Annotated in this window: 46 protein-coding genes, 2 pseudogenes and 1 riboswitch (2 of these 49 cut by a window edge); of the genes and pseudogenes, 43 read left to right on the forward strand and 5 right to left on the reverse strand. The window is 66.2% G+C overall.

Going from position 1 to position 57,671, the window contains the following annotated elements:
* Positions 1-410, forward strand: the final stretch of a protein-coding gene (locus CURSPS6_RS09675) for a DUF418 domain-containing protein (RefSeq protein WP_051687878.1). Its footprint begins 634 nt before the window's first position; 410 of the gene's 1,044 nt are visible here — the last part of the coding sequence; its start codon lies beyond the left edge, outside the window; its stop codon occupies positions 408-410.
* A 43-nt stretch (positions 411-453) separates the two neighbouring features.
* On the opposite strand, the gene CURSPS6_RS09680 is transcribed toward CURSPS6_RS09675, so the two are convergent.
* Complete coding sequence (locus CURSPS6_RS09680; RefSeq protein ID WP_035811027.1) at positions 454-4,146, reverse strand: DEAD/DEAH box helicase; 3,693 nt, start codon at positions 4,144-4,146, stop codon at positions 454-456.
* 82 nt (positions 4,147-4,228) lie between these two features.
* Positions 4,229-4,361, forward strand: a riboswitch (SAM riboswitch).
* 27 nt (positions 4,362-4,388) lie between these two features.
* On the opposite strand from CURSPS6_RS09680, the gene CURSPS6_RS09685 reads away from it, so the two are divergent.
* Together CURSPS6_RS09685 and CURSPS6_RS09690 are read left to right on the forward strand one after the other, a co-directional pair.
* A complete protein-coding gene (locus tag CURSPS6_RS09685; protein WP_152978128.1) occupies positions 4,389-4,574 on the forward strand; it encodes a hypothetical protein in 186 nt (61 codons plus the stop codon).
* On the forward strand, positions 4,571-5,011 hold the full coding sequence (locus CURSPS6_RS09690) for a plasmid stabilization protein (protein ID WP_030015835.1): 441 nt from the start codon (positions 4,571-4,573) through the stop codon (positions 5,009-5,011). Before CURSPS6_RS09685 ends, CURSPS6_RS09690 begins: the two co-directional genes overlap by 4 nt.
* Before the next feature lie 23 nt (positions 5,012-5,034).
* Here the strand turns inward: CURSPS6_RS09690 and CURSPS6_RS09695 are convergent, their stop codons facing one another.
* Positions 5,035-6,330: a glycosyltransferase family 4 protein gene (locus CURSPS6_RS09695; protein WP_051687880.1), complete on the reverse strand. Its 1,296-nt coding sequence runs from the start codon at positions 6,328-6,330 to the stop codon at positions 5,035-5,037.
* Between the two features lie 120 nt (positions 6,331-6,450).
* On the opposite strand from CURSPS6_RS09695, the gene CURSPS6_RS09700 reads away from it, so the two are divergent.
* Entirely contained in the window at positions 6,451-8,301 is a 1,851-nt protein-coding gene (locus CURSPS6_RS09700; RefSeq protein ID WP_055725744.1) for a DUF6350 family protein, read from the forward strand.
* 16 nt (positions 8,302-8,317) lie between these two features.
* Here CURSPS6_RS09700 and CURSPS6_RS09705 read toward each other — a convergent pair whose 3' ends face one another.
* Entirely contained in the window at positions 8,318-8,743 is a 426-nt protein-coding gene (locus CURSPS6_RS09705) for a hypothetical protein (protein ID WP_030015838.1), read from the reverse strand.
* Positions 8,744-8,781: 38 nt separating this feature from the next.
* On the opposite strand from CURSPS6_RS09705, the gene purN reads away from it, so the two are divergent.
* The 10 genes from purN (at position 8,782) to CURSPS6_RS09755 (ending at position 21,444) form a co-directional block, all read left to right on the forward strand.
* A complete protein-coding gene (gene purN, locus CURSPS6_RS09710; RefSeq protein WP_030015839.1) occupies positions 8,782-9,351 on the forward strand; it encodes a phosphoribosylglycinamide formyltransferase in 570 nt (189 codons plus the stop codon).
* 48 nt (positions 9,352-9,399) lie between these two features.
* Entirely contained in the window at positions 9,400-11,010 is a 1,611-nt protein-coding gene (gene purH, locus CURSPS6_RS09715) for a bifunctional phosphoribosylaminoimidazolecarboxamide formyltransferase/IMP cyclohydrolase (protein ID WP_030015841.1), read from the forward strand.
* A gap of 96 nt (positions 11,011-11,106) precedes the next feature.
* Complete coding sequence (locus tag CURSPS6_RS09720; RefSeq protein ID WP_051687882.1) at positions 11,107-12,162, forward strand: LacI family DNA-binding transcriptional regulator; 1,056 nt, start codon at positions 11,107-11,109, stop codon at positions 12,160-12,162.
* A 63-nt stretch (positions 12,163-12,225) separates the two neighbouring features.
* Complete coding sequence (gene uxaC, locus CURSPS6_RS09725) at positions 12,226-13,635, forward strand: glucuronate isomerase (protein ID WP_030015843.1); 1,410 nt, start codon at positions 12,226-12,228, stop codon at positions 13,633-13,635.
* A gap of 2 nt (positions 13,636-13,637) precedes the next feature.
* A complete protein-coding gene (locus CURSPS6_RS09730; protein WP_200910943.1) occupies positions 13,638-15,026 on the forward strand; it encodes a mannitol dehydrogenase family protein in 1,389 nt (462 codons plus the stop codon).
* A 63-nt stretch (positions 15,027-15,089) separates the two neighbouring features.
* Positions 15,090-16,907 (forward strand): beta-glucuronidase, encoded by a 1,818-nt coding sequence (gene uidA / locus CURSPS6_RS09735; protein ID WP_030015845.1) that lies wholly within the window; start codon positions 15,090-15,092, stop codon positions 16,905-16,907.
* A gap of 150 nt (positions 16,908-17,057) precedes the next feature.
* Positions 17,058-18,668, forward strand: coding sequence for a glycoside-pentoside-hexuronide (GPH):cation symporter (locus CURSPS6_RS09740; protein WP_160319789.1), 1,611 nt, complete (start codon positions 17,058-17,060; stop codon positions 18,666-18,668).
* 40 nt (positions 18,669-18,708) lie between these two features.
* The gene (gene manD / locus CURSPS6_RS09745) at positions 18,709-19,938 is read left to right on the forward strand and encodes a D-mannonate dehydratase ManD (protein ID WP_030015848.1); all 1,230 of its coding nucleotides are present in this window, start codon (positions 18,709-18,711) and stop codon (positions 19,936-19,938) included.
* Positions 19,935-20,453: a gluconokinase gene (locus CURSPS6_RS09750; protein ID WP_235503743.1), complete on the forward strand. Its 519-nt coding sequence runs from the start codon at positions 19,935-19,937 to the stop codon at positions 20,451-20,453. Before manD ends, CURSPS6_RS09750 begins: the two co-directional genes overlap by 4 nt.
* Positions 20,454-20,469: 16 nt before the next feature.
* Positions 20,470-21,444: a bile acid:sodium symporter family protein gene (locus CURSPS6_RS09755; protein WP_035811030.1), complete on the forward strand. Its 975-nt coding sequence runs from the start codon at positions 20,470-20,472 to the stop codon at positions 21,442-21,444.
* Between the two features lie 26 nt (positions 21,445-21,470).
* On the opposite strand, the gene CURSPS6_RS09760 is transcribed toward CURSPS6_RS09755, so the two are convergent.
* Positions 21,471-24,782, reverse strand: a complete 3,312-nt coding sequence (locus CURSPS6_RS09760; RefSeq protein ID WP_235503744.1) for a beta-phosphoglucomutase family hydrolase — start codon at positions 24,780-24,782, stop codon at positions 21,471-21,473.
* Positions 24,783-25,007: 225 nt separating this feature from the next.
* On the opposite strand from CURSPS6_RS09760, the pseudogene CURSPS6_RS12825 reads away from it, so the two are divergent.
* The 10 genes and pseudogenes from CURSPS6_RS12825 to CURSPS6_RS09805 form a co-directional block, all read left to right on the forward strand.
* Positions 25,008-25,292: pseudogene (locus tag CURSPS6_RS12825) on the forward strand (serine hydroxymethyltransferase); the annotation flags it as partial.
* 1 nt (position 25,293) lies between these two features.
* Positions 25,294-26,349 (forward strand): annotated as a pseudogene (gene glyA / locus CURSPS6_RS09765) (serine hydroxymethyltransferase); the annotation flags it as partial.
* A gap of 44 nt (positions 26,350-26,393) precedes the next feature.
* Positions 26,394-27,290 carry a bifunctional methylenetetrahydrofolate dehydrogenase/methenyltetrahydrofolate cyclohydrolase gene (locus CURSPS6_RS09770; protein WP_030015854.1) on the forward strand — a complete coding sequence of 299 codons (897 nt, stop codon included), beginning with the start codon at positions 26,394-26,396 and terminating at the stop codon, positions 27,288-27,290.
* Between the two features lie 549 nt (positions 27,291-27,839).
* Positions 27,840-28,688 carry a hypothetical protein gene (locus CURSPS6_RS09775; protein ID WP_152978129.1) on the forward strand — a complete coding sequence of 283 codons (849 nt, stop codon included), beginning with the start codon at positions 27,840-27,842 and terminating at the stop codon, positions 28,686-28,688.
* A complete protein-coding gene (locus CURSPS6_RS09780) occupies positions 28,685-29,884 on the forward strand; it encodes an efflux RND transporter periplasmic adaptor subunit (RefSeq protein ID WP_051687884.1) in 1,200 nt (399 codons plus the stop codon). Before CURSPS6_RS09775 ends, CURSPS6_RS09780 begins: the two co-directional genes overlap by 4 nt.
* Positions 29,884-31,938, forward strand: coding sequence for an ATP-binding cassette domain-containing protein (locus CURSPS6_RS09785; protein ID WP_051687885.1), 2,055 nt, complete (start codon positions 29,884-29,886; stop codon positions 31,936-31,938). The genes CURSPS6_RS09780 and CURSPS6_RS09785 overlap by 1 nt, the downstream gene beginning before the upstream one ends.
* 106 nt (positions 31,939-32,044) lie before the next feature.
* A complete protein-coding gene (locus tag CURSPS6_RS09790) occupies positions 32,045-32,581 on the forward strand; it encodes a hypothetical protein (RefSeq protein ID WP_030015858.1) in 537 nt (178 codons plus the stop codon).
* A gap of 88 nt (positions 32,582-32,669) precedes the next feature.
* A complete protein-coding gene (locus CURSPS6_RS09795; RefSeq protein ID WP_030015859.1) occupies positions 32,670-33,539 on the forward strand; it encodes an exodeoxyribonuclease III in 870 nt (289 codons plus the stop codon).
* A gap of 59 nt (positions 33,540-33,598) precedes the next feature.
* Positions 33,599-34,636, forward strand: a complete 1,038-nt coding sequence (gene trpS / locus CURSPS6_RS09800) for a tryptophan--tRNA ligase (RefSeq protein ID WP_152978130.1) — start codon at positions 33,599-33,601, stop codon at positions 34,634-34,636.
* Between the two features lie 52 nt (positions 34,637-34,688).
* Complete coding sequence (locus tag CURSPS6_RS09805) at positions 34,689-35,243, forward strand: 2'-5' RNA ligase family protein (protein ID WP_030015862.1); 555 nt, start codon at positions 34,689-34,691, stop codon at positions 35,241-35,243.
* On the opposite strand, the gene CURSPS6_RS09810 is transcribed toward CURSPS6_RS09805, so the two are convergent.
* A complete protein-coding gene (locus CURSPS6_RS09810; RefSeq protein ID WP_030015863.1) occupies positions 35,240-36,349 on the reverse strand; it encodes a mannose-1-phosphate guanylyltransferase in 1,110 nt (369 codons plus the stop codon). The two genes, CURSPS6_RS09805 and CURSPS6_RS09810, sit on opposite strands and share 4 nt — an antisense overlap.
* 331 nt (positions 36,350-36,680) lie before the next feature.
* Between CURSPS6_RS09810 and sdhC the strand changes: the two genes are divergently transcribed.
* The 19 genes from sdhC to CURSPS6_RS09905 all read left to right on the forward strand — a co-directional run.
* Complete coding sequence (gene sdhC, locus CURSPS6_RS09815) at positions 36,681-37,082, forward strand: succinate dehydrogenase, cytochrome b556 subunit (RefSeq protein ID WP_035811034.1); 402 nt, start codon at positions 36,681-36,683, stop codon at positions 37,080-37,082.
* Between the two features lie 3 nt (positions 37,083-37,085).
* Entirely contained in the window at positions 37,086-37,571 is a 486-nt protein-coding gene (locus tag CURSPS6_RS09820) for a succinate dehydrogenase hydrophobic membrane anchor subunit (protein WP_030015865.1), read from the forward strand.
* 85 nt (positions 37,572-37,656) lie between these two features.
* A complete protein-coding gene (gene sdhA, locus CURSPS6_RS09825; RefSeq protein ID WP_030015866.1) occupies positions 37,657-39,417 on the forward strand; it encodes a succinate dehydrogenase flavoprotein subunit in 1,761 nt (586 codons plus the stop codon).
* The gene (locus CURSPS6_RS09830; RefSeq protein ID WP_030015868.1) at positions 39,417-40,208 is read left to right on the forward strand and encodes a succinate dehydrogenase iron-sulfur subunit; all 792 of its coding nucleotides are present in this window, start codon (positions 39,417-39,419) and stop codon (positions 40,206-40,208) included. Before sdhA ends, CURSPS6_RS09830 begins: the two co-directional genes overlap by 1 nt.
* 126 nt (positions 40,209-40,334) lie before the next feature.
* Positions 40,335-41,552, forward strand: coding sequence for an amidohydrolase (locus CURSPS6_RS09835; RefSeq protein WP_030015869.1), 1,218 nt, complete (start codon positions 40,335-40,337; stop codon positions 41,550-41,552).
* 138 nt (positions 41,553-41,690) lie between these two features.
* Positions 41,691-42,806, forward strand: a complete 1,116-nt coding sequence (locus CURSPS6_RS09840; protein ID WP_030015870.1) for a BMP family lipoprotein — start codon at positions 41,691-41,693, stop codon at positions 42,804-42,806.
* Positions 42,807-42,821: 15 nt separating this feature from the next.
* Positions 42,822-44,381 carry an ABC transporter ATP-binding protein gene (locus CURSPS6_RS09845; RefSeq protein ID WP_035811039.1) on the forward strand — a complete coding sequence of 520 codons (1,560 nt, stop codon included), beginning with the start codon at positions 42,822-42,824 and terminating at the stop codon, positions 44,379-44,381.
* Positions 44,378-45,694 carry an ABC transporter permease gene (locus CURSPS6_RS09850; RefSeq protein WP_030015872.1) on the forward strand — a complete coding sequence of 439 codons (1,317 nt, stop codon included), beginning with the start codon at positions 44,378-44,380 and terminating at the stop codon, positions 45,692-45,694. Before CURSPS6_RS09845 ends, CURSPS6_RS09850 begins: the two co-directional genes overlap by 4 nt.
* Positions 45,691-47,001: an ABC transporter permease gene (locus CURSPS6_RS09855; RefSeq protein WP_030015873.1), complete on the forward strand. Its 1,311-nt coding sequence runs from the start codon at positions 45,691-45,693 to the stop codon at positions 46,999-47,001. The genes CURSPS6_RS09850 and CURSPS6_RS09855 overlap by 4 nt, the downstream gene beginning before the upstream one ends.
* Positions 47,002-47,005: 4 nt before the next feature.
* Positions 47,006-47,422, forward strand: coding sequence for a cytidine deaminase (locus CURSPS6_RS09860; RefSeq protein ID WP_416371671.1), 417 nt, complete (start codon positions 47,006-47,008; stop codon positions 47,420-47,422).
* Between the two features lie 61 nt (positions 47,423-47,483).
* Positions 47,484-48,791 (forward strand): thymidine phosphorylase, encoded by a 1,308-nt coding sequence (locus tag CURSPS6_RS09865; protein WP_030015875.1) that lies wholly within the window; start codon positions 47,484-47,486, stop codon positions 48,789-48,791.
* A gap of 79 nt (positions 48,792-48,870) precedes the next feature.
* On the forward strand, positions 48,871-50,562 hold the full coding sequence (locus CURSPS6_RS09870) for a hypothetical protein (protein ID WP_030015876.1): 1,692 nt from the start codon (positions 48,871-48,873) through the stop codon (positions 50,560-50,562).
* Positions 50,563-50,601: 39 nt separating this feature from the next.
* The gene (locus CURSPS6_RS09875; RefSeq protein WP_030015877.1) at positions 50,602-51,846 is read left to right on the forward strand and encodes an adenosine deaminase; all 1,245 of its coding nucleotides are present in this window, start codon (positions 50,602-50,604) and stop codon (positions 51,844-51,846) included.
* On the forward strand, positions 51,846-52,706 hold the full coding sequence (locus tag CURSPS6_RS09880; protein WP_035811042.1) for a MazG nucleotide pyrophosphohydrolase domain-containing protein: 861 nt from the start codon (positions 51,846-51,848) through the stop codon (positions 52,704-52,706). The genes CURSPS6_RS09875 and CURSPS6_RS09880 overlap by 1 nt, the downstream gene beginning before the upstream one ends.
* Before the next feature lie 146 nt (positions 52,707-52,852).
* Positions 52,853-54,142: a phosphopyruvate hydratase gene (gene eno, locus CURSPS6_RS09885; protein ID WP_030015880.1), complete on the forward strand. Its 1,290-nt coding sequence runs from the start codon at positions 52,853-52,855 to the stop codon at positions 54,140-54,142.
* Positions 54,143-54,258: 116 nt separating this feature from the next.
* Positions 54,259-54,903, forward strand: a complete 645-nt coding sequence (locus tag CURSPS6_RS09890; protein WP_051687887.1) for an FtsB family cell division protein — start codon at positions 54,259-54,261, stop codon at positions 54,901-54,903.
* Between the two features lie 40 nt (positions 54,904-54,943).
* Complete coding sequence (locus CURSPS6_RS09895) at positions 54,944-55,546, forward strand: DUF501 domain-containing protein (protein ID WP_030015882.1); 603 nt, start codon at positions 54,944-54,946, stop codon at positions 55,544-55,546.
* 15 nt (positions 55,547-55,561) lie between these two features.
* Positions 55,562-56,530, forward strand: a complete 969-nt coding sequence (locus CURSPS6_RS09900; protein ID WP_030015883.1) for a Ppx/GppA phosphatase family protein — start codon at positions 55,562-55,564, stop codon at positions 56,528-56,530.
* An 8-nt stretch (positions 56,531-56,538) separates the two neighbouring features.
* A protein-coding gene (locus tag CURSPS6_RS09905) for a S8 family serine peptidase (RefSeq protein WP_051687888.1) crosses the window boundary here: on the forward strand, positions 56,539-57,671 show its 5' portion. 307 nt of this gene lie beyond the right edge of the window; the window shows 1,133 of its 1,440 coding nt (coding positions 1-1,133); it begins with the start codon at positions 56,539-56,541; its stop codon lies beyond the right edge, outside the window.

A 57,671-nucleotide genomic window follows, 5' to 3' on the forward strand; every position in this document is an offset into this window, starting at 1 on the left:
CGACCACCCGAATGGACCGTCTGATCGACATGTCCTTTACCGCGCAGATCGGGCTCTTGGGCGCACTCACGTACGCGTTCGTCGCCCTGGCGCTCATGACGACGCCGCTGCGGCGGGTCATGGTCGCCGTCTTCTCCCCGCTCGGGAAGATGGCCCTGACGAACTACATTGGCGCGACCCTGGTCGTCACGGTCGCCGGGATCCTCGTGCCCGACCTGCGCGGGTCGGAGGATTCCTCCTCGTGGACGTGGTGCATGATCGGCTGCGTCGCCCTCCTGGTGCTCCAGTGGGCGTGCTCGACCGCCTGGTTGCGCACCTTCACCCAGGGGCCCTTGGAACGGATCTGGCGTCGGGTGACCTGGTGGGGAACGCGGAGAATGCGTCCGCTCAGGACCAACTCCGCGGTCTGAGGAGGCCCTCGTCGCCGGGTCCGAGCGCCGCGAAGGCGGCGGCTCACCCCTCCAACAGGCGGTGGATGTCGTCCGCGCCGATGGCCGAGGAAAAGACCTGCCCCTCGTCCATGACCGCGGTGAACAGGGCGGCCTTGGACTTCTTGAGGTCCATGACCTTCTCCTCGATGGTTCCGGCCGAGACCAGACGATAGACCATCACGTTGCGCTTCTGGCCGATGCGGTGGGTCCGGTCCACGGCCTGTGCCTCGGCGGCGGGATTCCACCACGGGTCCATGATGAAGCAGTAGTCCGCGGCGGTGAGGTTGAGGCCGAAGCCGCCCGCCTTGAGGCTGATGAGGAAGATCGGTGCCTCGCCGTTATTGAAGGCATCCAGGACGGCCCCGCGGTTTCGCGTGGTGCCGTCGAGATAGAGGTAAGGGATGCCCGCCTCGTCCAAGACCTGCGCGATCATCTTCAGGAACGAGGTGAACTGGCTGAACACCAGGGCCCGGTGGCCGTCCTGGATGATCTCGGGCAGATTCTCCCGGAGATACGTGAGCTTGGCGGATTCGGCCCCGGCGTGCTCCTCGTCGACCAGTCCGGCCGCGAGGGAGAGCCTCCGGAGCATGGTGAGGGACTGGAAGATCGTGAACCGATTTTTGTCCATGTCCTGGAGCAGGCCGAGGATCTTCTGACGCTCCCTCTGCAGACGGGTGTCGTAGACCTTCTGATGCGCCTCGGACAGGGGCAGGTCGATGCGGTGCTCCTGCTTCTCGGGGAGCTCGGCCGCCACGAGCTCCTTGGTGCGGCGCATCATGAGGGGTCGGACGCGTTGGCGGAGCCGCGGCAGGGCCTCGTCGCTCTCTCCGCTGGAGATCGGCTTGGCGTAGGAGTCACGGAATTTCCGCGCCGACGGGAACAGGCCGGGGGCGGCGATCGAAAACATGGACCAGAGCTCCATGAGGTCGTTCTCCATCGGGGTGCCGGTGACCACGAGCTTGAACGAAGCCGGCAGGTCCCGAGCGATTCGATGGGCCTTCGTCTTGGCGTTCTTGATGAACTGCGCTTCGTCGAGAATCAGACCGGTCAGCCCGAGATCGCGGTACTCTCCCTCGTCGAGCCGGAGAAGGGCGTAGGAGGTGATGATCACGTCGGCGCCGTCCGCCCGGTCCACCACGGAGCTACCCGACTTGGCCGACGTGCTGCTGATCAATTCGGTCGTCAGGGACGGGGCAAACCGTTGAATCTCCCGGGCCCAGTTGGGGGCCACGGAGGTGGGGGCGACCACGAGGAACCGGGGCCGGCGGGCGGCGTCTGAGCGTTCTGTCCGGTAGACCTCGAAGGCGTGCAGGAACATGGCGATGGTTTGTACCGTCTTGCCCAGGCCCATGTCGTCGGCGAGGACGCCGCCCAGCCGGTGGTCATACAGGAACGACAGCCAGCGGTAGCCTTCGAGCTGATACGGACGCAGCGTGGCCGTCAGATCGCCGGGGAGGTGCACCTCGGGGATCTCGTCCAGCTCGAGGAGGGCCTGGACCGATTCTTTCCACTCGTCGGCGACGTGCACGTTGGTGGCGAGTTCTTCGAGGTCTTCCCACAGACCGGCCTGATGGCGATTGATCTGGAGCGGGGCGGACTCGTCCTGAAGCTGCCGAGCCTCGGAGATCAGCTCCCGCAATTTCATGAATTCGGGGCGGTCCAGGCGGAAGTAGGAGCCGTCGCCGAGGAGCAGGTGCTTCTGGCCGGAATCGAGGGCGCGGAAGATGTCCACGAAGGGGACGTACCAGGCCCCGGCGCGCACCGTGACGCCGAGATCGAACCAGTCCCGGTCACCGGTGGATTCGACCGAGACGGTCACGTCCGCGTCGGAGTCCAACGACGTAAATTCCGGGACGTCGCCCCTGACGATCACGCGGGTTCCCGGGATCTTTTCGACCGTGGGGATGACGCGCTCGACGAGGTCGTGGCTTTCCCAGCCGGAATGCTCGGTCGAGTGAAGGGCGGTGTCGGGAAGGGCCCGCCGGACGTCGGAAATCACGCCGAGCTCGAGCTCGGCGTCGCGGATCTCACGGTACGGGTCCGGGTGCCCGACCCCGACCGGAACCCGGATGCGTTCTTCCTCGGATCCCGGGTCTTCCTCGGCGTCGTGCGGCCAGCTGACCGGCGACGACGGATACAGCCAGTACCAGTCGGCCGCGGCGGGGAACAACCGGGCGTCGTCGCGGCCGGGCTTGAAGAATTCCACGTCGAAGATCAGCTCGGGCGCGAGGACCTCGGGCAGGGACGCTGCGGCGTCTTCGTCGGTGACCACCGGAACCCGGCGGGCCACCTGGGGGTAGAAGTCTTCCGCAAAATCGCGGACGTCGGCCTCGGGAATGGCTAACGTGCCGTCTTCGGCGATCGAACGAGCCAGTTGGCTGGGCCTTTCGGCCAGGGGGATGAATAAGAGCTCGGTTTCCTCCGAGATCCACGGTTCCTCGGGGGCGTCGCGGGCCAGGGCGGGAAGGGGCGACGGGCGGACCGAGCCCCACGACCCGGAGCTCTCGGCGTCGCGGCTGTACTGCGCGTGCAGTTGGCCTCCCAGTGCGAAATAGGCCTGCGGATCGTTGTTCCTGCCGAGGGGGAAGGTCTCGGAGGCCGGAACCCACGGCGCCTCGGAACCTTGCGATCCCTCAGGCTCATCCGTGGCGCCGGAATCGAAGCGGAAGCCGGGGGAGAGGGTGAGGCCGCCGTCCTCCGCACGCTCGATCCTCAGCTGAAGTCTGGTGTCGGGGGCGAGCCCGATCACGACCGGCCGCTCCCGCACCAAGATCGCTATGCCCAGGGACGAGGCGCGTTCCAAGAGGTCCCACAGCAACGAGGACGCGACGTGGTCGAGCCTCACGTAATCGTGGGTCGAGGCGTACATGCCCTGATCCGGGTGGACGACCGAGTAGAACTCGCGGAACCAGTCGGCGTGCTCGTCCGGGATGGTTCCGTCGTGGCTCCTGTCTCCGGAAAACACGTTCCAATTCAGCCCTCCCTTAATCCAACGGCCGCGAGTGCCCAGGCGCATGGGGCGGGCCGTCAGCCGGACGGGCGCGGGCGAGCCATCCGGCTGACGGCCGTACCACCGGTGATGGGGGACCTCGACGTCGAGGTCCAAAGCGGCGGGAACACGATGGTCGTGAGCGGACCCATAGGCGCGTTGCGATTGGAGGGCGCGGGTCATTTGCCGACGCCAGGACGTGTGCATCTGCCCCAGCGCACGGTTGGAGGGTTCCTCCTGCTTCCGGGACAAGGAGGTGAAGGTCTGCAGGGCAGACTCCGGCAGCGTCACGCCGCTCTCCTCCGACCAGCGACGCACGGCGTCGGGGACCTCCGGGTTCGCCTCTGAGCCGGGCTCGGTGCTTCCCGCGGGCGAGGCCGAACGCAACGGGCGATCCGAGGTGGCCTCGCCCCACCCGCCTTCGTGGAACCACCCGAGCAACGCGGCGACGACGTGTTTGCAGTTCGTGCCGACGGGGCACGAGCAGAAGGAATGGAACGGCGCCGAATGAAGGGTCTGCTCGGCCGGAAAAATGACGGTCTGTGAATAGGAGGTGCGATCGCTGCCGGAGACCTTGGAGGAGAACGTCAGGCTGTCGGCGTCGTAGGCCGCGGAGAGCACCTTGCCCGCGCGATAGTACCGCTCACCTCGGCCGAAGGCGTTGTGGCCAACGGCTTTGATGATCTGCGCGACGGAGATCGGCATCTGCTGAGCGGGAAATGGCATAACTTCCAATCTATACCCCGTCGAAAAACTTCGGAGGAAGGACTTTTCAACCGGGGAAGTTCTTGGGTACGCTGGTGAACAGCTTCAAGAGACCCAACTGCCAAGCTCCGACTTGGTTGGGCACCAACCCCATGTTCACGGGTGGTTCGGATGACGAAGCGGTCTATATTCGCCGCGCCTGCGGCACTGATGTTTGGTATAGGCAAGAGCATCGAAAGGATTGCGCAATCGCGCTGATGGCCATGTCCACCTCCACTCCCCGCCCCGATTTCTCCGCGGCGGTCCCCGTTTCCCATGGGTACCGTGCCATGAGCATCCAGGACTACGCGCGGGTCGACTCCGCGCGGACGGAATTCCTCAACTTTTTGCTGGCGCCGGCGGGCACCGGTGAGCCCATCGTCTCTCTGGCGGTGGACAACGCCGCATGAGTTCTGGCTTGCGCGGCCTCCTGCTGGATTCCGATGTTCTCGCCGAGATTCGTCGGTCACGGCCGAATCCCACGATCGTGGCGTTCCTTCGCCGCAGGTCGCACCGAACCCTGTTCGTCTCGGCGCTGTCCGTGGGAGAGCTGAAAGGCCTGTACCCGCACGGTGAGACCGATCGCTGGCTGGACGAGCTCGGCGAACGCTTCCAGGATCACGTGCTGAACGTCGACCCCCAGGTGGCCCGCGCCTGGGCGGGGCGTTCGACCCCTGATTCCATACTTCGCATGGGCAAGCACGCCTCGACCTCGTGGACGGGCGCGGCCGTGGAAGGCCTGGTCGCCGCGACGGCCGAGGTGCACGACCTCACGGTGGTGTCCTCCAAAGCCGACGTCTACCGGGCATGGGGCGTCGAGGCGCAGGACCCCTGGCGAGAGAGCTAAACGGCCGAGGCCGTGGGCTCCCGTCACACCCGGTGGCGAGACGCCGCGCTCGCCGCGCCCCGACGCGGGGCCCCTCGCCATCGCCGGAGCTGCCGGCTCCGGTGGAATTCCGTGGCGCGATCGTAGTAGCCCTCGAGCTTGAGCGAGGCGGCGCCCCAAGACCGCGCTTCCATCGCCCGGCGGCCCTTCTCGCCGAGCTCACCGCGCACCTCGTGGTCCCTGAGGGATGCCACGATCGCACGAAGCATGCCCAATTGCCCCGGCTCGTACAGGCGGCCGGTCACGCCGTCGTCGATGATGTCCAGGGGCCCGCCCTTGCCGACGGCGACCGTCGCGACCCCTGATGCCATGGCCTCCTGGAGGGTCTGGCCGAAAGTCTCGAATTCGCCGGGATGAACGAACACGTCAAGGCTCGCGACGTGCTCGGCCAGGTCGGTTCCGGTGAGTTGACCGGTGAATACGGCCTGGTGAAGCGTGGCGCCCAAGCGGGCGCGTTCGGGACCCGCGCCGATGATCACGAGCCTCACCCCGGGCAATGACTGCACGACCCGCAGGTCCTCGACCTGCTTTTCCGACGCGAGGCGGCCGACGAAACCCACCGCGAGCTGTCCCTCGGCCACACCGAGGCTTTGCCGAACGCGCTCCGACCGCCGTCCGGGGTGGAACAGTTCCGTGTCGACGCCGCGGCCCCACTTGAAGACGCGGGGGATCGCGAGCGAATCGAGATAGTCCATCGACGAGTGCGACGGCGCCAGCGTCATCGTGGCGGTCGTGTGGATCGAGGCGATGCGCTTATTCGCGTAGGCCTTGAGCCACGGCATGCCGTATCGGTGCGTGTACGCCGCGACGTCGGTCTGGTAGACCGCGACGGACGGAATCCCCAGCGCGTGGGCCGCCGTGACGGCCCGGGCACCCAACACGAAGGGGGAAGCGATGTGCACGACATCGGGGCGGTACTCGGCCATGATGCGGCGCACCGCGGTCACGGTCCCCATCGAGAATCGCAACGTGGGGTACCCGGCGAGGGGCAGGGAAGGCATCCTGATGGTCGGGGTGCCCTCTACCTCTTCGTACGTCTGGCCGGGGGCCAGCGTCACGGGGCAGGTGGCGGGCGCCGGGCGGGAGGCCTGGACGTCTTCCGCCGGTCCTACCCGGGGGAGGGACGGCAGGATGGTCGGGGACCAGTCCGACGGGGTGAATCCCCGCCCGGAGGGGGCGAGGAACATGACCTCGTGTCCACGGCGCCGCAGGTTCTCGGCGCTTCGCAGCAGCGAGGTCGTCACACCGCTGAGGTGGGGAACAAACGATTCGGCAACCATGAGGATTCGCACACAGCCATACAATCGCGTGGCGGATGCCGGGTGGTCATCAACAAGTAACGGTCGGTTGAACGATGAATGAAAAGCCAAAACTCAAGGCTCGTGAGATGATGAATCGCGATGATCAAGACGCCTCGTAGACCCTCGCTTCCCCAGTCACTGCCCATGCCCCTGTGGATGCAGGCAGTGATCGAGATCCTCCTGACCGCGATCGGCTCGTTGCTGTTCGTGGTCGTGATCGTATTCATCGGCTGGTTCACCCTCGGCATGCCGGGGTCCGTCGGCGCGGTCCTGGGCGGATCGGGTCAGCTCTGGTTGGCCGGCCACGGGGTTGGCCTCCACCTGAACATTCCGAGCGGCGTGGGGACCACCGCGGTACAAGGCGTCGCGAGCCTGACGCCGCTGGGCCTCACGGTGGTGGTGCTCCTCTTCGTCCGCCGGGCGGGAAAACGCCTCGCCCGCGCGTCCTACGAAGGCCAGTTCTGGCAGGCCATCGTGGGTGGCGGCCTGACCTACGGGGTCATCTGCGCCGCCGTCAGCCTCCTGACCAGCAGCTCCGCTCTCGGATCCCATCCGGTGGCCGCGGCCATTATCCCCCTGTGGGTCGTGGTCGTGGGCATGCTGTGGGGCGGGCATCGCGTCGCGGGCTCATGGCTGCGGCTCGTCGGAATCGACCCCGACAAACTGTCGGAGAAGTACAGCCAGTACTCGCGGTGGACCGGTGCGTATCTCGTCTCGCTCGTCAAGGCCGCGTCCTTGGCGGCCGTCGGGCTGGTCGGGGTCGGGGCGCTGCTGACCGGGTTGTCGATCTTTGTCCACTGGAACCGCATCATCTCCCTGTACCAGGGCCTCCACGCGGGAGCCGTGGGCGACTTGGCCGTGACCCTGCTGCAACTGGCGTTGTTGCCGAACCTCATCATCTTTGGTCTGGCGTGGGGGACCGGCGCCGGATTCTCCCTGGGAACGGGGACCCTCATCTCCCCGGCCGCGACGAACGCCGGTGCCCTCCCTACCCTCCCGATCCTCGGCGCCGTCCCGGCCGAACCCGGGGTCTGGGGCTACGCGGTGCTCGTGTTGCCGGTCGTGGTCGGCGCGCTCGCCGGTTGGTACTTCATCCGGGACGGAGAAAACCACCTCGATGAATGGTTCACGTTGCGGCTGTCCTGGCGTTGGCTGGCCGCGGTCCTGTCGGGCCTCACCGCGGCGATTGGTCTCGGGCTACTCGTGGGGATCGTCGCCTGCATTCTGGCTGCCCTGGCGCACGGCTCCCTCGGCGTCGGCCGCTTTACCGATGTGGGGCCCAATCCGTGGCTGACCGGCGCGTGGGCCGCGGTGACCGTCGGCATCGGTTCGTTGATCGGACAGCTCTTGGGGCCGTGGATCGAGCGGGATCCCGCGGCGGAGACGTTCCGGTCCGGTTCCTCGGTTCGCGGCCGGACGGCCACGTCCACTCCGGCGGCTTCCGGGGCCACCGCCCCGCGTGCGGCAGCCGCGGGCACGGCGACCCAGACGGCCTCGTCGGCGGGCTCACCCCAGCGGGAGGCATCCACGGCCGGCGCGAAAACCTCGCGGACGCGTGCGGCATCATCCCCAGGGCCGGCGTCGGCATCGCACGCCACGCCGAGTTCGCGTACTGATCGGCCGGCCGGTTCGACGGCCGCCGGGGGCGAGCCCCGCAGGGGCAGCGACGGCAAGGGCCCCCTGCCCCCGAGGCCCCGCGGTTCCACCCGGTTCTCCGCCGCCGCCCAGGAGTCCACACCGGGCGCGGGCAGTGCGGCTAAACCGGTGGTCACCCCGGAACGGACGCCGAGGGCCAGCAGGCCATCCTCGCGGGCACCGTGGGAAGGCCCCGCGCCGCGGGGAGAATCCGCCGCCGCGCCGGAGTCGGACCACGCGCTTGAGTCGGAGCGACCCGTGATCGCCCGTCCGCCGCGTCGGCCCCGCAAGGCCAAGGGGGACGGCGAGAAGTAAAAATCTCGCCGCGGCGTTAGCGGCCCAACAGCCTATTCATCAGCGCGTCGAAAAGATCCGTCTGGCACTGACCGGTGGATGAGATGGTCAGCGAGTTCTGCACGCACTCGCGGTAGTCGCTCGTGACGCCCCAGAACGCGAGATTAATGCCGGCGTTGGCGGTGAAATAAAGGTCCCCCAGCAGGAGCAGAACCAGGACGACGTGCCCGATCCACGGGCCCTTGACCCGCTTGAGCGAGATCATCGTCAGGATCGTCCAGACGGCGCCCAAGAGAAGAAGCACCATCGCGACGATCAGCGCCCAGAAGCCGACGGGCGTGGCGGACAGCACCGTCGCCATGAAACCCGCCACCGACAGGACGATCATCAGCCGAGATCGATAGATCAGCGATTCATGCCGTTTGATGGTCTCCGGATCCGTTTCGGGGCTGGGTGAGGTCATAGGCTCAACCCTACCGGGCGGCTGGGTAGAGTATGCCCATGCGCATAGTGGTCATGGTCTCCGGTTCTGGGACCAATCTTCAGTCCATTCTCGATGCCGCGTCGGCCGGTCTGCTCGATGTCGACATCGCCGCCGTCGGGGCGGACAAGCCCTGCCGGGGACTCGAGCGGGCCCGAGACCGGGGAATCGAGACCTTCACGGTGGCGCCGGGAGAGCATTCCACGCGCGAGGACTGGAACCGCGCCCTCGAACGGCGGGTCGCGGATTACGCGCCGGATTACGTCATCTTTGCGGGATTCATGCGCATCGTCGACGCCGAGTTCGTGAGGCGTTTCGAACGCCGCATCGTCAACACGCATCCGGCGCTGTTGCCCTCTTTCCCCGGTGCCCACGGCGTGCGAGATGCCCTGGCCCACGGGGTCAAGATCACCGGCGTGACGGTGCACCTGGTGGATTCCGGGGTGGACACCGGGCCGATCCTCGACCAAGCGGCGGTTCCCGTTCTCGAGGGGGACGACGAGTCCTCGTTGCACGAGCGGATCAAGGTCCAGGAGAGGTCATTATTGGTGACGACGATTAAAAAACTCTCCGAGGGGCTAATAGACTGAGGTCCGTCAGTGGCCGATCAGCGCCATCGTCGACGAGTTGGAGTTTTCGTGTCCCAGACCGACCTGGATCGCATTCCGTTCAGAAGAGCATTGATTTCCGTATTCGATAAAACCGGGTTGGAGGATCTGGCCCGCGGATTGCACGAGGCCGGCGTGGACATCGTCTCCACGGGGTCGACCGCGGGGACGATCAAGAACGCCGGGGTCCCGGTCACCGAGGTCGCCGAGATCACGGAATTCCCCGAATGCCTGGAGGGCCGAGTCAAGACCCTTCACCCCAAGATTCACGCGGGGATCCTCGCGGACCGCCGCAAGCAGGACCACGTCGACCAGCTCTCCGACCTTGGCGTGGAACCGTTCGACCTCGTGATCGTCAACCTGTATCCTTTCGTCGACACCGTTGCCTCGGGGGCCGGGGAAGAGGACATCATCGAGAAGATCGATATCGGCGGTCCCTCGATGGTGCGCGCCGCCGCCAAGAACCACCATTCGGTTTCGGTGGTGGTGAACCCGGACCAATACGGCGACGTCGTGGCCGCGGCCCACCAGGGCGGCTTTGACCTGGCGGCCCGCCGCCGGCTCGCGGCGGGGGCCTTCGCCCACACCGCCGCCTACGACACGGCCGTGGCCACCTGGACCCAGCAGCAGTTCACGCAGGATCCCGACGCCAACTTCTGGCCCCCGTACGCGGGCCTGGGTTTCGAACGATCCGCGTCCCTGCGGTACGGCGAAAACCCCCACCAGCGCGGGGCCCTCTACGTGGACCCGGCCTCGGCACCGGGGATCGCCCAGGCCGAACAGCTGGGTGGCAAGGAGATGTCGTACAACAACTACGTCGACGGCGACGCCGCGTTACGTGCCGCGTACGACTTCGATGAGCCCGCCGTCGCGATCATCAAACACAACAACCCCTGCGGCATCGCCGTCGGATCCGCCGACGCCGAGGACCCGATCGCCGAGGCCCACCGCAAGGCCCACGCGTGCGACCCGCTCTCCGCCTACGGCGGCGTGATCGCGGCCAACCGCGAGGTCACTCTCGGTATGGCGCAGACCGTCAAGGGGATTTTCACCGAGGTCATCATCGCCCCGTCGTACAGTGAGGAAGCGCTCGAGCTCCTCCAGACCAAGAAGAACCTGCGGATCCTGCTCCTCCCGGAGGGCTTCGAGCGCGGTTCGATCGAATACCGCCAGGTCTCCGGCGGCGCGCTGTTCCAGCAGAGCGACCGGCTCCAGGCGGAGGGCGACGACCCCGCTGCCTGGACCCTCGTCGCGGGCGAGCCCGCGGACGAGAAGACGCTGAAAGACCTGGATTTCGCGTGGCGCTCATTGCGCGCCGCCAAGTCCAACGGGATCCTGCTGGCCGACGATGGCGCGGCGGTTGGCATCGGCATGGGCCAGGTTAATCGCGTGGATTCGTGCAAGCTCTCGGTCGAGAGGGCCAATTCCCTGGGCGAGGACGGCGCCGGGCGTGCCCGCGGCGCGGTGGCCGCATCGGACGCGTTCTTCCCGTTCGCGGACGGGCTCGAGGTCTTGTTGGACGCGGGCGTGCGCGCCGTCGTGCAGCCCGGTGGATCGATTCGCGACGAAGAAGTTATTGAGGCAGCGCAGAAGGCCGGCGTGACCATGTACACGACCGGTGCCCGCCATTTCTTCCACTGACGAATCCCTCTGACAGATCACTCTGGCGCGCCGCCGGCTTTCGTCACGAAAGCCGGCGGCGTCGTGCGTTAGGCCACAGTTGGGCACAATGTAGGCATGACCAACGACGAAGACGGCGCGGAAGATCGGGCGGGCCGCGACCAATCCGCCGTCGGGCCCCGCGCGAGCATCTATGACGTCGCCCGGGAGGCCGGGGTTGCGGCGTCGACCGTGTCGCGAACCTTCTCCCGGCCCGGAAGGGTTTCGTTCGCGACCGCCGAGAAGGTGCGCGCCGCCGCCGAAAGGCTCGGGTATCGCAAAGAGGCGCTCCGTCGCGCGGGAAGCGCCGATCGCGGGCCGTCGTGGGTGCTGGGCCTCGTGGTCGCCGACATCTCGAACCCGGTCTTCATCGACATGGTTCAGGGCGTGGAATTCGCCGCGCGGCAGTCCGGCATGACCACCATCCTGTCGAATTCCCGGGAAGACCGGGAACGCGAACGCGAGGCGATCCAGCGCAGCATCGCCTCGGTCGACGGGCTGATTCTGGCCGGGGCCCGATTGCCGGACGCCGCGATCCGGACCTTCGCCAAACAGAAGGCCATGGTCGTGATGAACCGCAGCGTCCGCGGCGTGGCGAGCGTGGTGATCGATCAGGCCCAGGGGGCCCGTCTGGCCGTGGAACACCTGGCGGAGCGCGGCGCCGCCTCGGTCGCGTACCTGGCCGGCCCGGAGACGTCGTGGGCCAACGGAATGCGGTGGGCCGCCATCCGCGATGTCGCCCGCGACCACGGCGTCGAGGCTCGTCGCATGGGGGCGTACGAGCCAACCATGGCCGGTGGGGGACAGGCCGCGCGGGATTGGCTCCTGCATCGCACGGACGCCGTGATCGCCTATAACGACCTCATGGCGCTGTCCTTCATGAGACAGGTCCAAGAAGACGGCGTGAAGGTTCCCGAGGACGTGATGATCGTGGGATTCGACGACCTCCTCGCGTCCTCCCTGGTGAACCCCCAGCTCTCCACCGTGGTCGGACCGTTCGAAAAAATGGGGGCCACCGCGGCCGCCCACGTCATGGCCATCGCCAACGGGGCGCACGCCGCGACCGACCGGCCGGTCACGATGCCGGCCCGGCTCATCGTCCGGGCGAGTTCCTTGGGGACCGGCGGCGGATAGGGCCTCCTGGCAACTTATGGCAACTGGTGGCCTCCCGGGGCGGCCGCGGCGTGGAATAAGGACATGACACAGTCCATCGCCTTGAACCCCGACCGCCTCCTCCCGGCGGATCCGGCGACGCGCACGGTGGCCCGCGAGCTCGTGGCGATCGCCGAGGATCTGCCGTTGCTTTCGCCCCACGGACACGTTGCCGCCGAGTCGATCGCGCGCAATGACGCGTTCCCCGATCCCGCGACCCTGTTGATCAGCCCGGACCACTACGTCTACCGCCTCCTTAACGCCGACGGCGTCGAGCTGGCCGACGTCAACGCCGGCGCCTCCGAGGGGACCGACCCGCGCGAGATCTGGCGGACCTTCTGCGAACGGTGGGAGCTCTTCGACGGCACCGCCTCCGGATACTGGCTCCGCCGGGAATTCGCGACCGTTTTCGGTCTCGACGACTCGACGATCGACGCGGCCCACGCCGATGAGCTTTACGATCAGCTCTCCGCGGTGTTGGCCCGCCCGGAATTTCGGCCCCGCGAGCTCTTCGACGAATTCAACATCGAGGTTCTCGCGACCACCGACGACCCGCTCGACGACCTGGCGCCCCATCGGGAGTTAGCGCAAGACCCCGCCTTCACGAGCCGGGTCGTCCCGACCTTCCGCCCGGACGCGTACGTGAAATTCTGGAATCACCAGTTCCCGGCCAACGTCGACCGCTTGATCGATGTGGCCGGCGAGGGACAGACCGGGTACCGAGGGTATCTCCGGGCGATGGCCAACCGGCGTCGTTACTTCATCGAGAACGGGGCGGTCTCCGCGGACCACGGGGTGTGGACCCCCACGTCAGTTCGGCTCGATCCCTCCGAGGCCGCCGCCCTCTTCGACAAGGGACGCAGCGGACAGGCCACGACGGAAGAGGCCCTGCTCTTCGAAGCCGCCATGACCTACGAGTTCGCGCGGATGTCGGTCGAGGACGGCCTGACGATGACGATCCATCCCGGTTCGTATCGGGACCACAGCGAGAAGACGGTCGGGCGCTTCGGCCCGGATACGGGCAACGACATCCCCTTCGCGGTCGACTACACGCGTGGCCTGCAACCGCTGCTGAGCGACTTCGGCAATTCCGACGACTTCAACCTGGTCCTGTTCACGCTGGACGAGACGACCTTCTCCCGCGAGATCGCGCCCCTGGCGGGTTTCTACCGAGCCGTCTACGCGGGCGCGCCGTGGTGGTTCCTCGACGAACCCGACGCCATGCGTCGGTTCCGATCGGCGACCACCGGAACCCTGGGATTCTCGCGGACCTCCGGATTCATCGACGATACGCGCGCGTTCTGCTCGATCCCCGCGCGCCACGACGCCGCCCGTCGCGTGGACGCCGGCTACCTCGCGACCCTGGTGGTCGAACACCGCATCACCGAGGAACGCGCGCGGAAGGCGATCGTCGAACTGACGGACACCAACCCGAGGAAGGTATTCAAGCTGTGACCATGCCCCTGAACCGAAGCACCGCGGGACAGACCGGCGGCGCCGCCCCGGTCCGCATCGTCCACCTCGGGCTGGGTGCCTTCCACCGGGCGCACCAGGCCTGGTACACCCAGCGGGCCGAGACAGATCCCGCGAACCCCGCCTGGGGCATCGCCGCCTTCACGGGCAGGACGCCTACGGCCGCCGACGAGCTCGCGCCCCAGGACGGCCTGTACACGCTGGTCGAGCGCTCGGCGGACGGCGATTCCTACGAGCTCATGACGCCGATCGTCGAGGCCCGCCCCGCGAGCGACCTCCGCCGGCTCGGGGAGCTCCTGGTCCGTGCGGACACCTCGCTGGTGACCCTGACGATCACCGAGGCCGGGTACCATCTCACCGCGGACCTCGACCTCGACGCCTCTCACGAGGACGTCGCCCACGACCTCGCCCGCCTCCCCGACGCCGGGGAAGGGCGCGAGGCCCCCGAGCTGCGGACCGCGGCGGCCCGCCTGGTCTACGGGCTCTCCCGGCGGATCGACGCCCTCGGAGAATCAGCCGGGATCGCCGTCGTGTCCTGCGACAACATGGCCGACAACGCGACCGCCGCCCGCCGCGCCGTCCTCGGGACCGCCCGGGCCGTGGACCCCGACCTCGCCGAACGCCTTGATGCGACGGTGTCCTGGGTCGGGACCTCGGTCGACCGCATCACCCCGGCGACGACCGACGAACTCCGGGACCTCGTGGCCGGCGAGACGGGGTACGCCGACGCCGCCCCCGTCGTCGCGGAGCCCTTCCGGTCGTGGATCCTGTCGGGAGAATTCCCGGCCGGGCGCCCGAACTGGGAACGGGCCGGCGCGCAATTCGTCGAGCGAATCGAACCCTTCGAGCGCCGCAAACTCTGGTTGCTCAACGGCTCCCACAGCTTGATGGCCTATGCGGGACGGATCGCGGGCCACGAGACCGTCGCCCAGGCGATCGCCGACCCGCAGATCCTTGAGCGCGTCGAGTCGCTGTGGGACGAGGCGGCCCGGCACCTCACCGAGCCGGGCCTCGACGTCCCGGCATACCGCCGGGCGCTGTTGGAACGGTTCCGGAACCCGCGCATCGAACACCGCCTGGCCCAGATCGGAACCGACGGGGCCGGGAAACTGCGCGTCAGGGCCCTCCCGATCTACCGGGCCGAGAGGGCCGCCGGACGCGACGGTTCGGCGGCCGCGCGCGTGATCGCCGCGTGGATCGCCTGGCTCGGAACGCAGGATCCCGAATCCATCCGGGACTCGGCCGCCGCGGACATCCGCGCCGCACTCGCCGAACGGGAGCCCGTGCGCGCGCTCCTGAACATTCTTCACCCCGACCTCGGCCAGGACGAGCACCTCGTGTCCATCGTCGTCGCCGACCGGGAAAGGGCCTGAGCGGGCCCCATCGTGGTGGGGCCGCGGGCCGAGGAGCCCGCGGCACCGGAAAGGACTGCACTCATGTTGCGACCTCAAGAAACATCGACGCGGCAACGCGTTGCGCTGGACGGGCTGTTCGGCTTCGCCGTGGACTGGAATCACGAAGGCTTCGACGCCGGATGGGCCGCGGGCCCGCCGGACCAGGGGCTGAAGGCGCCCGTGCCGGGTTCGTTCAATGATCTGTTCGCCGATCAACAGATCCGCGAGCACGTCGGATGGGTCTGGTATTCCCGTCGGGCCCGGGTACCCCGGAGCTACACCTCGGGCCGGACGATCCTGCGGGTCGACTCCGCCACACACCGGGGCGTGGTGTTCGTCAACGGCACGGAGGTGGCCCGGCACCAGGGCGGTTACCTGCCCTTCGAAGCCGACGTAACCGAGCTGGTGTCCGCCGGCGAAGAGTTCACGCTGACGATCGCGGTGAATAACGAGCTGTCACACCAGACCCTTCCTCCCGGCGAGGTCACCCAGGACGACGACGGCCGGAAGCACCTCGCGTACCGTCACGATTTCTTCAACTACGCCGGAATTCACCGTTCCGTGTGGCTGTACAACGTCGCGGAGGACCGCCTCGAGGACGTGACCGTGACGACCTCGTTCTCCGGAGGCGACGGCGGCACGGGAACCGTCTCCTACGCCGCCCGGTTCAGCATGGCCGATGCGCGCGTGATCGTGCGGGTCATCGATGCCGAGGGGCGGACCGTCGCGTCCGCGGAACCCGCGACGGCCGCCGACGCCGTGCTGCGGGGCGAGCTCAGCTGGGAGCAGGTCCACCTGTGGCGGCCCGGCCGAGGCTACCTGTATACCCTTCGGGTCCAGGTGCTCGACGGCGAGGATATCGTCGACGATTACAACCTACGCTTCGGCGTGCGCACGGTAGAGGTCCGGGGCAAGCAGTTCCTCATCAACGACGAGCCTTTCTATTTCACCGGATTCGGCATGCACGAGGACCACGAGACCATCGGCAAGGCACACTCCGACGCCCACATGGTCCAGGACTTCGCGCTGCTGGACTGGGTCAACGCGAATTCCTTCCGCACCTCGCACTACCCCTACTCCGAAGAGATCATGGATTACGCGGACGAGCGGGGCATCGTGGTCATCGACGAGACGCCGGCGGTCGGCCTGAACTGGCACATGGGAGCCGGCATCATGGATCAGGGAGGCGGAAACACATTCGACCCCGGCAACATCGACGAGAAGACCCGCGAGGTTCACGCCCGCGACATCGCCGAACTGATCGATAGGGACAAAAACCATCCGTCGGTCGTGCTGTGGTCCATCGCGAACGAGCCGGATTCCGGGGCCGAGGGCGCCCGCGAGTACTTCGAGCCCCTCGAGAAGCTCACCCGGCGATTGGACCCGAGCCGTCCGGTCGGATTCGTCAACGTCATGTTCGCGCCGTGCGGGGTGGACAAGATCTCCGACCTGTTCGACGTGCTCATGCTCAACAGGTACTACGGGTGGTACGAAAACTCGGGCGACATCGAGGGCGCCCGGAAGGTCCTGCGCGCCGAACTCGAGGCCTGGGACAAGCAGTACGGCAAGCCGACGCTCATGACCGAATACGGCGCCGATACCGTCGCGGGGCTTCACTCCGTTTACGACGTGCCGTTCACGGAGGAGTACCAGACAGCGCTACTGGGCATGTACCACGAGGAATTCGACCGCGTGGAGTGCATGGTCGGCGAGCAGGTGTGGAACTTCGCCGACTTCCAGACCAAAAACGGCTTCGCGCGGGTCGATGGCAATAAGAAGGGCGCCTTCACCCGCGACCGCAAGCCCAAGGCCCTCGCGCACCATCTGCGGGCGAGATGGGCCGCGAAGCTCGGTCGCTAAACCCCGCCGGGGTCGGGCCATCGACTCAGCACGATGCCGTCCGTGCCCTCCTCGACGCCGAGGCGGGCTGGGCGGGCGGCGTCGTGGTCACCCCCTCTCGTCCGGATCGTCACGGCCTCCTCGGGGGCCATTCAGGCAAAGGAGCCTGTCATGTCAGAATTAGCCACTTCGTCGATACCTCACGTGGCCCAGGAACAGCTGCCCCGGCGGCGAATCATCGGATACGGATTCGGCGATGCCGGGTGCAATATCGCCTTCCAGATGACCAGCCTGTTCCTGCTGATCTTCTATACCAACGTCGTCGGCATCTCCACCGCGCACGCCGGGCTGGTCTTCCTGTTCGTCAAATTCTGGGACGCCTTCGCCGACCTGTTCGCCGGCCGCATGGTCGACCGCACGATGACCCGCTGGGGCAAATTCCGTCCCTTCCTGCTCTGGTATTCGGTGCCGTTACTGCTGTCGAACCTGCTGTGCTTCTGGATCCCGGTCTCCGACTACGGGTGGAAGATCGTCTGGGCCGTCACGAGCTACGCCCTGATGGGCCTGCTGTATTCCCTGGTCAACATTCCGTACGGATCGCTGGCCGGTGCGATGAGTCAGAACCCCGTGGACCGTTCTCGGCTCGCGGCCGCGCGCATGGTCGGCTCCGGAGCGACGATCCTGTTGCTGGCCGTATTTCTCTCGCCGCGCATCAAGCAGGCCGGAGACCTCTCCACGACTTTCCTGGTGACCGCGGTCGTCTTCACCGTGGTCGGTGCGGGCCTGTTCGCGACGACGTTCCTGACCTCGAAAGAGATCGTCTACCGCGAGGTCGAGCGCGTTTCGCTACGGGAAACCGTCAGCACCATGAAGCGCAACGGCCCGCTGCTGCGGCTGTGCCTATCCTCGGTGCTGTACCTGACCGGCCAGTCGGCGGTCGGGGCCATGACCATTTACATCGCCACGGACGTGCTCTCCGAATACTCCACCGGCGGGTGGGTCGCGGCGATCGGCACGGTCCTGACGACGGGCGCGGTGCTGTACGTGGGTCCCTTCGGTCCGGCCGTGACCCGCGCGTTCGGCAAGAAGTGGGGATTCGTCTACTCGTGCGCCTTCGCTTTCCTCGGCGGGCTGATCTTCATCCTGGGTGCCGCCGTGATGCACCATTTGTGGATCAGCCTGCTCGGAATGCTCATGGTCGGCATCGGCATGGCCGTTCTGAACACCATGACCTGGGCCCTGGAAGCGGACACCGTGGAATACGGGGAGTACAAGACCGGAATTCGCACGGAAGGCGCGACCTACGCGGCCTTCTCCTTCACCCGCAAGGTCGGTCAGGCGCTGGGTGGGGCTATCGCCTCGTGGTCCCTCGGAATCGTGGGGTATGCCGAAGGCGCGTCCTCGCAGGTCGATCAGGTGCGCAGCGGAATGAGCATCGCCTACGGGATCGTTCCCGGCGTGATCTTTCTGCTCGCGATGCTCGTGATGCTGGGGTACCCGCTGACCGAGCAGAAATTCCGGGAGATCATGAAGTCCATCGAGGCCAACCGCCGCCTGCGTCACGAGGACCTGCACACCGGGGCCGTGCCCACGGCGGTCGCGACCGGCGCCGAGCGGCAGGGCCCGAGCGCGAGCGAATCCCACCCGACGACGAACGCCACCCCGGCGGTCCCCGGCGACGACCAGGCCCGGATCCGCATCATTTCCGAGGAATCCGACCCGCCGGCTCCGGAGGCCGACGGCCCGTCATCCGCGGGCGGCCCCCACGACTCGCGGAACTAACACCCTTAACCTTGAACTCGATCCTTTGAAAGGAAATCTCATGCGCATTGCATCGGCAGAGGTCTTCGTGACCAGCCCCTCCAGGAATTTCGTGACCCTCAAGATCACGACCGACGACGGGATCACCGGCATCGGCGACGCGACGCTGAACGGTCGCGAACTGGCCGTGGCCTCCTATCTCACCGAGCACGTGTGCGCCCTGCTGGTCGGCAAGGATCCGAGCGCGATCGAAGACACCTGGCAGTACCTCTACCGCGCCTCGTACTGGCGCCGCGGGCCGGTCACCATGGCGGCAATCGCGGCCGTCGACATGGCCCTGTGGGATATCAAGGGAAAGGTCGCCGGGTTGCCGGTCTACCAGTTGCTCGGCGGAGCCTCCCGTCGCGGATGCCGCGCCTACGGCCACGCCTCGGGGACCGACCTGCCGCAGCTGTTCGACTCGATCCGCGAGGAGCTGGAGCTCGGATACAAGTCCATCCGCGTCCAGACGTCCGTTCCGGGCATCGATAAGCTCTACGGCGTCGCCGCGCAGGCTCAGTCGACGGGGGAGAGGTACGATTTCGAGCCCGCCAACCGGGGCGCTCTGCCCGTGGAAGAGGACTGGGACACCCGCGCGTATCTCCGCCACGTGCCGTCCGTGTTCGAGGCGGTCCGCAACGAGTTCGGGCCCGAGTTGCCCTTGCTCCACGACGGTCACCATCGCATGACCCCTCGCGAGGCGGCGCAACTCGGCAAGTCCCTGGAACCCTACGACCTGTACTGGCTCGAGGACTGCACCCCCGCCGAGAATCAGGAGGCGTTGCGCCTGGTCCGTCAGCACACGACGACGCCACTGGCCATCGGCGAGGTGTTCAACTCGGTCTACGACATCAAGGACCTCATCCAGGAACAGCTCATCGACTACGTGCGGTGCGCCTCGACGCATTTCGGCGGCATCACGCAGCTGCGCAAGGTCATGAACTTCGCCGAGATGTACCAGGTCAGGTCCGGCTTTCACGGCCCGACCGACGTCTCCCCGGTCGGCTTCGCCGCGCAGCTGCACGTGGGCCTGTCGATCCACAACTTCGGCCTGCAGGAATACATGCCGCACTCGGCGCTCACCCGGGAGGTCTTCCACGAGGGCCTCACCTTTGAGGACGGCTATCTGCACCCCGGGGACAAGCCCGGTCTCGGGGTCGACTTCGACGAAGAAGCCGCCGCGCGTTTCCCCTACGAGCAGGCCTACCTGCCCTATAACCGCCTCGCCGACGGCACGGTGCACAATTGGTGAGCGACGCGGCCCCACTCGTCGTGGTCATGGGGGTGTCCGGGACGGGGAAAACGACCATCGGCTCCCTGCTCGCCACGCGTCTCGGCGCCGAATTCGTTGACGCCGACTCCCTCCACCCCACGGCAAATATCGAGAAGATGGCCGGCGGCCATCCCCTCACCGACGCGGACCGGTGGCCGTGGCTGAGCATCGTCGGCCGTCGCCTCGGGGAAGCCGACGCGGGAGGGGGACGCATGGTGATGGCCTGTTCGGCGCTCAGGCGGGTGTACCGGGACGCGATCCTCGCCGAGGCGCCGAGGACATTCTTTGTGCACCTTGCCGGAACCGAAGAGACCCTCTCCCGCAGGCTCGAAGGGCGCAGCGACCATTTCATGCCCCCAGCACTCCTACGGTCACAGCTCGAAACCCTCGAACACCTGGAGGGCGATGAGCCGGGCGCGACCGTCGACGTGTCCGGGACGGTGGACCACATCCTGGACGAATGTGTTGAGGCCATAGGCCAATGGGGCCGCTGACTGGTAGAGATATGCCATGAGCTCGCCCCAGAAAAGCACCGAAACCCGGAAGACCCGCGACCCCGAGGAGCGTAGCGCGTTCTACGCCGTGACGATCTTTCCCCTACTGATCCTCGCCGCCGGGGTGCTCGGGTTCGTCCTTCCGGGCGCGTTTTCCGGGCTGAGCGGATGGGTCAACCCCTTGTTGGGGTTCATCATGTTCGGGATGGGGCTGACCCTGACCTGGCCCGATTTCGGCATGGTCGCCCGCCGTCCGATCCCCGTGGTGATCGGCGTCATCGCGCAGTTCGTCATCATGCCGTTGTTGGGCTTCCTGATCTCCTGGGCCTTGCACTTGCCGAGCGAACTCGCCGTCGGCGTGATCCTGGTCGGTTGTTGCCCGGGAGGCACGGCCTCCAACGTGGTGTCGTACCTGGCCAAGGGCGACGTCGCCCTGTCCGTCGCGATGACCACGATCTCGACGTTGATCGCCCCGTTCGTGACCCCCGTCCTGGCCGTGTTCCTCGCGGGGGAGCGGATGTCCGTCAGCGGCGGAGCCATGATGATGTCCATCCTCCAGGTGGTCCTGGCTCCCGTGCTGATCGGTCTGCTGGTGCGGTGGCTCCTGCCGCGCATCGTGACCGGCGTGACCCCGGTTCTGCCGTGGGCCTCGGTGATCGCGATCTCCGTGATCGTGGCGATCGTGGTCTCCGGCTCCGCCGCGGCCATCGTCTCGGCCGGGCTGTTGGTCCTCGTCGCGGTCATCCTCCACAACGGGCTGGGATACGCGCTCGGCTACGGTGCGGCCGCGCTGTTCCGCCTCGCGCCGTCGGCCCGGCGCACCACGGCGATCGAGGTCGGAATGCAGAATTCGGGCCTGGCCACCTCGTTGGCGCACACCTACTTCACCCCGGAGGCGGCGCTACCCGGCGCGGTCTTCTCCGTGTGGCACAACGTCTCCGGGGCGTTGCTGGCCGCCTTCCTGCGGCGGCGCTCGGTGTCCGGCCGGTAGACGCCGGACACCGAGGCGCCCCCCGGTCAGCGAGTGCGGGTGCGGAGGTCTTCCAGCAACTCTTCGCAGGAGTCGCCGCCGTGCAACACGGTCTCCGAGTCACCGATCCTCACCCGGACCTCGCTGGCGCGTTCGGAGCGGGCCGCGACCCTGATGCGCGTGGAGTCGATGAAAACGTCCAGCAGCTGACCGTGGTACTGAATCTCGAAGCCGACCGATCGCAACTCCTCGGGCATGGAAGGCTCCAGCTGGATGCAGTCGGTGAGAATCTGCACGCCGGCGTAAGCGCGCTGGAGCACGTCCAAGGTTCCGCACATCGCGCCGAGGTGGATGCCTTCCTGGGTCGTGCCGCCCTGGGTGTCGTCCAGGTCCGCCATGAGGGCGTCCTGGTACACGCTCCAGGAGTGGCGGGGATCCACCCGGGCCATGATCGAGGCGGTGACCACGCGCGAAAGCGTCGAACCGTTCGAGGTGCGCGGCAGGTAGAACGCGATGGTCTCCTCGATCTTGGCCAGCGAGACGTCGTAGCCGAGCTGGGCCAATTCTTCCTGGAATCCGTGCTGGCCGAACAGGTAGACCAGCATGAGCGTATCCGCCTGCTTGGAGAGCTTGTAGTTGTTCGTCGCGTCGCCCTCGGACTCCAAGATCAGGTCCATGCGCCCGATATTGCCGTACTTGCGGCGGTAGTGGTCCCAGTCGATTTCCTTGAGGTCGTCGTAACCCTCGAACTGGCTGATCGTTCCGTCCCGGTTGAACGGCACCGCGAGCCGAGAGGCCATGTGCTTCCACGAGGCCAGCTCGGTTTCCGTGACGTTATTGGCCGAGGTGACCTGGAGGGCCAGGTGCTCTGGAAGCACGTCGAAAATCTCCGCGGTGTGGCGGAACAGCCACGCGGCCAGGACATTCGTGTACGCGTTGTCCTTGAGGCCGCCCCCGTCGACCGAGCCGGGGTAGCCGTCGTGGTACTCGTCCGGCCCCATGGCGCCTTCGATGTGGTATCGCTCGTCCTGTTCGTCGTAGCTGACCAAGGACGAGAAGAAGCGGGAAATCTCGATCATGAGCTCCGCGCCCTGGTGCGCAAGCCATGCGGTGTCCTCGGTGGCCGTGTAGTACTGCCACGCGTTGAACCCGATCGCCAACCCCACGTGGAATTGCCGCCAGGAATTATCGGGCATCCACCGATCCGAGTGCGGGTTGTAGAGCTCCACGGGGGTTTCTTCCCGGCCGTCGGAGCCGGATTGCCACGGGAACATCGCGCCCTGCGCGCCGAACTCGGCGGCCTTGTGCCGCGCCGCGGGCAGGCGGGCCCAGCGGTACTGCAGCAACGAACGGGTCACGGAGGGCAACCGCAGGGTGATGATGGGCAGGATGAAGATCTCGTCCCAGAAAATGTGACCGCGGTAGCCTTCGCCGTGCAGGCCGCGAGCCGTGACCCCGGCGTCGTTGAGTTCCATGTTGGGGCTCAGGGTCTGGACGATGTGGAAGATGTGCAACCTTAAGGCCAGCATCGTGTCCACGTCGGTGTCGATATCCACGGCGAACCGGTCCCACAGGCGAGACCAGGCCTTCTCGTGGGCGATGTAGAGTCCCTCGAAGCCGCCCTCGGAACGGTTCAGGGCCTCGACCGCGCCGAGGATGGACGAGGCGATGGCCGCGTCGCGCGAGGTGACCAGGGCCGTGGTGGTGTCGAAGACGATGGGCTGGTCGGCCTCCCCGTCCACGCGGTAGCGGCGCATCTCGATGCCGCCCGGGCGGACCTCGCGCTCGAGGCGAGTGGTCACGGCCGAGCGGACGTTGGTCCGCTGGGCGACGGAAATCTGATGGTCCGACTGGTTGGTCCGCACCACGTTGACCAGGGTGTCGTCGGGGAGGGTCGTGGACCCCTCGACCACCAGGTGGTGGCGGGCGAGCTCCGAGTACTCGGCGACGTTGTTATTGGTGACGTTCGGGTCGATCCCGCTGCGGACGTGGATTCGTCCGGTCCAGCCCAGCGGGGTGATCGAGGCTTCCATGGCCGCCAGGTGGCGATTGGCCATCGAGACGAGGCGTCGCTGGGTCACCTTGACCCGACGCGGCTCGCCTTCGGGGGCCGGGGCATCCGACTCGGGAACCTCTTCCAACGTGCAGATCCTGGTCAGGATCCCGTGCCGGAGATCGAGCTCGGTGACCTCGTCGATCGGTTTCATGCCGCCTTCGGACCACCAGTCGCCTCCCCGCAGCCGCACGTCGAAGAACTGGAAATTGGGCAGGTTGACCATCGACTCGTGCTCGAGGTCCCGACCGTTGATGTGCGAGACCACGCGGTTGAACAGGCCGGCGACGTAGGTGCCCGGGTAGTGGATGCCGTCGTCGCTGCGCTCGGGGCGATACCCTCGCACGCCCATATAGCCGTTGGCCAAGGTCAGCAGGGCCTCGCGATGCCGCTCCTGTTGCGGGTCGAAGCCGTGGTAGACGAGCTTCCAGGAGTCGTCGCGCTGGGCGCCGAGGTCGAGTTCACCGACGTCGTTGTGCACGACGTCGGCCCCGGCGTTCTCCAGATCCTCGCGCTCGCCGTGCCGATTGATGCCGACGACCAGGCCAAAGCCCCCGGCCCGCGCGGCCTCAACCCCGGAGACGGCGTCTTCGATGACCGCGGCCTCGGACGGATCGACCCCGAGCTGCTCGGCGGCCGCGAGAAACATGTCCGGGGCGGGCTTGCCGGGAACCCCGTGCTCCAGGGCGTAGGTGCCGTCGATGATGAGATCGAAGAGCTCTTCCAGGCCGGCCGCCTCGAGCACCGGCCGGGAATTGCGGGACGCCGTGACCAGCGCGGTCGGGATGCCGCTGCGGTGGAGGCGGCAGACCAGGTCCACGGTCCCGCGAAACACGGTCACGCCGTGCGTGTCGAGCTCCGCGGTGAAGAAATCGTTCTTGAGGCGCGCTTGTCCCTGTACGGTCCAGGCGCCCGCGTCGTCCTGCTCGGAACCTTCCGGAAGGGCCGCATTGCGCGCGGCCAGCATGGTCCGGACGCCGTCCTCGCGGGCGCGGCCGTCCACGTAGGCGCGGTAGTCGGTCGAGATGCTGAACTCGCTCCGATCGATGTCCTCCGCCGTCTTGCCTTCCGCGGGGCCCAATCGCCGGTCGGAGAGGATCGCGTCGAAGAGCCGTTTCCAAGCGTTCGAATGGACCGAAGCGGTGTCCGTGACGACGCCGTCCATGTCGAAAATGACGGCTTTCTGCGGAATGGACATGCTGAGATCCGAGCGGTTTTCTCGGGTTCTCCTCGAATCCGGCCTGTAGGGCGAACCGGAACGGAGGTTCAGCGGGTCGCTCGTGCCGAGCGGGCTCAGAGAATTCATCAAGGCAAAAGACCTTTCGGGTTGGCTCAGGCACCCATTAAACACGCCTGATGCCCCGCTTGAACCGTCGGTGGCACGAATTTTTGACGACTTTCACGCATGGCTATATCTCATCCACAGTTATGTGACGTGGAGCCCCGGCTGATGGGCGCGATGTCCTAGACTTGAACCGAATCTTTTCGCGTGCCACGTCGGCCGGCGTGTGTTCAGCCCAACAGGAGAGCAATGACGAACCCTTCCACGCAGGATGTCAACAACCGTTCGCTGAGCGAGCTCGACCCCGAAATCTCGGAAGCCATCGCGGCGGAACTGGGTCGGCAGCGCAACACTCTGGAGATGATCGCTTCCGAGAACTTTGCGCCCCGAGCCGTCCTCGAGGCGCAGGGTTCGGTCCTGACCAATAAATACGCGGAGGGTTACCCCGGCCGCCGTTACTACGGCGGGTGCGAGCACGTCGACGTCGTCGAGGACCTCGCGCGCGAGCGGGCCAAGTCTCTCTTCGGAGCCGAGNGACGTCGTCGAGGACCTCGCGCGCGAGCGGGCCAAGTCTCTCTTCGGAGCCGAGCACGCCAACGTGCAGCCCCACTCGGGCGCGCAGGCCAATGCCGCCGTGATGATGGCGCTCATGCAGCCCGGTGACACCCTGATGGGCCTGTCCCTGGCCCACGGCGGTCACCTGACGCACGGCATGAAGCTCAACGTCTCCGGCAAGCTGTACAACATCGCCGCCTACGAGGTGGACCCCCAGACCGGGCGCCTGGACATGGACAAAGTCCGTCAGGTCGCCCTCGAGGCGAAGCCCAAGGTCATCGTCGCCGGCTGGTCCGCGTACCCCCGCGAGCAGGATTTCAAGCGTTTCCGCGAGATCGCCGATGAGGTCGGCGCCTACCTCTGGGTGGACATGGCACACTTCGCGGGCCTCGTCGCGGCCGGACTGCACGCCAATCCCGTTCCCCACGCCCACGTCGTCTCCTCGACCGTGCACAAGACGCTCGCGGGGCCGCGCTCCGGCGTGATCCTCTGCGTCGAGGAGTTGAAGAAGAAGATCGACTCGGCGGTTTTCCCCGGCCAGCAGGGCGGACCGCTCATGCACGTGATCGCGGGTAAGGCCGTGGCCTTCAAGATCGCCGCCAGCCCGGAGTTCAAGGAGCGCCAGCAGCGGACCGTCGAGGGCGCCCAGTTGCTCGCGGCGCGTCTGGCGGAACCCGACGTGGCCGAGCACGGCATCTCGGTGCTCTCCGGCGGGACCGACGTCCACCTGGTGCTCGTGGACCTCCGCGAATCGGAGCTCGATGGCAAGCAGGCCGAGGACATCCTGCACGAGGCGGGCATCACGGTCAATCGCAACGCGGTACCCAACGACCCCCGCCCCCCGATGACCACCTCGGGCCTGCGCATCGGAACCCCCGCGCTGGCCACGCGCGGATTCGGCCGGGAGGAGTTCACCGAGGTTGCCGACATCATCGCCACCGCCCTGAAGCCGGGGGCCGACGTCGCGGCCCTCCGTGCGCGCGTCGAGAAGCTCGCCGGCGAATTCCCGTTGTACGAAGGTCTCGAGCAGTGGTGACGGAGCACCCTCACCAGCACCAGACCACCGAAGAAAAGGCCAACATGACAGAACAGGCACGGGCGCCGCGGCTCCTTGACGGTACGGCCACGGCGGCGGCCATCAAGACCGAACTTCGCGATCGCGTCGAGGCGCTGAAGAGCAAAGGCATCACCCCGGGACTCGGCACCGTCTTGGTTGGCGACGACCCCGGTTCGCGCTCCTACGTGGGCGGTAAGCACCGTGATTGCGCCGAAGTCGGCATCGCCTCGATTCGCCGGGACCTTCCGGCCGACGTCACCCAGGAAGAGCTCGAACGAGTGGTTCGAGAGCTCAACGAGGATCCGGCCTGCACCGGGTATATCGTTCAGCTGCCGTTGCCCGAGCACCTCGACACCCATCGAATCCTCGAGCTCATCGATCCCCTCAAGGACGCCGACGGTTTGCACCCGACCAATCTCGGTAAGCTCGTCCTCAACGTGTACGGAGGCATGGACTCTCCGCTTCCGTGCACGCCGAATGGCATCATCGAGCTCATGCACCGGCACGGGATTAACCTGGTCGGCAAGGATGTCGTCGTTCTCGGGCGGGGCATCACGGTGGGGCGCCCGCTGAGTCTCCTGCTGGCCCGCCGGGACATCAATGCAACGGTCACCGTGGCTCACACCGGCACCAAGAACCTCGACGAGGTGTTGCGCCGCGCGGACGTCATCGTCGCCGCGATCGGCGTGCCGCACGCGGTGCGCCCCGAGCAGGTCTCCGAGGGGGCGATCCTCCTGGACGTGGGAGTTTCCCGGGTGCTCGATCCCGAATCCGGCAAGAAAAAGCTCACCGGGGACATCCACCCCGAGGCCGCGGCCAAGTCGGGATGGTACTCGCCGAACCCGGGCGGCGTCGGGCCCATGACCCGCGCGATGCTCCTGGTCAACGTGGTGGAGGCCGCCGAACGGTCCGCTTCCTGAGGCAGTAACCGGCGAACACTCCGGTCGGCCCCCGGCATGGAATATTTCATTCCATGCCGGGGGCCTGCTTTGTTAAAAGGCGTGTGACTAGTTGAAACTAAAAATTTGCAGGAAACGCTTGATTTGGGTTGCCGGACCGCTTCATAATATGGGTATCGGAGAGCTAACTCACGGATGGTGTAAATGCTCCGATAAACTTTCGGTCAATGGGGACGGGAGGGTCAGCGTGGCATTGTCGGTGCCGCAGTTTTAGAGGGAAATTGTGATGTCTCAGTAATCACGGGATTTATTGGTTGTTGCATGTACGTCAGGTGTGCCTAGTGCTAACGGTGGGGCCACTGAACGCCGTAGTACTGTACGGTCACATGATCCATTCAGGTTTACTGCGCGCGTCCTTCACAGCGAACGAATGTTTTAGTGACGTGCGAAATACGGGATTCGGTAACTGGAACGACCGAATAAGCTCATTCCACCACGTCAATGTCAGGTGATCGCCTAGTCCGGGAAGGGGAGGTAGCCCCTTCCCGGAACATTTATTCGAGGTAAACCATGAGAAAAGGACTTTTAATTTCCGGGGTCCTCTTGGGCTCGATGGTGCTGAGTGGTTGTTCCGCTGCCGGAACGTCGCGCGATATGCAGGCCCACGCAAGGCTCGATGAATCCCGAAATCTCATCGTGTATCCCCTCGACGAATACCGCGTCAGTGACGACCAGATCCGGACCATGGAGCTGGCGCGCATTCGCATCGTCGAAGGCTGCCTGCGTGATCATGGCATCCCGGTGAAACCCGTGGAAGGGCGTCGAGACGGACTCGACTGGGGGAGCCGTAATTACGGGTTGTGGAATGAAACGGCCGCTCGACGAGAAGCGCAACTCATGGCGTCGGTCGGTCAGAACCACGAGGACCGGGGAACCTTCTACGACGCCGCGACGGGGGATGTGCGAGCGCAATGCCTGGAGGAGCGCAAGGACCAGGTCCAACGGGTGTCCTTCGTCGAGGGGGACCAGAATTACGGGCTCGCCGACAAACTGAGCCTCGAGGTCAACGACAAGGCCAAGAACACCCCGGAATGGCGCAACGCCGTGGCGGACTGGGAAAGCTGCCTGAAGGACAACGGCCTGACACCCGTGCGCGAACAATGGATCACCCAGGAATCTCTGAACGCCTCGAGTAAGGACCTCTCGGATCCCGGCAATGCCGAGGAGCTGACGCGTGTCTCTCTCCTGGAGGCGAAATGCTCCCAAAGCACCGGGATGGCGCAGAAGTTGGCCGATATCGAGGCTTCCTTCCAGATTCCTCTGATCGAGGAGCACCAGGCCGAGCTGAACGAGGTGAAAAATCTGATCCAAGCCAAGGTGCAGGGCGCCCAGTCGTTCCTGCAAGGTGCGGAATCATGACCTCGGAGACCGCCTCGAACCGGCCAGAAGTACCCGACGGCGGTGGGGACTACGAGCTGGTCGACGCCTCACCCCGAGATAGTCGGGGCCGGGGCGCACATCGAAGCCGACGCCGGCCCTGGGTCACGGCCCTGGTGAGTCTCGCCTCCGTGGCAAGCGTGCTGGCCGCGTTCGGGTTGGGAATCGCCTATCAGTCTCGGGGCCCTTCGTCCGTGGACCAGATGAATGCCGTGGTGCCTGTTTGGGCGTCAGTGGAGCAACGCCTGGTCACGGAGGGGATCGAGGCGGCCGGCACGGTCCAGGAGGGAACGACCGTCGAGATTAAGCCTCTCCGTGGGGGAATCCTGACGCGTCAGACCATAGCGCCAGGTCAAGAAGTCTCCGCGGGGGATCTCCTGGGCATGGTCAATGGTGAGCCGGTTTACGGTCTGGACGGGCCGCTTCCCCTGTATCGAGACTTGGCGGTGGACGACTCGGGCGACGACGTGCTGGCCCTTCAGCGGTCCCTGACCCAAGCGGGATACCGCGTCGCCCCGACGGGAACCGTCACCCGGTCGATGCTCGCGGCCGTGGAAAACCTTTATCGTAGCGACCGGCTCCGCGTTCCCGAGGGAGGCATCTCGTCTATTCCGCACGAGACCTTCGTGTCCCTTCCAGGAGGAACCCGCACCGTCGTAGCCGTCGCCGATGTGGCATCCGAGATAGGCCCCGGAGAACCCTTGGTGACCCTGCGAACCGCCCCTCCCCACGTGAGTTTCCGGCTTCCCGCCGAACTCCGAGGCCAAATAGCGGAGGGGACGGCCGTTGAGGTCCACACTAGCCTGGGCCAAAGCTCCGGGTCCGTCCGGAGCATCGGCCCGTTTGATCCCGGCCAGGATGCCGCGGGCGGAGGCTACGACGTGGAGGTCTCGGTCGCCGACGCCCACGTCCTGGTCCCGGGGCAGTCCGTCAGCATTCACGGCGCTGGGGACCGACGAGAAACCCTCGCCGTACCACTGACGGCCCTGCGGCAGGAGAGCGGAAAGACCTTCGTGGAGGTGGAAGATGCCGCGGGAGCGAGTACGACCGATAGCACGGGCGATCTCTCCTCCGAGGCTCCGACCAGGCGGGTCGATGTGCAGGTATTGCGTCGAGGCCAGGGCTACGCGGCGGTGGTCGGGAACCTCACGGTGGGCCAGAGAATTCGGGTGCAGTGATGAGGCTTTTTCGACGCCGCCGGCAATACCTTCCCGAACCACCGGAATCCTCGGATCCGCTGATTCGGCTGACGGGAGTGAGCCGGATCTTTGAGGGAGCTGATTCGCCGGTACTCGACGAGGTCGACCTGTCGATATCCGCCGGAGAATTCGTGGCGATTGTGGGCCCCTCAGGGGCAGGAAAGAGCACCCTCCTGAACATTCTGGCCCTGCTGGATCGGCCGAGCAGGGGGACTTACGTCCTGTCGGGACGCGACGTGTCCACCTGCGGTGCCTCGGTCCGCAACGCCTTGCGGGCGCGCATGTTCGGGTTGATCTTTCAGTCGTCCAACATGTTGATGGACGAGTCATCGTTGACGAACGCGATGATGGGCTTGAGGGTCCGTCACGTTCCTCGGCGAGCACGCCGGGACCGCGCCGCCGAGACCCTGCGGGGCCTGGGGCTGGGCCACCGGTTGGGAACGCGCACCAAATTACTGTCCGGCGGGGAACGGCAACGTTGTGCCATAGCTCGGGCGGTGGCCACGGATCCGCCGGTGGTCCTCGCGGACGAACCCACGGGAAATCTCGACGAAGAAAATACCGCCCGCGTCATGGAGATACTTCGTGACCTCCATGCGCGGGGTAAAACCGTCGTGGTCATCACGCACGATCCCGAGGTCGCGGCGTCCGCCGAACGGCGGATTCTTCTCCGCGGGGGCCGGATCGCGGAGGACACCGGGAGACTCGGTGTACGGGGCTTGACTCGGCCCCGCCCCTCGCCACGGCAAGCGGCCGATGGAGGGTCCGCATCCGTGGCGACCGGCACCGACTTGCCCCGCGGAGCCGCCGGGACGGGGCTGCGGGACGATCTCGCGGAGGCCTTCGGGGCGCTGTTGGCCAGGCCCCTCCGCGCGGTGGTGGTCGTGTTGTCGTTCATGCTCGGCGTGGGCGGGCTCACGAGTTCGATCGGCCTCAGCGAAACGGCCGGGCATCAGGTTCAGTCCAGAATCGTCCACGGAGAAAGCACCCAACTCACGGCGTCCTACCGCGATGCGCGACCGCTCTTGGAGCGCGAACGCACCGGCTCCTTGACCCCGGCGGATCAGGCGGAGCGCGCCCTCGGGTCGTTGCGCTACGTGAAGAGCGTGGGTTACCTAGCGCAAGCGGCCCCGTCCGACGTGCGGGTGAGCAGGTTCTCGCCCTGGGACGCGGAAGGGGAGGCTCAATCCACGAGCGTCGCGACGTTGTCCCTAGCCAGGGCGCGGCAGGCGAAGGTTCGCTTCTACCCGGACGCAGCCGCGAACGTGCTACGCCAAATGGATGCGGGGGAGGCCCAACACGAAGCGATCCTCTCGCGCAGCGCGGCGCAGAGCCTGGGCATGTACAGCGGAGATTTTCAGCAACAACCCCACGGGTATCACGTGTGGGTCGACGGGCGGCGACTCGACGTCGTCGGAATGTACGATCCCGGTGATGGCCTGCCGCTCATGCGAAATAGCATTCTGGTCGCCCCAGAGGTCACGCATCAGTTGCAAGCGGCGGTCGTCGAATTCACCGTTGACGTGGAACCGGGGTTCGCGCGGGCCGTCCACACCGCGATTCCTCTGGCCCTCGACCCGGCGAACCCCGGCGGTATCTCCGTGACGGTGGCATCCGACCTCGGGGCGCTCCGCAGGGGTGTCGCCGGAGACCTGGGTCTGTTCGTCGCGGTTCTCTCGGGGGTCCTTCTAGTCCTCGCGGGCCTGTCCACCGGAACGTCCATGTATTTGTCGGTGCAATCGCGGTCTTCCGAGATCGCCCTTCGGCGGGCCATCGGGGCGACCCGAGGGTCCATCGCACGAATATTCATGACCGAAGGGCTCCTGATGGGGTTGGTCGGTGGAGCCTGGGGCGCGCTCGGTGGCATGACGGCCACGGTGGTCATCGCGACGAGTCAAGAATGGGAGGCCATTCTCCACCCCTGGCTCCCCGTGCTGGGGCTGGTCGTCGGCAGCGTGGTCGGGCTGGCAAGTTCGGCGTATCCGGCGTGGGTCGCGAGCAGGCAAGATCCGGCCGGAGCGATGCGGGCATAGGGCGCACCCGGGACCGGCCGAGGCGCCCGGGCGCCGGGCCGCAGCCGATAGCCGAGCGACGGGGTAACGAAAGCCCGGGTCGCTCGCCCCTTGTACAATGGCAAATATGCAACCCATCGGAAGTTCAGACCCTCGCGCGGGCGCCGCATCACCGTCAACCTCGACCAGCGGACGGGCCTTTTGGGCCACCGTCATCGGCATGGCCGTGATGGTTCTGATCTTCGTCTTCGCCGTGATTCAGGCGGCCAACGAACAGTCCGTTCTCGGATGGATTCTCGCGGCCATTGCCTTTGGCTGGCTTGCCCTGGCCGTCTACGCGCTGTTCCTGGTGCGGGGGACCCTGCGCTTCGGCAAATCCGCCGTCCGTAAATTGCAGAGCGATCTCGCCGAGGCCCAGTTGAAGGCGCCATCGGCCGGAACCTCGGCGGCCTCCCGGCAGGACGAGATGCGGGATCAAAAGCTCGCGCATTCTTTCCAAATTGTCCTGGTGCAGAACAAGGTCCTCAAGGAAGAGCTCGCCAAGGGCGAGAAGGCGGATCCCGAGGTCGTGGATCGCGCCATCGACACCATCAACTTCACCGCCAAGAATGGCATGGGCATGGTCCGTTCCGACCAGACCGTCGACGGCACCGTCGTCGACTAGCCCCCCGGTCGTCGTCCGGTAGGGTACGTGAGCGTACCGCCGGCGACGGCGGCAACCCCATCACAGCTTCAGGAAGGCGTGCACATCCATGGCAGCAAGCACTCGTGACGCGAACAGCCTCCGCATCGCGACCGTGAACGTCAACGGCATCCGGGCGGCCTTCAACCCCAAGAAAAAGCAGACCATGGGGGACTGGCTCGAGGGCCGCGACCTGGACATCCTGTGCCTCCAGGAGGTGCGTGCGCCGGACAAGAAGCTCCGCGAGCTCCTGAACGAGGACGACTGGCACATCCTTCACGCCGAGGCAGAAGCCAAGGGCCGCGCCGGGGTGGCGATCGCAACCCGACGAGACTCCGAGGATCGGCCCTCCAGGCTCTCCGGCCAGCCGGTGGCAACCCGAGAGAACATCGGGGAAGACTACTTCGCCACGTCGGGTCGCTGGGTCGAGGCCGACTACGAGTTGCCCAACGGCCAGACGCTGACCGTGGTGTCCGCCTACGTGCATTCGGGCGAGGTCGGAACCGAACGCCAGGACGACAAGTACCGCTTCCTCGAGGTGATGCTCCGGCGCCTGCCCGAATTGGCCGAACACTCCGATCACGCCCTGATCGTCGGCGACCTCAACGTCGGTCACACCGAACTGGACATCAAGAACTGGAAGGGCAACGTCAAGAACGCCGGGTTCCTGCCGGAAGAGCGCGCCTATTTTGATCGTTTCTTCGGCGACCTGGGGTATCGGGACGTCGCCCGCGGGCTGGCCGGCGAGGTCCCGGGACCGTACACCTGGTGGTCGTACCGCGGCCAGGCCTTCGACAACGACGCCGGGTGGCGCATCGACTACCACATGGCGACCCCCGCGCTCGCGGATGCGGCGGTCGACGCCGTCGTGGACCGCGCGCCCAGCTACGACACCCGATTCTCCGACCACGCACCGCTCGTGGTCGACTACCAGTTTTAAGGCGGCCGCCGGCGCCCGAGAACGGGCGGCCGGCGACCATGGGAAGAGAAAAGATCACCATGACCGAACGCAGCATTCCGAACGCATCCACGACGGCGCCCCGGGTCTTTTCCGGCGCTCAGCCCTCCGCCGACTCTCTTCACCTCGGCAACTACCTGGGCGCGGTGCGCAACTGGGTCGAGATGCAGTCGGATCACGAGTGCATCTACTTCATCCCGGACCTGCACGCCATCACGGTTCCTCAGGACCCGGCCCAGCTCGCGGAGCGGACCCGCAAGACCGCCGCGCAGTACATCGCCGCCGGAATCGACCCCACGACCACGCCCTTCTTCGTGCAGTCCCATGTGCCGGAGCACTCGCAACTCGCGTGGTTGCTCACGTGCATCACGGGCGACGGCGAAGCGCGCCGCATGACCCAGTTCAAGGACAAGTCGGCCAAGCAGGGGGCGGAGAACACGTCGGCGGGGCTGTACGCCTACCCCATGCTGATGGCCGCCGACATCCTCCTCTACCAGACCGACCAGGTTCCGGTAGGGGAGGACCAACGCCAGCATCTCGAGCTGACGCGTAACCTGGCACAGCGTTTCAACCAGCGATTCGGGGAGACCTTTGTGGTCCCCGAGGCCAAAATCATGACCTCCACCGCCAAGATCTACGACCTGCAGAATCCCACCGCCAAGATGTCAAAGTCGGGCCCCTCGGACAACGGGGCGATCTGGCTGCTTGACGAGCCCAAGAAGATGGCCAAGAAGATCAAGTCCGCCGTGACGGACGACGGCTCTGAGATCCGCTTCGACCGCGAGGCCAAGCCGGGGGTCTCGAACCTGCTGTCGATCTATTCTTCCCTGACGGGGCGCGCGGTCGAGGACATCGTCGCCGAGTACGAGGGCAAGATGTACGGCCACCTCAAGGTCGGACTCGCCGACGTCGTCGTCGAGACCCTCGGGCCGATCCGTGAGCGCACGCTCGAGATCATGGACGATCCCGCCGAGCTGGACCGTCTGATGGCCATCGGTGCGGCCAAGGCCCGGGAGATCGCTATCCCGACCGTGGCCTCGGCCTACGAGCACATGGGCTTCCTAGCCCCCAAGGCTTAGCGTCACGGCCATCATGACCACCCCGGAGCAGCCTACGAGCCCCAGACTCAGCGTGAGCCCGACGATCCTTCCCGGACGGAGCTACCTGAGCCTGGTCCTCGAGGTTCCGGAGCACATCCAGAAGGTCGTGATGGACTGGCGGCGGGACAACGGCGCCGACCCCGGTCATCCGCTCCACATCACGGTGTTCATGACCGAGCTGGGGGAGGACCCGCTTCGGAGCGCGCGGGAATTCCTGCGGGGGCTTGGCGCGGACCGTGGCTCCCCGGGCGAGGCGACGATCTCGCTGTCCGGGACGGGCACCTTTCGGCCGATCAGCGACGTCGTGTTCCTGACGATCTCCGATGGCGACGATTTTCTGCGGCGGTTCCACGATCGTTGCCGGGCCTTCCGCGACAGCGCCTCGCCCTTTCTCTTCCACCCCCACATGACGATCGCGCAGAACGAGGACCGCCGCCTCCTGGAAGCGGCCCTCTACGACTTCCGTCATTTCCACGCGTCGTTCACGGTGGACCGCGTTTCCGCGTATCTCAGCGACGCACACGGCTGGAGCCACCTGGGCGAGATTCGCCTCGCGGGGCGCCTGCCCCGGGAGGCAAAGGCCTAGAGGACGTCGGTGTCGCCGTTCTCCTTGAGGGCGTTGACGGCGTTCTTGACCCGTTGCGCGTGCTCCTGCGTGGTGACCAACAGCGCGTCCGGGGTGTCCACGACGACGATATCCTCGACGCCGATCAGCGCGACGATGCGGCTGGTATCCGAGGCGACGATGCCCGAGGCATTGTCCGTCATGACTCGCTTATTTTTGCCGATCACCGCGACCTCGTCGACGTTGACGGCGCGGTTGAGCCGGCTGATGGCGGCAAAGTCTCCGACGTCGTCCCAGGTGAAGGAGGCGGGGACCATGGCCACATCGCCGGCGGCGGCCGCGGGCTCGGCCACGGCGTAGTCGATCGCGATCTTCGGCAGGTCCGGCCAGACACGGTCCATCACGGCGTCGCGCTGATCGGTCTCCCACGCCTGGGCGATCTCCATGATGCCGTCGTGCAGCTCGGGCTGATTGGCCTGGAGATGGTGGAGCAAGAGCCGGGCCGGGGCGACGAACATGCCGGCGTTCCAGGTGTAGTTTCCGCTGCGCACGTACGAGCGGGCGGTGTCCTCGTCGGGCTTCTCGACGAAGTCCTCGACCTTCAGCGCGGACGGCGCCTGGTCGATGTTGAGTCCTTCGCTGGCGCGGATGTAGCCGAATCCCGTGGATGGGGAGGTCGGGTTGATGCCAATGGTCACGATCCGGCCGGTCTCGGCGGTCGCGACGGCCTCCTTGACGACCCGGTGAAATTCCTCGGTGGGCTCCACGACGTGGTCGGCGGCGAAGGAACCGATGATCGCCTCGGGATCCCGCAGCGAGATGATCGCGCTGGCCAAACCGATGGCCGCGCCGGAGTCCTTGGGCGACGGCTCGAGGACCAGATTCTCGTCAGCGCATTCCGGCAACTGCTGCTGTACTGCCTGCGCGTGGGTGCGTCCGGTGATCACCATCACCCCGTCGGAGCTCAGGTCGATCAGCCGATCGTAGGTCGCGCGCAACAGGGAGTGGCCCGAACCGGTCAGGTCCAGAAGGAACTTGGGTGCGTCCGCCCTAGACAGTGGCCAGAGTCGTGACCCGACACCCCCAGCCGGGATAAACGGGTAGAAATGTGCGCTGTGAGTTTTCATCGTCCCCATCGTAACCGTTGGATTCGTCATAATTCTCAAGGCGGGCCACGGGGCCTTCGATGCAGTCTGACCCGAACTCGATCCAGGCGGATCCGCACCGATCGGCGGAAAGTAAGGGAAGCAACGGAATAGTGGACAAAAAGGTTACCTAATATCCCCGTCACGGCGCGGATCGAGGCCGTCGACATGGTGTCACCAAGGCGCCAATCGGCTGGTAATCTGGCCGTAGAACTCGCTCACTTATGACACATCGGGGCCTGCCCGATCTGCACAGTGGCAGTAGTATGTGGGCCCCCGCCGGCGGAAGACCGACGCCGCGGCCCTCCGCTTGATGAATCAGGGAGGTTATTCAGTGCCGAATACATCCAAAGGCACCCTCTACCGTGGCCGCCAAGGCATGTGGTCGTGGGTGGCCCATCGCGTGACGGGTATCGCGATTTTCTTCTTTTTGCTGGTCCACGTGCTGGATACGGCCCTCGTACGGGTTTCCCCGGAGGCCTACAACGCCGTGATCGCCACCTACAAGAACCCCATCATGGGTCTCGGTGAGGCCGGCCTCGTGGCGGCCATCGTCTATCACGCCTTCAACGGCCTGCGCATCATCCTGATCGACTTCTGGAAGAACGGCGCAAAGAACCAAAAGGCGATGCTGTGGGGCGTGTTGATCCTCTGGGTCATCGCGATCGTTCCCTTCGCCATCCGCCACCTCGCGATCGTTTTTGGAGGTCACTAACCCATGGCAACTCCGTTGAAAACTCGGATCGCCGTACCGCGCAGCCGCGACAACAGCGTCAATGGCGTCAAGTACAACCGATCCGGTTCCAAGCGCAATAACTTCGAGATGTTCGCATGGCTTTACATGCGTGTCTCCGGTGTCGTCCTGATCGTCCTGATCTTCGGACACCTCTTCGTGAACCTCATGGTCGGTGATGGCGTGCACGCGATCGACTTTGGCTTCGTCGGTGGCAAATGGGCCAACCCGTTCTGGCAGGTCTGGGACCTGATCATGCTGTGGCTCGCCATGCTCCACGGAACCAACGGCGTGCGCACCGTCATTGACGACTACGCCGAAAAGGACAAGACCCGCTTCTGGCTCAAGACCCTGCTGTTCCTGGCGGCCGGGTTCATCCTTCTGGTGGGCACCTTGGTGATCTTCACCTTCTCGCCGTGCCCCACCGGAGCGGACCCCTCGCTGGTCCCGTCCTTCTGCCCGGCCCCGTAGCTTCGCCCGGACATTCGACGCAGGGGAGCGGCCCACGCGGCGGCCCCCAACCCTTCAAGACTCAAACAGGAAAGAGCATCCAAGAATGCAGCTTCACAAGTACGATGTGCTCATCGTCGGTGCCGGCGGGGCCGGTATGCGCGCGGCCATCGAGTCTGGCCAGCGAGCTCGAACCGCCGTACTGACCAAGATCTACCCGACCCGTTCGCACACGGGTGCGGCCCAGGGCGGCATGTGCGCGGCACTCGCCAACGTCGAGGAAGACAACTGGGAATGGCACACCTTCGACACCATTAAGGGTGGCGACTACCTGGTCGACCAGGATGCCGCGGAGGTCATGGCCAAGGAGGCCATCGACGCCGTGCTGGACCTGGAAAAGATGGGCCTGCCCTTCAACCGCACCCCGGAGGGACGCATCGACCAGCGTCGCTTCGGCGGCCACACCCGTGACCACGGCAAGTCCCCGGTGCGTCGCGCGTGCTACGCCGCCGACCGCACGGGTCACATGATTCTCCAGACGCTGTACCAGAACTGCGTCAAGCACAACGTCGAGTTCTTCAACGAGTACTACGTGCTGGACCTGATCATGACGGAGGTCGACGGGCAGCGTCGCCCCTCCGGCGTCGTGACCTACGACCTGGCCACCGGCGATATCCACGTGTTCCAGGCCAAGTCGATCGTTTTCGCCTCCGGCGGTTGCGGCAAGATCTTCAAGACCACCTCGAACGCTCACACGTTGACGGGCGACGGCATGGCCATCGCCTTCCGCAACGGTCTTCCCCTCGAGGACATGGAATTCGTGCAGTTCCACCCGACCGGCCTGGCGGGCCTGGGCATCCTGGTCTCGGAGGCGGCCCGCGGCGAAGGCGGCATTCTGCGCAACTCCGAGGGCGAACGCTTCATGGAGCGTTACGCCCCGACCATTAAGGACCTCGCCCCGCGCGACATCGTGGCCCGTTCGATGGCCAACGAGGTGCGCGAAGGCCGAGGTTGCGGCCCCAATAAGGACTACGTCCTGTTGGACCTGACCCACCTCGAACCCGCCCACATCGATGCGAAGCTCCCCGATATCACGGAGTTTGCCCGCACGTACCTGGGTGTCGAGCCCTATACCGAGCCGGTCCCGGTCTTCCCGACCGCGCACTACGCGATGGGCGGCATCCCGACCAACATCGACGCCGAGGTCTACCAGAACTCGGAAGAGACGGTCCCCGGCCTTTACGCGGCCGGCGAGGTCGCCTGTGTGTCGGTTCACGGATCCAACCGTTTGGGCACCAACTCGTTGCTGGACATCAACGTGTTCGGCAAGCGGGCCGGCATCCGCGCCGCCGAGTACGCCGCGACGGCGGACTTCCTGCCCATCGCGGAAGACGCGACGCAGCGCACCATGGATCTCCTCGAGATGGTCCGCAGCGGCCACGGCGACGAGAAGGTCGGCGTGCTGCGCAAGGAGCTGCAGGACGTCATGGACGCCGACATGCAGGTGTTCCGCACCGCCGATACGATCCACAACGCGCTCAACAAGATCGCGGAACTCCAGGATCGTTACACCCGCATCGCGATTCAGGATCAGGGCAAGCGGTTCAACCTGGACCTGCTGGAGGCAGTGGAGCTCGGCTTCCTCCTCGAGCTGGCCAAGGTCATGTCCGTCGCCGCCCTGCACCGTGAGGAGTCCCGCGGAGGTCACTTCCGCGAAGACTTCCCGGACCGCGATGACGACAAGTTCATGAAGCACTCGATGGCCTACCTGGACGAGAGCGCCGAGACCGACAGCGTCGCCGGCATCCGCCTCGAGACCAAGCCGGTGATCTTCACCCGCTACGAGCCAATGGAGCGTAAGTACTAATGACTACTCAGGAAAAGGAAGCCGCAGAGCCGGCATCGAAGGTCGATCTTCCGGGCGAGTCCGGTGGCGGGGGAGAGATCCCCAAGTACAACCTGACCCTGAAGGTCCGCCGCTACAATCCCGAGGTTTCGGACGAGGCCTACTGGGACGAATTCCAGCTCGAAATGTTCGGCACCGACCGTGTCCTGGACGCACTGCACAAGGTCAAGTGGGAGATCGACGGTTCGCTGTCGTTCCGCCGCTCCTGCGCCCACGGCGTGTGCGGCTCGGACGCCATGCGCATCAACGGCCGCAACCGCCTCGCGTGCAAGACCCTTCTCAAGGATCTCGATCTCGAGAAGCCGGTCACGGTTGAGGCGATCAAGGGCCTTCCCTGCGAGAAGGACCTCATCGTGGACATGGAACCGTTCTTCCAGTCCTACCGCGAGATCATGCCGTTCCTCATGAACGAGGGGCACGAACCCGAGCGCGAGAGGTACCAGTCGCAAGAGGACCGGGATCGTTTCGACGACACGACCAAGTGCATCCTGTGCGCGGCGTGCACATCCTCGTGCCCCGTGTTCTGGACCGACGGTCAGTACTTCGGTCCGGCCGCGATCGTCAACGCGCATCGATTCATCTTCGACTCGCGCGACGACGCCGGTGACATGCGGCTGGAGATCCTCAACGACAAGGAAGGCGTTTGGCGTTGTCGGACCACCTTCAACTGCACCGAGGCGTGCCCCCGCGGCATCCAGATCACCAAGGCCATCGCCGAGGTCAAGCAGGCGGTTCTCGCCCGCGCGTTCTGATGCGTGATCGGTCACGCCGGTGAATCGACGCCGCCCTCTCCCCGCCGCAGGGGAGAGGGCGGCGTCATGTTTTAACACGAATGCAACGTGACGGCGTTTTCGGGTATGCGCGCTATGGTCACTCATATGGCAAATAGTCCGACTCTCTCAGCATCCGGTAGCCCCCTCCACGTGACGCCCCTGGTCGGAAAGTTCGTTGACGAACTGATCGACTTTCGGCGCACGGTGCATCGTTATCCGGAGCTCTCCTACCGGGAACACGAGACGACCGAACGTCTCGTCGCCCGCTTGGAGAAGGCGGGCCTGAAGCCCGTGCGTTTCTCGCACACGGGGTGTTACGTGGACATCGGTCACGGGCCGATCGCCGTCGCGCTACGGGCCGACATCGACGCCCTGCCCATCCAGGAGAAGACCGGACTCGACTTCGCCTCCGTGAACGACGACGTCATGCACGCGTGCGGACACGACATCCACCAGACCGTCATGCTGGGCGTGGCGCTGACCCTGGCGGATATCGATTCTTCCGCGCCGCTGGCCGGAACCGTCCGGGTCATCTTCCAGCCCGCCGAGGAGCAGCTGCCCGGCGGCGCCGTGTCGGTCATCAAGGAGGGCGCCCTCGAGGGAGTCCCGCGCGCCTTCGCGTTGCACTGCGAGCCGAAGGTCGACGTCGGGCAGGTCGGCACGCGCATCGGGGCCATCACCTCGGCGACCGACACCATCAAACTGAAGGTCAACGGGCGAGGCGGCCACACCTCGCGTCCGCACCTGACCGAAGACCTGATCTACGCGATGGGCCAGATCGCGATCAACGTGCCCGCCGTGCTGTCGCGAAACCTCGACGTCCGATCCGGCGTCCTCGTGGTGTGGGGCCAGATCGAGGCCGGCGTCGCCCCCAACGCGATCCCCGCCACGGGTTACATGGCCGGAACCATGCGGTGCCTGGACGCCGACGCCTGGTACCGGGCCGGGGAGCTGCTCGACGAGGTCGTCGAGCAGGTTTCCGCGCCCTACGGCGTGGAGGTCGAGCTGGAGCACGTCCCTGGTGTCCCGCCCGTGGTCAACACGGAGACCGAGACGACCCTCTTGGAGAATGCCGCGCGGGCCGAGTTGGGGGAAGACTCCGTGGTGCTCATGGAACAGTCCATGGGCGGCGAGGACTTCGCGTGGATGCTCCAAGAAGTTCCCGGCTCGATGATGAGGCTGGGAACCCGCACCCCCGGCGGGCCCACCTACGACCTCCACCAGGCGGACTACATCGCCGACGAACGCGCGATCGAGTGCGGCATCCGCGTCATGGCGGCGACGGCGCTCCGGGCCGTCAATCTTGAGCGTCGCGGCGGCTGACCAGCCCGGTCGATCCTGTGGATGGGCACCCATGCGCGATGTGACGGTTTAGACTAGAAGCCGTACCGCACATCACTCGCGTCCTTTCCCGGCAGGGGGCACCTTGGCCCTCCGGGTCGGCGCACCCGGAGGTAATTCATGCCCGCCCCTCGCATTTCGGGACCACGCCGCGCCGTCGCGGTGACCGGTGCCCTCGTCAGCGCGTCCGCCCTGGTCCTGACCGGTTGCGCGCCTGCCCCGGATCAAGATGCCGACATCGCCAACGACCGCTCGGATTACACCGGGTGCATCGTCTCGGACTCGGGCGGCTTTGACGACCGTTCCTTCAACCAGAACTCCTACGAAGGATTGTTGAAGACCAAGGACGACTACGGGATCCAGACCAAGCAGGCGGAATCGCAGGCGGTCACCGATTACGAACCCAACGTCAACTCGATGGTCCAGGGCGGGTGCGGGCTGACCGTGACCGTCGGATTCAATATTGCCGACGCGACCAAGGCGGCCGCGCAGGCCAACCCGGACATGCACTTCGCCACGGTGGACGACAACTCCATCGACCTGCCGAACGTGCGTCCCATCATCTACGACACCTCCCAGGCCGCATTCCTGGCCGGGTACCTCGCCGCGGGATCCACCAAGACCGGCAAGATCGCAACCTTCGGCGGCATGGAGATTCCCACGGTCACGATCTTCATGGACGGCTTCGCCGAAGGCGTCAAGTACTACAACCAGCAGAAGCACAAGGACGTCACGCTGCTGGGTTGGGACGTCGCCAAACAGACCGGAACGTTTACCGGCGATTTCGAGGACACGGGCAAGGGCAAGACCACGACCCAGAACTTCCTCAATGAAGGAGCCGACATCGTGATGCCCGTGGCCGGCCCCGTGGGCAACGGGGCGGTGGACGCCGTGAACGGCTACAACTCGGACGAGCCGAAGAACCCGGCGCGCATCATCTGGGTCGATTCGGACGGCTACGAAACCCTCTCCGGGGGCCAGGAATACGTCTTGACCTCGGTCATCAAGAAAATGGGCGACGCCGTGGAAAGCGCCTACGTGGACGACATGGACGGCAAATTCACCAATCAGCCCTACGTCGGAACCCTTCAGAACGACGGCGTGGGGCTGGCCCCCTACCACGACCAGGAAGGCAATATCCCGGATGGGCTGAAGAATGAGCTCAAGGACCTCAAACAGCAGATCATCGACGGCAAGATCACGGTCTCTTCCAAGGCCAGCCCGGTGAAGAAGTAATCAGGAAGGCCGAGAATGAAACTCGAACTGCGGTCGGTGACCAAACGCTTCGGCTCCTTCACCGCGAACGACTCGATCGATCTGGTGGTCGAGCCCGGGACCGTGCACTGTCTCCTCGGCGAGAACGGTGCGGGCAAGTCAACCCTCATGAACGTCATCTACGGGCTCTACGAACCCACCGCCGGTGAAATCCTGGTGGACGATCAACCCGTGACCTTCTCCGGCCCCGGGGACGCGATGGCCGCCGGCATCGGCATGGTCCACCAGCACTTCATGCTCGTACCGGTCTTCACGGTCGCGGAGAACGTGGCCCTCGGCGCGGAGGAAACCAAAGGCGCATCCCTCAACCTCGAGGCCACCAAGAAAAAAATCCGTGAGATCTCCGAAAGATACGGATTCCACGTGGACCCCGACGCGATCGTCGAGGATCTTCCAGTCGGGGTTCAGCAAAGGGTCGAGATCATCAAGGCGCTCGTGCGCGACGCCGAAATCCTGATCCTGGACGAACCGACGGCGGTGCTGACCCCGGCCGAAACCGACGAGCTGTTGGCGATCATGGCTCAGCTCCGGTCGGACGGGAAGTCCCTCCTGTTCATCTCGCATAAATTGCGCGAGGTCAGGGCCGTCTCGGACGAGATCACCGTGATCCGTCGGGGAAAGGTCGTCGGAACCGTCGAGCCGTCGGCGTCGACCACCGAGCTGGCCGCCATGATGGTCGGGCACGACGTCAACCTCGTCGTGGACAAGGCCGCGCCGAAGACCAACGATTCCGAGTTCTCGGTGCGGGGCCTGTCCCTGGTCTCTCCGACCGGCGTCAAGGTCCTCGACGAGATCGACCTGACGGTCCGCGGCGGCGAGATCCTCGCGATCGCGGGCGTCCAGGGCAACGGACAGACCGAGTTCACCGAGACCATCATGGGGCTGCATCCCAAAGCGACCGGAACCGTGAGCCTGAACGGGAAGAACCTGCTGGGCCGCTCGACCAAGAAGATCATCCGCTCCGGCGTCGGCTTCGTCCCCGAGGACCGGCTCGACGACGGCCTGGTGGGCTCGTTCAGCATCGAGGAGAACCTCGTGCTGAACCGCTTCGACGAAAAGACCTTCTCCAAGGGCCCGCAGCTCAAGCGCCGGGCTATCAAGGCCAACGCCCGCGAGAAGGCCGCCGACTTCGACATCCGCATGAACAGCCTCTCGGACCGCGTCGAGACGCTTTCCGGCGGAAACCAGCAGAAGGTCGTGGTGGCCCGCGAACTGTCGCATCGACTCGCGCTGTTTGTGGCCTCGCAGCCGACCCGCGGCGTGGACGTCGGCTCCATCGAGCTGATTCACCAACGCATCGTCGCGCAACGAGATTCCGGAACACCGGTGATTCTCGTATCCACCGAATTGGATGAGGTCTATGCGCTCGCCGACCGCATCGCCGTGTTCCATCACGGTCGCCTCATGGGCATCGTCAACCCGGATATTCCGCGAGAGGTACTCGGCATGATGATGGCGGGGGCCACCGCCGACGAAGCCTACGCAGAATCCTCGCACCCAGCACCGGCGGAAGCCGCCGAAGGAGAGATCTCATGAGCTCCAACGAGTCACCCCAGCCCGTTCCGGCGCCCGCTGACGGCCTCGCCGCCGTGCCCGCCGAGGACGCCCCGCAGGCGCCCGTGACGCCGCCCTGGGCCGATGGCCCGCAGAAGCCCTCGTTGGCCTACCGGATCACGTCCTCTCCGCTCGTTCTGTCCGCCGCGGCGCTCGTCGCGGCCCTGGTCGTGGGTGGTTTGCTGATCATCTTCACCGATCAGCGGGTCCTGACCCGCATGAACTACTTCTTCAACCGGCCGAGCGATACCTTCGTCGCGGCCTGGAAGTCCGCCAGCTCGGCCTACGTCGCGCTGTTCGAAGGCGCGATTTTCAACCCGCACGGCAAGGACTTCACGCAAAAGATCTACCCGCTCACGGAGACCCTGACGATCGCGACGCCGTTGATCTTCGCGGGCCTGGGCGTCGCGATCTCCTTCCGCTCCGGGCTGTTCAACATCGGTGCGCAGGGCCAGATCATCGTGGGCGCGATCGTGGCCGGATACATCGGATTCAGCTGGCACCTGCCGATGGCGATTCACGTGCTTCTGGTGATCATCGGCGGCGCCATCGGCGGCGCGCTCTGGGGCGGGCTCGTCGGCCTGCTCAAGGCCAAGACGGGTGCCCATGAGGTCATCCTGTGCATCATGCTCAATTACGTGGCGTTGAACCTGATCCTCTATCTGCTCACGACGCCGGGGTTCCAGCGTCCCGGTTCCACCAACCCGATCTCCCCGCAAATCGATGAGAGCGCCCAGTTCCCGAAGCTCTTCGGCGACGCCTTCAGGCTGCATTGGGGGTTCATCCTGGCGATCCTCGCCGTCCTCCTGGTTTCCTGGATGATCAATCGCTCGACCATCGGATTCCGGTTGCGCGCCGTGGGGGCCAACCCGAACGCCGCCAAGTCGGCCGGCATCAACGTCACGATGGGATACATCGTGGTCATGCTCATGTCCGGCGGCCTCTCGGGGCTCGCCGGGGTCTCCCAGGTCTCGGGCACCGAAAAGATCCTGACCGGTGACATCGCGGCGTCCTTCGGCTTTGACGCGATTACCGTCGCGCTGCTCGGCCGTTCCAATCCCTGGGGCACGTTCTGGGCCGGGCTCCTGTACGGCGCCTTCCGCGCCGGGGGAGTGGCGATGCAGACCAACACCGGCACCAACATCAACATCGTTCTGGTCGTTCAGTCGCTGATCGTCTTGTTCATCGCCGCCCCGCCCCTGGTCCGAGCGATCTTCCGGCTTCCGGATCCGCGAAAGGCCGGCTCGGCTCAGCGTCGTCGCCCGGCAACACAGAAGGCAGGAGCCGCACAATGAGCACGTCTGTCAACGCCCCCGTCTCTTCCTCCCATCGCGCCGAGGGCGTCCCCGCCCAGGCGACGGCCGTGGTCCGGAACTGGCGCCACGCCATCATTTTCACGGTCCTGGCGGTTCTCGCCGTGCTCCTGTGCGGCCTCCGGGCCACATCGGCGACCGTGACGTTCCGCCTGTCCGACAAACACGACGTTATCCGCCTGGCCGATGTGAACGTTTCCGCGGCGGCCACCGGGTGGATCTTGTCGGTCGTGATGGTGCTGATCGCCGTGTACGCGTGGATCGTGACCTCACGCGGGCGGCCCGTCGGCCGCTGGGCCGTCGCGGTCTTCTGGGTCGCCTTCATCGTGGCGATGCTCGTGTGGGCGGTCAGCCACGCGGACGGAAACAGCCTGTCCCTGCCGGGCCTGCTCGGGGGATCGCTCACGCTCGCGGTGCCGCTGATCTTCGGTTCGATGTCCGGGCTGCTGTGCGAGCGATCCGGCGTGGTCAACATCGCGATCGAAGGGCAGCTGCTGTTCGGTGCTTTCGCGGCCGCCATCGCGGGCTCGGTCACCCACAATGCCTGGGTCGGTCTGATCGCCGCCATGATCGGGGCCATGCTGGTGTCGTTGATCCTCGCCTCCTTCTCGATCAAGTACCTGGTCAATCAGGTGATCGTCGGTGTCGTGATCAACGTGCTGGTGTCCGGGCTGACCGGCTTCCTCTACTCCACGGTGCTCTCCCGGAGCGATGTCGGCCTCAATGCGCCGGCCCACCTGCCGAGTTTCGCGATTCCCCTGCTGTCGAAAATCCCCGTGATCGGCCCGGTTCTGTTCGACCAGTCGGTCATCGTGTACCTGATGTACGTGGTGGTCTTCCTTATCTGGTTTGGGCTGTCCAAGACCCGCTGGGGCCTGCGAACCCGCGCGGTCGGGGAACACCCCAAGGCGGCCGACACCCTGGGCGTCTCGGTTAATCGGCTGAGGTTCCTCAACGTTCTGCTCGCGGGGGCGGTCGCTGGGCTCGGCGGGGCCTTCTTCACCCTGGTCTCCGTGTCGAGCTTCAACAAGGACATGACGGCCGGACAGGGGTATATCGCCCTGGCGGCGCTGATCTTCGGTCGGTGGCGGCCCTTCGGCGCGCTGTTCGCGGCGCTGTTGTTCGGCTTCGCGACCAACCTGCAATCCGTGTTGTCGCTCCTGGGCACCACGGTGCCCAGCCAATTCCTGGCCATGTTGCCCTACGTGGTGACGATTGCCGCCGTGACCGGGCTGGTGGGCCGCTCGAGAGGGCCCGCCGCGAGCGGTGTCCCGTACGTCAAGGAGTGACGCGATGATGTCTAAGAATGCTTCGCTCGACCAGGCCCCCTGGGATCGCCTCGCTGCCGCCGCGCGAGAGGCGCTGGGCCATTCCTACAGCCCGTACTCCCGCTACCCGGTGGGTGCCGCGGCGCTGGCCGACGACGGCCGCCTCCTGACGGGCGCGAACATCGAGAACGCCTCGTACGGGGTGACCCTGTGCGCGGAATGCTCCCTCGTCTCGGAACTCTTCCGGACCGGCGGCGGCACGCTCACCGAGTTCATCTGCGTCAACGGATCGGGAGAGGTGATCATGCCCTGCGGTCGATGCCGGCAACTGCTCAACGAGCACCGAGCCCCCGAGTTGCGGATCATGACGCCCCTGGGTCCGCGGACGATGGATGAGGTGTTGCCGCAGGCGTTCGGGGCCGCGAACGTGACCGGGGGCTGACCCGGGGCCGCCTGCCGGGGCCTCACGAGACCAAAGTATCGAACAAAGGAATGAGACTCTCATGAGCGAAAGATTCGACGTGGTCGACGTCATCCGCGCCAAACGGGACCGCCACGAGCTATCCGACGAGCAGATCGGCTGGGTCGTGGACGCGTACACCCGCGGCGCCGTGGCCGACGAGCAGATGTCGGCGCTCGGCATGGCCATTTTCCTCAACGGCATGGACCGTCGGGAGATCTCGCAATGGACGCAGGCCATGATCGCCAGCGGAGAGAGGCTGGATTTCTCGCCGATCATCGGTCCCGGGCGCAAGATCGCGACCGCGGATAAGCACTCGACCGGCGGGGTCGGGGACAAGATCACCCTTCCGCTGGCACCCCTGGTCGCCGCCTACGGCGTGGCTGTCCCGCAGCTCTCCGGACGCGGCCTCGGCCACACCGGCGGCACGCTCGACAAGCTGGAGTCGATCCCCGGGTGGCAGGCCGCGGTCAGTAACGATCGCATGATGTCGATCCTCGGCAGCGTCGGCGCCGTGATCTGCGCGGCTGGCACGGGACTCGCCCCGGCCGACAAGAAGCTTTACGCCCTGCGGGACGTGACCGGAACCGTCGAGGCGATCCCTCTGATCGCTTCCTCGATCATGTCCAAGAAGATCGCCGAGGGCACGGATTCTCTCGTTCTGGACGTCAAGGTGGGCTCCGGTGCCTTCATGAAAGACGAGGAATCCGCCCGGGAGCTCGCCCAAACCATGGTCGACCTCGGCGGCGCGGCCGGGGTCAAGACCACCGCGCTGTTGACCGATATGTCGACGCCGCTCGGTCTGACCGTGGGCAACGCGATCGAGGTCGAGGAGTCGGTCGAGGTGCTCGCCGGTGGGGGACCGGCCGACGTCGTCGAGCTCACCGTGGCGCTGGCCCGGGAGATGCTTCAGGCCTCCGGTGTGGACGAGGATCCCGCCGAGGCCCTGGCCGACGGGCGGGCCATGGACGTCTACCGCGAGATGATTCGCGCACAGGGTGGTGACCCCGAGGCCGCGCTGCCGGTTGCCCGCGAGTCGCACGTCATCGTGGCACCCGCCACGGGAACGTTACGACGGCTCGACGCGCTGTCCGTGGGCGTCGCGTCGTGGCGGCTCGGCGCGGGCAGGTCACGCAAGGAAGATCCGGTGCAGGCCGGCGCGGGCGTGCGCCTGCACGCCAAACCCGGTGACCGCGTGAAGGAGGGCGAACCCCTCATGACGCTATTGACGGACACACCGGAGCGCTTCGATAGGGCCTTGGAATCCTTGGCCGGCGCCTACGACATCGCCACGACCGATTCAGCTGGTGCCGAAAGAGCGCTCATCCTCGGTAGACTGTCGGCAGAATAGGGTCCAAAAGTCCTTGCCCCGCGCCGAATGGGGCACTTCTCGAGCGCGTCTGACGCAGGCGCAGAAACATAGGTGAGTCGTGGCTTTCAAGCTTTTCCGCAAGAACTCAGACGACGACGCCGCGCAGGGTTCGACCAACGAACCGCATCGCGCGACGCAGCAGGGCGACGAGTCGTCTCCCTCGGAGGTCCGAGCTCTTCCGGACCGCCCCGAGCTGCCCACGACCAACGGACTGCCCGAGCTGGTCAAGCTCATGGAGTCCCATCACGTGGCGACGTTGCAGCTCAACCAACACGGCAACGAGATGACGGCCGTGATGGATCCGAGCGAAAAGCCCGAGCGCAAGGCCACCGTGGACACCGAGTCGACCTGGTTCGACCCGGTCGCCAAGCTCTACACCGCCGGTCAGGCTAGCGAAAACGGCCCCTGGCGCCGCGCCGAGATCATGATCTCGTCGGTCCGCGAGGGCAAGCGCTCGGTCGAGATCGAGTACTCCTACCCCAATAGCGACGAAAAGACGCGCGAGGCGTACACGCAGGTCGTGCAGACGACCTTCGCGAAGGGCGGCAAGGACGCCGCCACCGCCAAGCCGGCTCAGCCCGCCGAGCCGACCCCCCGGTCGGCCGAGGCCGCAACCGGTACGGGCGCGGCCGCGGGCGCCACGGCGGCGGCCTCCGCCCCGAAGAGCCCGAACACCTCGGGTCAGGATAAAGACGAAGCCCTGAAGACCGTGGCCGAGGACGCCGAAGCCCGGAAGGGTGCAACCCCCTCTTCCTCGGACGCCTCGAAGCAGACCAAGGTTTTGGGTACTCCCGCCGAGAGCGGAAAAGCCGAGGAAAAGATCACCTCGAGCCCCGCCACCGCAACGGTGGTCTCGGGCTCCGAGTCTCGCGCTTCCGTGACGGATGCCGCGGTCTCGGGCACCAAGGGCTCCGAGGCCCCGCAGCCGGCCGTCCAAGGCACGCCGGATGCGTCGGATGCGTCGGAGAAGAGCTCCTCGGCGAGCGGTGCCACGGGTGCCGTCGTCGGCGGTGCCGCGCTGGGTGGAGCCGCCGCGGGAACCGCTGCCTCCTCGCATGATGCCAAGGCCTCGGAACCCGCCGCCGCGAAGGATTCCCAGGAGGTCCCGTCCGTGGTCGATGACGGCCAATGGGATGGAGAATCGGATCGTCCGGGCGCGGCCGCGCCGTCGGTCGCCGCGGATCTTCCGGATTCCGTGCCGTCGACGGCGGACCAGACCGACGTCGCCCCGTCCTACTCGAGCTCGGCCCAGCCCGCCCCGCAGAAGCCCTCGACGACGCAGCTGGCCCCCGGCAACCTCGTGTTGACCGAAGCCGACGTCCTCCAGCGCATGCGGGAGGCACAGAAGATGCTCTTCGGGCCCGAGGGCTCCTCGCGCGATGTCTCCACGGTCCTGATCCGCGTCCGAGCCTTGGGCTCCTACTACGACGCTCTGACCCACGTCCGTCGTAACGGTTTCTGGGATCAGCGCAAGACCTTCGACCTCGTTCCCGAGGAGGCCTTGCACATCCTGGAGCTCAAGTCGGACTCGTACCAGGAGGGTTCGGGCTCGCCCATCGCGATGATGTTCCGGTTCACCCCCGGCGTGCCGCCGCAGGTCTCGTTCTCTTACGAGGACGAGGAGAGCTTCGTCAAGTACAAGGACCGCCTGCCGGCCCAGCAGTACATCGAGGAGCTGCGCATGTTCCCCCGCACGGGTGCCAACATCCCGGAGCACATGACGGACGCGCTCACCCAGTGGAGCCTCTAAGCAGGTTATGAGCGCAACGAGTCGAAGGCGAGGTTCGCGATGAGTGCCCAGGTGGTCACGCCCCTCTTCGATATCTCCTACGACGTCGGGTGGATCGCGGCATTGCCCAAGGTGTGTCTTCACGATCACCTCGACGGCGCGGTGCGCCCGGAAACGCTGATCGAGCTCGCGGCGGACATCGGGCATGAGTTGCCCGCGTCCGATCCCGCGAGCCTCGAGAGGTGGTTCGTCGAGTCGGCGGACTCCCGCTCCTTGGAGCGATACCTGGAGACCTTCGAACACACGGTCGCGGTGATGCAGACCGCCTCCGCCCTGACTCGGGTCGCCAAGGAATACGTTCTCGACGCCGCGGCCGACGGCATCGTCTACGGCGAGGTCCGGTGGGCTCCCGAGCAGCACGTGAGGGCCGGGCTGGATCTTGACTCCGTGATCGAGGCCGTGGCCCGCGGGATCCTCCTGGGAGAGGAAGCCGCCGCGGACCGAGGTTCGACGATTACGGTGCGTCAGATTCTGTGCGCGATGCGCCAGAATAATCGGTCCCTCGACATCGCCGAGGCCGCGGTGCGTCATCGCGACCGCGGGATCGTGGGGTTCGATCTGGCGGGGCCCGAGAAGGGCTTTCCCCCGACCGCCCACCGTGACGCCCTCGACTACTGCGCACGACACTTCCTGCCGGTCACCTTGCACGCCGGTGAGGCCGACGGCGTCGCCTCGATTCGCGAGGCCGTGGTCGATGGCCGATGCCTGCGGCTCGGTCACGGGGTGCGCATCCTGGAGGACCTCACCCGCCGCGATCGGGATGCCGACCTGGCGGACAACGTCTCGCGCCTCCCCAGCAGCCGAGACATTTCTTTGGTTCCGGCGTCTTCCCTCTACGAGATGGGGGAGGTGGCCTCCTGGGTCCGCGACCGCCGCATCGTGCTGGAGGTATGCCCCTGCTCCAACGTGCAGACCGACGCGGCTCCCCGGGTCGGCGAGGTCGGCACGGCACAGGGCACGGAAGACTCCCCGAACCACTGGGCGCGGACGTACCGGGAGCACCCGGTCGAGCTGCTGCGCGGCCTAGAATTCGCCGTCACGATCAATCCCGACAATCGGCTCATGTCCCGCACCTCCATGACCCACGAATTCCTGAAATTGGCGGAGGAATTCGGGTATGAACGCGAAGACTTTTTCGAGATCACGATGACCGCGGCGAATGCCACTTTCCTGCCCCTCAAGGAGCAGGACGAGATCGTTGACCGGGTCGTCGCGGGGTATTCGGACTCCCCGGTGGTGGGTTGATGACGCAGCGGGCCCAGGATCAAGCGGCGGAGGAATTCTCCCGGTTGGTGACGATCATGGATCGTCTGCGCTCTCCCGGAGGATGCCCCTGGGACGGGGAGCAGACCCACGCGTCGCTCGTGCGCTACCTCATCGAGGAGGCCTACGAGGTCGTCGAGGCCATCGAGGCTCCCGAAGGGGTCAACACGGCCCTGCTCCGGGAGGAGCTCGGAGACGTCCTCCTGCAGGTGGTCTTTCACGCGCGGATCGCGCGGGAGGCCCCGGACGGATTCGGCATCGCGGACGTGGTGCGCGGCCTCAACGAAAAGCTCGTCCGGCGGCATCCGCACGTCTTCGCCGATTCCGACTCCGCGAGGGGCGACGACGCCCCGTCGGCCCCAGCTTCGGCCCGCGGCGTGGGAAACTCGGACCTAGAAGAACTGACGCGCCGCTGGGATGACATCAAGCGCGCGGAAAAGCCCGAACGCCGGGATCCCTTTGACGGCATCCCGCCGGCCCTCCCGGCGCTGGCCTTCGCGGAGAAGGCGCTGAACAAGGCCGCCAAGGCTTCACTTCCGCTTCCCGACGAGCATGGCTATTGGCCGGGCGGGCGCCCCGAGACGACGCCTCCGCCGGCGGCCGCCGAGGCGGGACCCTCCGAAGGGCGAGCCGCGGTCGAGACGCGGGCGCCCGGTCGAACACCGGACGTGGAGGTCTCGCCGGAATCGGTCGTGCCGGGCTCGAGCACGGGCGAGGAAGACCGCCTGGGCCGCGAGCTCCTGGGGCTCGTGGTCGAGGCCCGACGCCGCGGCGTCGATCCCGAAAAAGCCCTTCGCGGAGTCGTCCGCGAATTTACCGACTCTTCACGTGGGATCACCTGAGAACGTGTGTGAATATGTGGGAATTCGGTATGATCGGTACCGAGATGGAGCCGAGATCGTGGGGTTGATTCCGATTTTCCCACGAACTCACTAGGCTCGATCAGGACAAGCCAATTCATCCTTCACGATGCATAAGGAGCATTCAGATGGCTATCATCATCGACGTTAACGCTCGTCAGATCCTCGACTCTCGCGGTAACCCCACCGTTGAGGTCGAGGTTCTGCTCGAGGACGGCAGCTTTGGTCGCGCGGCCGTCCCCTCGGGCGCCTCGACCGGCGAATTCGAGGCCGTCGAGCGCCGCGACGGCGACACGTCGGTTTACCTGGGCAAGAGCGTCTTGGGCGCCGTCCGCTCGGTCGTCGACGAGATCTCCGAGGTCGTGATCGGTCTCGACGCGACCGACCAGCGCGTGGTCGATGCCGCGATGCTCGAGCTCGACGGAACCGACAACAAGGAAAAGCTCGGAGCCAACGCGATCCTCGGCGTCTCCCTGGCCGTCGCGCGCGCCGCCGCCGAGGCCTCGGAGCTGCCGCTGTACAAGTACCTGGGCGGCCCCAACGCCCACGTGCTTCCTGTCCCGATGATGAACATTCTCAACGGCGGTTCCCACGCGGACTCCAACGTGGACATCCAGGAATTCATGATCGCTCCGATCGGCGCATCGACCTTCGCCGAGGCGATTCGCTACGGCGCGGAGGTCTACCACAGCCTCAAGTCGGTCTTGAAGGACCGCGGCCTGGCCACCGGCCTGGGCGACGAGGGCGGCTTCGCCCCCAACCTGGACTCGAACCGTGCGGCCCTGGACCTGATCCTCGACGCGATCACCAAGGCCGGCTTCACGCCGGGCAAGGACGTCGCCCTCGCCCTGGACGTCGCGTCCTCCGAATTCTTCAACAAGGAAGACGGCACCTACACCTTCGAGGGCTCGCGCAAGACGGCCCAGGAGATGTCGGCGTACTACCGTGACCTCGTCGAGGCCTACCCGCTGGTCTCGATCGAGGATCCGCTCGACGAGGACGACTGGGAGGGCTACCAGACGATCACCCGAGAGCTGGGCGACAAGGTCCAGATCGTCGGCGACGACCTGTTCGTGACCAACCCGAAGCGCCTGAGCAAGGGCATCGAGATGGGCGCCGCCAACGCGCTGTTGGTCAAGGTCAACCAGATCGGTTCGTTGACCGAGACCTTCGACGCGATCTCGATGGCCCAGACCAACGAGTTCCGTTGCATGGTTTCGCATCGTTCGGGCGAAACCGAGGACACCACGATCGCCGACATCGCGGTCGCGACGAATGCCGGCCAGATCAAGTCCGGGGCACCGGCCCGTTCGGAGCGCGTCGCGAAGTACAACCAGTTGCTCCGCATCGAGGAGGAGCTGGGACGCGCCGCGAAGTACGCCGGCGCCGCGGCCTTCCCGCGCTTCACCGCAAAGTAAGCGTAGCCGCTCGTTCCGAGTGCACGACGCCCCGCCCCGGGTTCTTCGGGGCGGGGCGTCGTTCGGTAGAGTGTCCTCACAACACCTTGCTTCCCCGCATCGAGAGGTCACACGAGATGAAGAACCCCTTCTCCGCCGCGTCGACATTCTTCAGCGCGGGAGCTGCCAGGGTTCGGGAGGCGAAGCGCCGAGAGGCCGAGGCAGCGGAGGCGGAGCCCAGCCGGGAGCCCGAGGCCTCGAGCGCGGATCATTTCGTCGGCTTCGGCAAGACCCGCCCGAAGCGCGTCGTCGAGCGCGCGGACCCCGAGGCCGACGCCCGACGCTCGGAGGAGGACCTCGGCGAGGAAGACTGGAGCGAGGTCGACGAGATCCAAGAACCGGTCGCGGCCCGCAGCTTCTCGGGACGCACGGTGCTTTTGCTCCTCGTGGTCCTGGCGCTGGTTCTTCCGCTGGCGCCGACCGTTCACCGCTATTTCTCCCAGCAGGCCGAGATCTCGAGCCTTCAGCAGAATATCGACAAGCTCAAGGCCGAGCAGTCGGACCTGAAGAAGCAGGAAAGTCGCTGGAACGACGACGACTACGTGCGTCAGCAGGCGCGGGAGCGTCTGTTCTACGTCAACCCGGGGGAGACCCCGTACGTGGTCTCGGGCAAGGACCAGTCGAGTCAGCAGCCGAAAGACGACTCCGCCGAGGCTTCCTCCTCGATGCCTCCCTCTTGGGGAGCCAACCTCTGGTCCTCGCTGACCGAAGCCTCGCAGTAGCGGCACGCTTTTTCGTCCGAATCATCCACGAAGGAACCCGGTGACTCAGAATTCTCAGGAACACGAACCGCACGGCTTCGGCGTGAGCGCGGAGACCTTGGCCCCGACTCCGCTGGATGTGCGGGTTCTTTCTCGCCAATTGGGCCGGCCGGTGCGCGACGTCGTGGAAATTCCCGCGCGGTGCGTGTGCGGCAACCCTCTGGTCGCCGCCACGGCTCCGCGCCTGGCCAACGGCACACCGTTTCCCACGGTCTTTTACCTGGCCCATCCCGTGATTACCCAGGCGGCTTCGCGGCTCGAGGCCGCCGGCCTGATGTACGAGATGACAGATAGCGTCGCCTCGGATCCCGAGCTGGCCGCCGCCTACGAGGCCGCCCACCGCAACTATCTCGCCGAGCGCGAGAGGATTCGCGTGGCCTCCGGAACGGATCCGGTCCCCGAAATCGAGGGGATCTCGGCCGGCGGCATGCCGGAACGGGTCAAGTGTTTGCACGCGGTCCTGGGCCACACCCTTTCCGTGGGGACGGGTATTAACCCCTTCGGTGACCAGACCCTTCGCTCGATCCGACAGTGGTGGACCCCCGAACAGTGCGCGTGCGATCCGTCGTGGCGCGACGACCCGGCGGCCGGCAACCAGTCCTAAGGAGAGGGAAACCCCATGCGCGTTGGCGCGATTGACTGCGGAACGAACTCCATCCGCTTGCTGATAGCCGAGGTCGAGAAGCATCCGACCGAAGGCTCTCCCCGCAAGGTCGAGGACCTCGTGCGCGAGATGCGCATCGTCCGCCTGGGCGCCGGCGTCGACGCCACGGGCTGGCTCTCCCAGGCGGCCCTCGACCGGACGTTCCAGGCCACCGAGGAATACGCTCGGCTCCTGAAGAAGCACAAGGTCAAGCACGTCCGCATGGTCGCCACGAGCGCTACCCGCGACGCCGGGAACCGCGAGGCCTTCATCGAGGGGATCTCCGAACGCCTCGGGGGCGTGAAGCCGGAGGTGATCTCCGGGGTCGAGGAAGCGGAGCTGTCCTTCTTGGGGGCCGCCGCGACGGTCGACGCCGTCCGATCGGGGCGCTCCTTGGTCGTCGACGTCGGCGGGGGTTCCACGGAATTCGTCCTCGGCGACGAACACGGGGTCGTGGCCTCCCGCTCGGTCAATATCGGCAGCGTCCGGCTGACGGAACGCCACCTGAGCTCGAATCCACCGACCGAAAGCCAAATTCGGCGAGTCGTGAACGACGTCGACGCCGCCCTGACCACGGTGCTCGATTCCGTTCCGATCCCCACCGCGGATCGTCTGATCGGGCTCGCCGGTTCGGTCACCACCGTCACCGCGCAGGCCCTCGGGCTCGAGACCTACGACGCCGAGCGCATCCACGCGCACGAATCGCCGATCTCCGAGATCGAATCCGCCGCGCGGAGCCTGACCCTCATGACTAAGTCCGAGCGGGCCGCCCTGGGGTTCATGCACGAGGGCCGCGCCGACGTCATCGGCGCGGGCGCGCAGATTTGGTCGCGCATCGCCGAGCGCGTGCGGGGCATGACGGATGGACGGATCTCGACCGCCATCACCAGCGAACACGACATCCTGGACGGAATCGCCCTGTCCGTCGCGGAACCTCGGAAGTAGGCCGGGCCGTGGTCCGAGGGCATGCGGTTCGAACGGTCGCCGCGCTGATCGCCGCGGCCGTCCTGGGGGTGGGAATGGTGCCCGGCGCTGCGGCGGACCCGGCCCCGTCCGCGACGGCGGGTCCGTCACACGGCGACGACGTGCGCAATCACGAGTATTGGCTCGACGAACTCGGTATCCGTGACTCGTGGAAGGAATCCACCGGAAAGGGCGTCAAGGTCGCGGTGATCGATACGGGCGTGGACGCGAACCACCCTGACCTCAAGGGATCGGTCGAGAAGGGCCACGACGTCTCCGGCGGCGGGAGCGACGACGGGTGGAAGCCCATCGGTGCGGAGCCCGAACACGGAACGCTCGTCGCGTCGATGATCGCCGGTCACGGCCACGACGGTCGCGACGCCGACCAGGCGCCGGCGGGCGAGCCCGGCAAGGGCGCGGGCGTCATCGGGGTGGCCCCCGGCTCCACGATCATCCCGATTTCCACGTGGCTGGGCACGGAGAATCCCGGTGGGGTCAGCGTGGATGAGCAGATTCCCCGCGCGGTCAAACAGGCGGTGGACTCCGGCGCTCAAGTGATCAACCTGTCCATCGGATCCTCGAAGACCACCTGGCCGGAGTCGTGGGACTCCGCGTTTCAATACGCCCAGGACCACGACGTCGTGGTGGTCGCCTCCGCGGGCAACAGGGGCTCCGGGGTCACGCAGGTCGGTGCTCCGTCGACGATCCCCGGGGTTGTCTCGGTGGGCGGCATCGACCGGGACGGCAAGGCGTCCTGGGACTCGTCCTCCCAGGGGATATCCATCGCGGTGAGCGCCCCGAGCGAAGACCTGATCGGGGCGATGCCCGAAAATAAGTACGGGCTCTGGTCGGGTACCTCGGGCTCGGCCCCGATGGTCTCGGGAATCGTCGCGCTCATGCGGCAGAAATATCCGCACGAGTCCGCCTCGCAGATCATTCAGCGACTCATCAAGACGGCCAAGGACCAGGGGGACCCCGGGCGGGACCCGAAATACGGTTTCGGCGTCGTGGACCCGGCGGCGGCGTTGACCCGGAAGGTCGACGTCTCCGGGGTTCACGAGAACCCGCTCGGATCCGTGGCGGCCTGGGCCAAGATCCACCGTCGCGCCGAGCCGAGCGATGA

It is taken from the genome of Curtobacterium sp. S6, from assembly GCF_000710345.2.
GTDB lineage: Bacteria > Actinomycetota > Actinomycetes > Actinomycetales > Micrococcaceae > Rothia.

Excerpts from the sequence above, each read along its gene's own strand:
- CURSPS6_RS09680 (WP_035811027.1), bottom strand. The coding sequence starts at position 4,146 with ATGCCATTTCCCGCTCAGCAGATGCCGATCTCCGTCGCGCAGATCATC.
- CURSPS6_RS09685 (WP_152978128.1), top strand. The coding sequence starts at position 4,389 with ATGTCCACCTCCACTCCCCGCCCCGATTTCTCCGCGGCGGTCCCCGTT.
- CURSPS6_RS09690 (WP_030015835.1), top strand. The coding sequence starts at position 4,571 with ATGAGTTCTGGCTTGCGCGGCCTCCTGCTGGATTCCGATGTTCTCGCC.
- CURSPS6_RS09695 (WP_051687880.1), bottom strand. The coding sequence starts at position 6,330 with ATGGTTGCCGAATCGTTTGTTCCCCACCTCAGCGGTGTGACGACCTCG.
- CURSPS6_RS09700 (WP_055725744.1), top strand. The coding sequence starts at position 6,451 with ATGATCAAGACGCCTCGTAGACCCTCGCTTCCCCAGTCACTGCCCATG.
- CURSPS6_RS09705 (WP_030015838.1), bottom strand. The coding sequence starts at position 8,743 with ATGACCTCACCCAGCCCCGAAACGGATCCGGAGACCATCAAACGGCAT.
- purN (WP_030015839.1), top strand. The coding sequence starts at position 8,782 with ATGCGCATAGTGGTCATGGTCTCCGGTTCTGGGACCAATCTTCAGTCC.
- CURSPS6_RS09720 (WP_051687882.1), top strand. The coding sequence starts at position 11,107 with ATGACCAACGACGAAGACGGCGCGGAAGATCGGGCGGGCCGCGACCAA.
- uxaC (WP_030015843.1), top strand. The coding sequence starts at position 12,226 with ATGACACAGTCCATCGCCTTGAACCCCGACCGCCTCCTCCCGGCGGAT.
- CURSPS6_RS09730 (WP_200910943.1), top strand. The coding sequence starts at position 13,638 with ATGCCCCTGAACCGAAGCACCGCGGGACAGACCGGCGGCGCCGCCCCG.
- uidA (WP_030015845.1), top strand. The coding sequence starts at position 15,090 with ATGTTGCGACCTCAAGAAACATCGACGCGGCAACGCGTTGCGCTGGAC.
- CURSPS6_RS09740 (WP_160319789.1), top strand. The coding sequence starts at position 17,058 with ATGTCAGAATTAGCCACTTCGTCGATACCTCACGTGGCCCAGGAACAG.
- manD (WP_030015848.1), top strand. The coding sequence starts at position 18,709 with ATGCGCATTGCATCGGCAGAGGTCTTCGTGACCAGCCCCTCCAGGAAT.
- CURSPS6_RS09755 (WP_035811030.1), top strand. The coding sequence starts at position 20,470 with ATGAGCTCGCCCCAGAAAAGCACCGAAACCCGGAAGACCCGCGACCCC.
- CURSPS6_RS09760 (WP_235503744.1), bottom strand. The coding sequence starts at position 24,782 with ATGAATTCTCTGAGCCCGCTCGGCACGAGCGACCCGCTGAACCTCCGT.
- CURSPS6_RS09770 (WP_030015854.1), top strand. The coding sequence starts at position 26,394 with ATGACAGAACAGGCACGGGCGCCGCGGCTCCTTGACGGTACGGCCACG.
- CURSPS6_RS09775 (WP_152978129.1), top strand. The coding sequence starts at position 27,840 with ATGAGAAAAGGACTTTTAATTTCCGGGGTCCTCTTGGGCTCGATGGTG.
- CURSPS6_RS09780 (WP_051687884.1), top strand. The coding sequence starts at position 28,685 with ATGACCTCGGAGACCGCCTCGAACCGGCCAGAAGTACCCGACGGCGGT.
- CURSPS6_RS09785 (WP_051687885.1), top strand. The coding sequence starts at position 29,884 with ATGAGGCTTTTTCGACGCCGCCGGCAATACCTTCCCGAACCACCGGAA.
- CURSPS6_RS09790 (WP_030015858.1), top strand. The coding sequence starts at position 32,045 with ATGCAACCCATCGGAAGTTCAGACCCTCGCGCGGGCGCCGCATCACCG.
- CURSPS6_RS09795 (WP_030015859.1), top strand. The coding sequence starts at position 32,670 with ATGGCAGCAAGCACTCGTGACGCGAACAGCCTCCGCATCGCGACCGTG.
- trpS (WP_152978130.1), top strand. The coding sequence starts at position 33,599 with ATGACCGAACGCAGCATTCCGAACGCATCCACGACGGCGCCCCGGGTC.
- CURSPS6_RS09810 (WP_030015863.1), bottom strand. The coding sequence starts at position 36,349 with ATGAAAACTCACAGCGCACATTTCTACCCGTTTATCCCGGCTGGGGGT.
- sdhC (WP_035811034.1), top strand. The coding sequence starts at position 36,681 with ATGAATCAGGGAGGTTATTCAGTGCCGAATACATCCAAAGGCACCCTC.
- CURSPS6_RS09820 (WP_030015865.1), top strand. The coding sequence starts at position 37,086 with ATGGCAACTCCGTTGAAAACTCGGATCGCCGTACCGCGCAGCCGCGAC.
- sdhA (WP_030015866.1), top strand. The coding sequence starts at position 37,657 with ATGCAGCTTCACAAGTACGATGTGCTCATCGTCGGTGCCGGCGGGGCC.
- CURSPS6_RS09830 (WP_030015868.1), top strand. The coding sequence starts at position 39,417 with ATGACTACTCAGGAAAAGGAAGCCGCAGAGCCGGCATCGAAGGTCGAT.
- CURSPS6_RS09835 (WP_030015869.1), top strand. The coding sequence starts at position 40,335 with ATGGCAAATAGTCCGACTCTCTCAGCATCCGGTAGCCCCCTCCACGTG.
- CURSPS6_RS09840 (WP_030015870.1), top strand. The coding sequence starts at position 41,691 with ATGCCCGCCCCTCGCATTTCGGGACCACGCCGCGCCGTCGCGGTGACC.
- CURSPS6_RS09845 (WP_035811039.1), top strand. The coding sequence starts at position 42,822 with ATGAAACTCGAACTGCGGTCGGTGACCAAACGCTTCGGCTCCTTCACC.
- CURSPS6_RS09850 (WP_030015872.1), top strand. The coding sequence starts at position 44,378 with ATGAGCTCCAACGAGTCACCCCAGCCCGTTCCGGCGCCCGCTGACGGC.
- CURSPS6_RS09855 (WP_030015873.1), top strand. The coding sequence starts at position 45,691 with ATGAGCACGTCTGTCAACGCCCCCGTCTCTTCCTCCCATCGCGCCGAG.
- CURSPS6_RS09860 (WP_416371671.1), top strand. The coding sequence starts at position 47,006 with ATGATGTCTAAGAATGCTTCGCTCGACCAGGCCCCCTGGGATCGCCTC.
- CURSPS6_RS09865 (WP_030015875.1), top strand. The coding sequence starts at position 47,484 with ATGAGCGAAAGATTCGACGTGGTCGACGTCATCCGCGCCAAACGGGAC.
- CURSPS6_RS09875 (WP_030015877.1), top strand. The coding sequence starts at position 50,602 with ATGAGTGCCCAGGTGGTCACGCCCCTCTTCGATATCTCCTACGACGTC.
- CURSPS6_RS09880 (WP_035811042.1), top strand. The coding sequence starts at position 51,846 with ATGACGCAGCGGGCCCAGGATCAAGCGGCGGAGGAATTCTCCCGGTTG.
- eno (WP_030015880.1), top strand. The coding sequence starts at position 52,853 with ATGGCTATCATCATCGACGTTAACGCTCGTCAGATCCTCGACTCTCGC.
- CURSPS6_RS09890 (WP_051687887.1), top strand. The coding sequence starts at position 54,259 with ATGAAGAACCCCTTCTCCGCCGCGTCGACATTCTTCAGCGCGGGAGCT.
- CURSPS6_RS09900 (WP_030015883.1), top strand. The coding sequence starts at position 55,562 with ATGCGCGTTGGCGCGATTGACTGCGGAACGAACTCCATCCGCTTGCTG.